Annotated in this window: 54 protein-coding genes (2 of these 54 only partly in view); 16 read left to right on the forward strand and 38 right to left on the reverse strand. The window is 71.6% G+C overall.

The window, feature by feature from the left end; genetic code table 11:
* From ACGFZS_RS11890 to ACGFZS_RS11900, 3 genes are all read right to left on the reverse strand, one after another.
* Positions 1–905, reverse strand: partial view of a transglycosylase domain-containing protein gene (locus tag ACGFZS_RS11890; protein WP_393794970.1) — the 5' portion only. 1,537 nt of this gene lie to the left of the window's left edge; the window shows 905 of its 2,442 coding nt (coding positions 1–905); the start codon lies at positions 903–905; its stop codon lies off the left edge, out of view.
* A gap of 204 nt (positions 906–1,109) precedes the next feature.
* Entirely contained in the window at positions 1,110–2,021 is a 912-nt protein-coding gene (locus ACGFZS_RS11895) for an RNA polymerase sigma-70 factor (protein WP_393794971.1), read from the reverse strand.
* Positions 2,018–2,956 (reverse strand): NAD-dependent epimerase/dehydratase family protein, encoded by a 939-nt coding sequence (locus ACGFZS_RS11900; RefSeq protein WP_393794972.1) that lies wholly within the window; start codon positions 2,954–2,956, stop codon positions 2,018–2,020. The genes ACGFZS_RS11895 and ACGFZS_RS11900 overlap by 4 nt, the downstream gene beginning before the upstream one ends.
* Before the next feature lie 191 nt (positions 2,957–3,147).
* Between ACGFZS_RS11900 and ACGFZS_RS11905 the strand changes: the two genes are divergently transcribed.
* The 3 genes from ACGFZS_RS11905 to ACGFZS_RS11915 are packed head-to-tail and all read left to right on the forward strand — an operon-like array spanning position 3,148 to position 6,700.
* Positions 3,148–3,672: a PadR family transcriptional regulator gene (locus ACGFZS_RS11905; RefSeq protein WP_365686933.1), complete on the forward strand. Its 525-nt coding sequence runs from the start codon at positions 3,148–3,150 to the stop codon at positions 3,670–3,672.
* Complete coding sequence (locus ACGFZS_RS11910; protein ID WP_393794973.1) at positions 3,669–4,358, forward strand: ABC transporter ATP-binding protein; 690 nt, start codon at positions 3,669–3,671, stop codon at positions 4,356–4,358. Before ACGFZS_RS11905 ends, ACGFZS_RS11910 begins: the two co-directional genes overlap by 4 nt.
* On the forward strand, positions 4,355–6,700 hold the full coding sequence (locus tag ACGFZS_RS11915; protein ID WP_393794974.1) for an FtsX-like permease family protein: 2,346 nt from the start codon (positions 4,355–4,357) through the stop codon (positions 6,698–6,700). Before ACGFZS_RS11910 ends, ACGFZS_RS11915 begins: the two co-directional genes overlap by 4 nt.
* Positions 6,701–6,779: 79 nt before the next feature.
* On the opposite strand, the gene ACGFZS_RS11920 is transcribed toward ACGFZS_RS11915, so the two are convergent.
* The 8 genes from ACGFZS_RS11920 to ACGFZS_RS11955 all read right to left on the reverse strand — a co-directional run bounded on the left by ACGFZS_RS11920 (position 6,780) and on the right by ACGFZS_RS11955 (position 15,496).
* Positions 6,780–7,208, reverse strand: coding sequence for a hypothetical protein (locus tag ACGFZS_RS11920; RefSeq protein WP_393662799.1), 429 nt, complete (start codon positions 7,206–7,208; stop codon positions 6,780–6,782).
* A 4-nt stretch (positions 7,209–7,212) separates the two neighbouring features.
* On the reverse strand, positions 7,213–7,599 hold the full coding sequence (locus ACGFZS_RS11925; RefSeq protein WP_393794975.1) for a roadblock/LC7 domain-containing protein: 387 nt from the start codon (positions 7,597–7,599) through the stop codon (positions 7,213–7,215).
* Positions 7,600–7,678: 79 nt separating this feature from the next.
* Complete coding sequence (locus ACGFZS_RS11930) at positions 7,679–8,581, reverse strand: MarR family transcriptional regulator (protein WP_393794976.1); 903 nt, start codon at positions 8,579–8,581, stop codon at positions 7,679–7,681.
* A gap of 138 nt (positions 8,582–8,719) precedes the next feature.
* Positions 8,720–10,051 (reverse strand): AI-2E family transporter, encoded by a 1,332-nt coding sequence (locus ACGFZS_RS11935; protein ID WP_393794977.1) that lies wholly within the window; start codon positions 10,049–10,051, stop codon positions 8,720–8,722.
* A 137-nt stretch (positions 10,052–10,188) separates the two neighbouring features.
* On the reverse strand, positions 10,189–10,884 hold the full coding sequence (locus ACGFZS_RS11940; protein ID WP_365686947.1) for a transglycosylase SLT domain-containing protein: 696 nt from the start codon (positions 10,882–10,884) through the stop codon (positions 10,189–10,191).
* Between the two features lie 417 nt (positions 10,885–11,301).
* The gene (locus ACGFZS_RS11945; RefSeq protein WP_359226368.1) at positions 11,302–12,627 is read right to left on the reverse strand and encodes a PhoH family protein; all 1,326 of its coding nucleotides are present in this window, start codon (positions 12,625–12,627) and stop codon (positions 11,302–11,304) included.
* A 409-nt stretch (positions 12,628–13,036) separates the two neighbouring features.
* Positions 13,037–13,810 carry an isoprenyl transferase gene (locus ACGFZS_RS11950; RefSeq protein ID WP_393794978.1) on the reverse strand — a complete coding sequence of 258 codons (774 nt, stop codon included), beginning with the start codon at positions 13,808–13,810 and terminating at the stop codon, positions 13,037–13,039.
* Positions 13,811–14,701: 891 nt separating this feature from the next.
* Positions 14,702–15,496, reverse strand: coding sequence for a methyltransferase domain-containing protein (locus tag ACGFZS_RS11955; RefSeq protein WP_393794979.1), 795 nt, complete (start codon positions 15,494–15,496; stop codon positions 14,702–14,704).
* Positions 15,497–15,548: 52 nt separating this feature from the next.
* Between ACGFZS_RS11955 and ACGFZS_RS11960 the strand changes: the two genes are divergently transcribed.
* Positions 15,549–16,058, forward strand: coding sequence for a DinB family protein (locus tag ACGFZS_RS11960; protein ID WP_393794980.1), 510 nt, complete (start codon positions 15,549–15,551; stop codon positions 16,056–16,058).
* 26 nt (positions 16,059–16,084) lie between these two features.
* Here ACGFZS_RS11960 and ACGFZS_RS11965 read toward each other — a convergent pair whose 3' ends face one another.
* The gene (locus ACGFZS_RS11965; RefSeq protein ID WP_393794981.1) at positions 16,085–16,639 is read right to left on the reverse strand and encodes a GNAT family N-acetyltransferase; all 555 of its coding nucleotides are present in this window, start codon (positions 16,637–16,639) and stop codon (positions 16,085–16,087) included.
* A 40-nt stretch (positions 16,640–16,679) separates the two neighbouring features.
* Entirely contained in the window at positions 16,680–17,558 is an 879-nt protein-coding gene (locus ACGFZS_RS11970) for an LLM class flavin-dependent oxidoreductase (RefSeq protein WP_393662815.1), read from the reverse strand.
* A 105-nt stretch (positions 17,559–17,663) separates the two neighbouring features.
* Between ACGFZS_RS11970 and ACGFZS_RS11975 the strand changes: the two genes are divergently transcribed.
* Positions 17,664–18,068, forward strand: coding sequence for a DUF192 domain-containing protein (locus ACGFZS_RS11975; protein WP_393794982.1), 405 nt, complete (start codon positions 17,664–17,666; stop codon positions 18,066–18,068).
* On the opposite strand, the gene ACGFZS_RS11980 is transcribed toward ACGFZS_RS11975, so the two are convergent.
* The 14 genes from ACGFZS_RS11980 to ACGFZS_RS12045 all read right to left on the reverse strand — a co-directional run bounded on the left by ACGFZS_RS11980 (position 18,043) and on the right by ACGFZS_RS12045 (position 29,222).
* A complete protein-coding gene (locus ACGFZS_RS11980) occupies positions 18,043–18,672 on the reverse strand; it encodes an OmpA family protein (protein WP_393662818.1) in 630 nt (209 codons plus the stop codon). The genes ACGFZS_RS11975 and ACGFZS_RS11980 overlap by 26 nt on opposite strands.
* Positions 18,673–18,679: 7 nt before the next feature.
* On the reverse strand, positions 18,680–19,261 hold the full coding sequence (locus tag ACGFZS_RS11985) for a hypothetical protein (RefSeq protein WP_393662819.1): 582 nt from the start codon (positions 19,259–19,261) through the stop codon (positions 18,680–18,682).
* 34 nt (positions 19,262–19,295) lie between these two features.
* On the reverse strand, positions 19,296–19,877 hold the full coding sequence (locus ACGFZS_RS11990) for a pilus assembly protein TadG-related protein (RefSeq protein WP_393662820.1): 582 nt from the start codon (positions 19,875–19,877) through the stop codon (positions 19,296–19,298).
* Positions 19,877–20,062 (reverse strand): hypothetical protein, encoded by a 186-nt coding sequence (locus ACGFZS_RS11995; protein ID WP_355726146.1) that lies wholly within the window; start codon positions 20,060–20,062, stop codon positions 19,877–19,879. The genes ACGFZS_RS11990 and ACGFZS_RS11995 overlap by 1 nt, the downstream gene beginning before the upstream one ends.
* 107 nt (positions 20,063–20,169) lie before the next feature.
* Entirely contained in the window at positions 20,170–20,895 is a 726-nt protein-coding gene (locus tag ACGFZS_RS12000) for a response regulator (protein WP_393794983.1), read from the reverse strand.
* A gap of 26 nt (positions 20,896–20,921) precedes the next feature.
* Positions 20,922–22,136, reverse strand: coding sequence for a sensor histidine kinase (locus ACGFZS_RS12005; RefSeq protein ID WP_393794984.1), 1,215 nt, complete (start codon positions 22,134–22,136; stop codon positions 20,922–20,924).
* A gap of 14 nt (positions 22,137–22,150) precedes the next feature.
* On the reverse strand, positions 22,151–23,038 hold the full coding sequence (locus ACGFZS_RS12010) for a DUF5936 domain-containing protein (RefSeq protein WP_393541824.1): 888 nt from the start codon (positions 23,036–23,038) through the stop codon (positions 22,151–22,153).
* 75 nt (positions 23,039–23,113) lie between these two features.
* Positions 23,114–24,058, reverse strand: a complete 945-nt coding sequence (locus ACGFZS_RS12015) for a type II secretion system F family protein (RefSeq protein ID WP_355726156.1) — start codon at positions 24,056–24,058, stop codon at positions 23,114–23,116.
* Between the two features lie 7 nt (positions 24,059–24,065).
* A complete protein-coding gene (locus ACGFZS_RS12020) occupies positions 24,066–25,403 on the reverse strand; it encodes a CpaF family protein (protein ID WP_359226392.1) in 1,338 nt (445 codons plus the stop codon).
* A 31-nt stretch (positions 25,404–25,434) separates the two neighbouring features.
* A complete protein-coding gene (locus tag ACGFZS_RS12025) occupies positions 25,435–25,773 on the reverse strand; it encodes a TadE/TadG family type IV pilus assembly protein (RefSeq protein WP_393794985.1) in 339 nt (112 codons plus the stop codon).
* Positions 25,773–26,186, reverse strand: coding sequence for a pilus assembly protein (locus tag ACGFZS_RS12030; RefSeq protein WP_393794986.1), 414 nt, complete (start codon positions 26,184–26,186; stop codon positions 25,773–25,775). The genes ACGFZS_RS12025 and ACGFZS_RS12030 overlap by 1 nt, the downstream gene beginning before the upstream one ends.
* A gap of 125 nt (positions 26,187–26,311) precedes the next feature.
* Positions 26,312–27,571 (reverse strand): CpaE family protein, encoded by a 1,260-nt coding sequence (locus tag ACGFZS_RS12035; protein WP_393541815.1) that lies wholly within the window; start codon positions 27,569–27,571, stop codon positions 26,312–26,314.
* 12 nt (positions 27,572–27,583) lie between these two features.
* Entirely contained in the window at positions 27,584–28,285 is a 702-nt protein-coding gene (gene cpaB, locus ACGFZS_RS12040; RefSeq protein ID WP_390969362.1) for a Flp pilus assembly protein CpaB, read from the reverse strand.
* A 76-nt stretch (positions 28,286–28,361) separates the two neighbouring features.
* On the reverse strand, positions 28,362–29,222 hold the full coding sequence (locus ACGFZS_RS12045; protein WP_393794987.1) for a hypothetical protein: 861 nt from the start codon (positions 29,220–29,222) through the stop codon (positions 28,362–28,364).
* Positions 29,223–29,496: 274 nt separating this feature from the next.
* On the opposite strand from ACGFZS_RS12045, the gene ACGFZS_RS12050 reads away from it, so the two are divergent.
* Positions 29,497–31,221 (forward strand): chitinase, encoded by a 1,725-nt coding sequence (locus tag ACGFZS_RS12050; protein WP_393794988.1) that lies wholly within the window; start codon positions 29,497–29,499, stop codon positions 31,219–31,221.
* A 71-nt stretch (positions 31,222–31,292) separates the two neighbouring features.
* Here the strand turns inward: ACGFZS_RS12050 and ACGFZS_RS12055 are convergent, their stop codons facing one another.
* From ACGFZS_RS12055 to ACGFZS_RS12065, 3 genes are all read right to left on the reverse strand, one after another.
* Positions 31,293–31,775 carry an ATP-binding protein gene (locus ACGFZS_RS12055; RefSeq protein WP_359226405.1) on the reverse strand — a complete coding sequence of 161 codons (483 nt, stop codon included), beginning with the start codon at positions 31,773–31,775 and terminating at the stop codon, positions 31,293–31,295.
* A gap of 104 nt (positions 31,776–31,879) precedes the next feature.
* Positions 31,880–32,800 (reverse strand): anti-sigma factor RsbA family regulatory protein, encoded by a 921-nt coding sequence (locus tag ACGFZS_RS12060; protein WP_393794989.1) that lies wholly within the window; start codon positions 32,798–32,800, stop codon positions 31,880–31,882.
* 15 nt (positions 32,801–32,815) lie between these two features.
* The gene (locus ACGFZS_RS12065; RefSeq protein ID WP_393794990.1) at positions 32,816–35,326 is read right to left on the reverse strand and encodes an ATP-binding protein; all 2,511 of its coding nucleotides are present in this window, start codon (positions 35,324–35,326) and stop codon (positions 32,816–32,818) included.
* A 342-nt stretch (positions 35,327–35,668) separates the two neighbouring features.
* On the opposite strand from ACGFZS_RS12065, the gene ACGFZS_RS12070 reads away from it, so the two are divergent.
* Positions 35,669–37,024 (forward strand): M14 family metallopeptidase, encoded by a 1,356-nt coding sequence (locus tag ACGFZS_RS12070; protein WP_365687012.1) that lies wholly within the window; start codon positions 35,669–35,671, stop codon positions 37,022–37,024.
* Positions 37,025–37,033: 9 nt separating this feature from the next.
* On the opposite strand, the gene ACGFZS_RS12075 is transcribed toward ACGFZS_RS12070, so the two are convergent.
* From ACGFZS_RS12075 to ACGFZS_RS12095, 5 genes are all read right to left on the reverse strand, one after another.
* On the reverse strand, positions 37,034–37,588 hold the full coding sequence (locus tag ACGFZS_RS12075) for a hypothetical protein (protein ID WP_393794991.1): 555 nt from the start codon (positions 37,586–37,588) through the stop codon (positions 37,034–37,036).
* A 64-nt stretch (positions 37,589–37,652) separates the two neighbouring features.
* Positions 37,653–39,131 (reverse strand): GntP family permease, encoded by a 1,479-nt coding sequence (locus ACGFZS_RS12080; RefSeq protein ID WP_393794992.1) that lies wholly within the window; start codon positions 39,129–39,131, stop codon positions 37,653–37,655.
* Between the two features lie 104 nt (positions 39,132–39,235).
* Entirely contained in the window at positions 39,236–39,646 is a 411-nt protein-coding gene (locus ACGFZS_RS12085; protein WP_393794993.1) for a RidA family protein, read from the reverse strand.
* A gap of 12 nt (positions 39,647–39,658) precedes the next feature.
* Positions 39,659–40,420 carry an IclR family transcriptional regulator gene (locus ACGFZS_RS12090; RefSeq protein WP_355716923.1) on the reverse strand — a complete coding sequence of 254 codons (762 nt, stop codon included), beginning with the start codon at positions 40,418–40,420 and terminating at the stop codon, positions 39,659–39,661.
* A complete protein-coding gene (locus ACGFZS_RS12095) occupies positions 40,417–41,526 on the reverse strand; it encodes a sugar kinase (protein ID WP_393795456.1) in 1,110 nt (369 codons plus the stop codon). The genes ACGFZS_RS12090 and ACGFZS_RS12095 overlap by 4 nt, the downstream gene beginning before the upstream one ends.
* Positions 41,527–41,740: 214 nt before the next feature.
* On the opposite strand from ACGFZS_RS12095, the gene ACGFZS_RS12100 reads away from it, so the two are divergent.
* Together ACGFZS_RS12100 and ACGFZS_RS12105 are read left to right on the forward strand one after the other, a co-directional pair.
* The gene (locus ACGFZS_RS12100; RefSeq protein WP_393794994.1) at positions 41,741–43,018 is read left to right on the forward strand and encodes an amino acid deaminase; all 1,278 of its coding nucleotides are present in this window, start codon (positions 41,741–41,743) and stop codon (positions 43,016–43,018) included.
* Positions 43,019–43,028: 10 nt separating this feature from the next.
* On the forward strand, positions 43,029–44,645 hold the full coding sequence (locus tag ACGFZS_RS12105) for an amidohydrolase family protein (RefSeq protein WP_393794995.1): 1,617 nt from the start codon (positions 43,029–43,031) through the stop codon (positions 44,643–44,645).
* 57 nt (positions 44,646–44,702) lie between these two features.
* On the opposite strand, the gene ACGFZS_RS12110 is transcribed toward ACGFZS_RS12105, so the two are convergent.
* Positions 44,703–45,536, reverse strand: coding sequence for a trypsin-like serine peptidase (locus ACGFZS_RS12110; protein ID WP_393662849.1), 834 nt, complete (start codon positions 45,534–45,536; stop codon positions 44,703–44,705).
* Positions 45,537–45,759: 223 nt separating this feature from the next.
* Here ACGFZS_RS12110 and ACGFZS_RS12115 point away from each other — a divergent pair, with 223 nt between their 5' ends.
* The 7 genes from ACGFZS_RS12115 to ACGFZS_RS12145 all read left to right on the forward strand — a co-directional run bounded on the left by ACGFZS_RS12115 (position 45,760) and on the right by ACGFZS_RS12145 (position 52,886).
* Positions 45,760–46,296 (forward strand): hypothetical protein, encoded by a 537-nt coding sequence (locus ACGFZS_RS12115; RefSeq protein ID WP_393794996.1) that lies wholly within the window; start codon positions 45,760–45,762, stop codon positions 46,294–46,296.
* A 223-nt stretch (positions 46,297–46,519) separates the two neighbouring features.
* The gene (locus tag ACGFZS_RS12120) at positions 46,520–47,731 is read left to right on the forward strand and encodes a pyridoxal phosphate-dependent aminotransferase (RefSeq protein WP_393794997.1); all 1,212 of its coding nucleotides are present in this window, start codon (positions 46,520–46,522) and stop codon (positions 47,729–47,731) included.
* Positions 47,732–47,824: 93 nt separating this feature from the next.
* Positions 47,825–48,232: a hypothetical protein gene (locus ACGFZS_RS12125; protein WP_393794998.1), complete on the forward strand. Its 408-nt coding sequence runs from the start codon at positions 47,825–47,827 to the stop codon at positions 48,230–48,232.
* A 211-nt stretch (positions 48,233–48,443) separates the two neighbouring features.
* On the forward strand, positions 48,444–49,520 hold the full coding sequence (locus ACGFZS_RS12130) for a hypothetical protein (protein WP_393794999.1): 1,077 nt from the start codon (positions 48,444–48,446) through the stop codon (positions 49,518–49,520).
* A gap of 30 nt (positions 49,521–49,550) precedes the next feature.
* Positions 49,551–50,750 (forward strand): toxic anion resistance protein, encoded by a 1,200-nt coding sequence (locus ACGFZS_RS12135; RefSeq protein ID WP_393795457.1) that lies wholly within the window; start codon positions 49,551–49,553, stop codon positions 50,748–50,750.
* Complete coding sequence (locus ACGFZS_RS12140) at positions 50,747–52,288, forward strand: substrate-binding domain-containing protein (protein ID WP_393795000.1); 1,542 nt, start codon at positions 50,747–50,749, stop codon at positions 52,286–52,288. Before ACGFZS_RS12135 ends, ACGFZS_RS12140 begins: the two co-directional genes overlap by 4 nt.
* On the forward strand, positions 52,275–52,886 hold the full coding sequence (locus ACGFZS_RS12145; protein ID WP_393795001.1) for a hypothetical protein: 612 nt from the start codon (positions 52,275–52,277) through the stop codon (positions 52,884–52,886). Before ACGFZS_RS12140 ends, ACGFZS_RS12145 begins: the two co-directional genes overlap by 14 nt.
* A gap of 154 nt (positions 52,887–53,040) precedes the next feature.
* Here the strand turns inward: ACGFZS_RS12145 and ACGFZS_RS12150 are convergent, their stop codons facing one another.
* The gene (locus ACGFZS_RS12150) at positions 53,041–55,002 is read right to left on the reverse strand and encodes a calcium-binding protein (protein WP_393795002.1); all 1,962 of its coding nucleotides are present in this window, start codon (positions 55,000–55,002) and stop codon (positions 53,041–53,043) included.
* Between the two features lie 348 nt (positions 55,003–55,350).
* Positions 55,351–56,255 carry the final stretch of a phosphoenolpyruvate carboxykinase (GTP) gene (locus tag ACGFZS_RS12155; RefSeq protein ID WP_355716892.1) on the reverse strand. Its footprint extends 922 nt past the window's final position, so the window shows 905 of its 1,827 coding nt (coding positions 923–1,827); its start codon lies off the right edge, out of view; it ends in the stop codon at positions 55,351–55,353.

The raw sequence follows: 56,255 nt of genomic DNA on the forward strand, positions 1-56,255 counted from the left end.
ACCAGCTTCTTGCCGATGGGCCCGGCCACCGCCCAGTCGTACTGGCTCGGCGCCTGCAGCAGCGCGGCCAGATAGGCGCCCTGCTGGACGTTGAGGTCCTGGGCGTCGACGCGGTAGTAGGCCTGGGCGGCGGCCTGGATGCCGTAGGCGCCCCGGCCGTAGTAGCTGGTGTTGATGTAGCCGGCGAGGATGTCGTCCTTGGACTTCTCGCGGTCCACCTTCAACGAGATGACCAGTTCCTTCAGCTTGCGCGTGACGGTCTGGTCCTGGTCGAGGTAGTAGTTCTTGACGTACTGCTGGGTGATCGTCGAACCGCCCTGGGTGCCGCGGCCCCGCACGGTGTTGTAGAGGCCGCGGGCCATGCCCTTCAGGTCGATGCCGTTGTCGTTGTAGAAGGTCTTGTTCTCCGCCGCGACGAAGGTGTGCTGGACCTCCTTCGGGACCTTGGAGAGGTCCACGATCTCGCGGTTGACGGTGCCCTTGCGGGCGAGGACCGAGCCGTCGCTGTACTTGTAGACGTTGCTCTGGGTCTGGGCGAGCGCGTTGCCCTCGGGGACGCCCACCATGACGTACAGCAGGATGAACGCGCCGATGCCGAGCAGACAGCAGGCGAAGAACGCGCCGAGCATCTTCTTCCAGGTGAACAGCCGGCGTATCCGGCCCCGGACGGGCTTGCCGTCCTTGCCGAGCTTGGCGCCCTTCCCGTCCTTGCCGGGCTTCTTCGCGGCGGCCCGGCGGCGCTCCGCGCGGGTGCCGCCCTCGGCCTCCGGCGACTCGACCACCGTGGTGGTGGTGCCCGCCGTCGCCGGCGTCTCGGGCTCGGGCTGCTGCGACGGGCGGCCCCGGGGCGGCGCGGCGCGGCGGCCGCCACGCTGTCGCGCTTTTCTCTCTTCCGCTCGTCCCATGAGTCCGTCTGCTCCGCTTCGTCTCGGCTGTCACACGTGTGTACGGGTGTCACACAAGTACGTGGCTCAGGTCAGTCCAGCAAACTAACACCGCTGTCTATGACAAAGAGCGCACGATCCGTCCCTTTACGGACGTGACAATCAGCACCCCGTCCAACGGAACCGACGAGCAGAGAAGGCGGAGGGTTGCCTCGGGACACCCCGTCAGTCCGGTCCCGCCTCCCTGGACAGCGCCCAGGCATCCCCCACCGGCCCCACATGCCCCAGCTTGTCCGGGTTGAGGACCGAGCGGACGGCCTGGACGCGGCCGCCGGCGATATCGAGGGCCATGACGCTGACGACCCGGTCCGCGCGGTCGCGGAGGACCGCGCCCGGCCGCCCGTTCACCTCGTGCGGCTCCAGTACGGCGCCCGCCGCGCGGAACCGGCGCAGGAGCACCTCCAGCACCTCGGCCACCCGGGCCGCGCCGACGAGCGGGGCCTCGCCCCACAGCGGCGCCTTGCCGCCCGCGTCGCCGGTCACCCGGACGTCGGCCGCCAGCAGCGCCCGCAGGCCGTCCACGTCTCCTTCGCGGAACGCGTCGAAGAAGCGTCCGGCGAGTTCCTCGCGCTCCTCGCGGTCGGCCTCGAAGCGGGGGCGCCCGGCCTCCATGTGGCGGCGGGCGCGGACGGCGAGCTGCCGGCAGGCCGCCTCCGTGCGCTCCACGGCCGTGGCGACCTCGGCGAAGGAGAAGCCGAACACCTCGCGCAGGACGAAGACCGCCCGCTCCAGCGGGGAGAGCCGTTCCAGGAGGAGCAGGGCCGCCATCGAGACGGAGTCGGCCAGCTGGGCGGAGCGCTCCGGGTCCTGGTAGGGGTCGGTCAGCAGCGGCTCGGGGAACCACGTGCCGACGTACTCCTCGCGCCGTACCCGGGCCGAGCGCAGGACGTCGATCGAGACGCGGGTGACCACGGCGGAGAGGTAGGCCCGGGTCGAGGCGGGCCGGGTCGCGGCGGCCGTCCAGCGCAGCCAGGTGTCCTGGACGGCGTCCTCGGCCTCGCCGACGCTGCCGAGGATGCGGTACGAGATCGCGAACAGCAGCGGGCGCAGTTCCTCGAACTCCTCCTCCGGGCTCACGCCAGCTCCTCCTTGAACCCCTGCCGCCAGGACGGGTACCGCGGCTCCCAGCCGAGCTCCCGCCGGGCCTTGGCGTTGGAGAAACCGCGCCCCTGGGTCATGATCACCACCGCCTGTTCGCCGGCCAGCAGCCGGGCCAGCCAGACCGGCACCCGGTAGGGCCGCTTCGCCCCGGCGCACTCGGCGAGATACGGCAGCCAGTCGGCGGCCGGCGCCGGTTCGTCGTCGACGATGTTGAACAGGCCCCGCGCCTTCTGTTCGACGGCCAGCACGGTGGCGTCGGCCGCGTCGTCGAGGTGGATCCAGCTGCTGTGTCCGGTGGCGCGGCCGACCAGCGGGTACTGGCGCCTGCGGACCAGGGTCACCTGGTCGTCGATGGCGTCCGGGCCGTAGAAGGCGCCGTAGCGCAGGGCCGCGCCGCCGGCCCGCAGCACCGCCTCCTCCAGGTGACGCAGGGCCAGCATGCCGCCGTGCGCGGGCGTTCCCTCCATCAGGTCCAGCGGGTCCTCCTCCGTCTTCACCCAGCCGCCCTCGCGGATGCCGTTCCAGCTGGCGTGGCTCTGGGCGACGACATGGGGGACGCCGGTCGCCTCGGCGGCGGCCAGCAGATGGTCGGTGCCCTCGGTGCGCAGCCGGTTGGTGAGGGCGAACCAGCGGTCGGGGTGCTTGATGTCGGGCTTGCCGGCGTGCGCCGCGGAGATCGCGGTCAGCTGGTGCACGATCACGTCCGGGCGGGCCTCGGCCACCGCCGCCCCGACCGACAGCGCGTCCAGGCCGTCCATGACGACCCCCTCCGCGCCCAGTTCCCTCAGCAGCCCCAGCTTGGCCGCGCCGGTCGTCGTGGCCGTCACCCGGTGCCCCCGCGCCACCAACCGGGGCACCAGCCGCCGTCCCAGAACCCCGCTGCCACCTGCCACGAACACCCGCACGGTCATCACCTTCCGGATCCGGGAAACCGACTCACGAAGGAGATGACGAGGCAGACCCCCGCCCCTGTGACATCACGCGGCCCTCCGCTGTCGCGGAACCGTGACAATCGGGCCCCACCTGCGGGGACACACACCCGGCCATGATCTACACACGGCGCGTATACATACCGCGTATACACCGTGTGTAGAGTGCTGGCATGTCCATCGGTCACACCCTCCTGGGGCTCCTGGAGTCCGGCCCGCGCCACGGTTACGACCTGAAGCGGGCCTTCGACGAGAAGTTCGGTCACGACCGGCCGCTCCACTACGGCCAGGTCTATTCGACGATGTCCCGGCTGCTGAAGAACGGGCTCGTGGAAGTCGACGGCATCGAGGCGGGCGGCGGGCCCGAGCGCAAGCGGTACGCCATCACCGACGCCGGCGTCACCGACGTCGAGACGTGGCTGGCGACTCCGGAGAAGCCGGAGGAGTACCTCCAGTCGACCCTGTACACCAAGGTCGTGCTCGCGCTGCTGACCCACCGGAACGCCGGCGACATCCTCGACAGCCAGCGCTCCGAGCACCTGCGCAGCATGCGGATCCTCACCGACCGCAAGCGTCACGGCGATCTCGCGGACCAGCTCGTCTGCGACCACGCGCTGTTCCACCTGGAGGCGGACCTGCGGTGGCTGGAGCTGACCGCGGCCCGGCTCGACAAGCTCCGCGCGGAGGTGGCCAGGTGAACGCCCCCGCCGGTTCGCTGCTGACCGCCGAGGGCCTGCGCAAGGCCTACGGCCCCACCGTCGCCCTGGACGGTGCCGCGTTCTCCATACATCCCGGCGAGGTCGTCGCCGTGATGGGCCCGTCCGGGTCCGGGAAGTCGACCCTGCTGCACTGCCTCGCCGGGATCGTGCCGCCCGACGCCGGGTCGATCATGTACGCCGGGCGGGAGATGGCGACCATGAACGACGCCGAGCGCAGCGCGCTCAGACGCTCCGAGTTCGGGTTCGTCTTCCAGTTCGGGCAGCTGGTGCCGGAACTGACCTGCGTGGAGAACGTGGCGCTGCCGCTGCGGCTGAACGGCACCTCCCGCAAGGAGGCCGAGAAGAGCGCGCTGGGCTGGATGCGGCGGCTGGAGGTCGACGACCTCGCGAAGAAGCGGCCCGGCGAGGTCTCCGGCGGCCAGGGGCAACGCGTCGCGGTGGCACGGTCGTTGGTGACCTCGCCGCGGGTGCTGTTCGCGGACGAGCCGACCGGCGCGCTGGACTCCCTCAACGGCGAGCGCGTGATGGAGCTGCTCACCGACGCCGCCCGCTCCACCAACGCGGCCGTCGTGCTCGTCACGCACGAGGCACGGGTGGCCGCCTACTCCGACCGCGAGATCGTCGTACGGGACGGGAAGTCCCGGGACATGGAGCGGACCGTATGAGCGGGGGGCGGCGCTGGGCCGGGGATCTGGCCATGGGGGCGCGGTTCGCCTTCACCGGCGGGCGCGAGGGCTGGATCCGGGCGGTGCTCACCGCGGTCGGGGTGGGCCTCGGGGTGGCACTGCTGCTGCTGACCGCGGCGGTGCCCGACATCCTGGACGCCCGGCACGCGAAGGACGACGTGCGGCGGGACTTCTCGATCACCCCGGCGAAGATCCCGGCGGCGGACGACACGATCGTCGTCGCCCATGTGAACACCTCCTGGTACGGCGCGGACATCCGGGCCCGGCTGGTCGCCCCGGACGGGCCGCACGCGCCGGTGCCGGTGGGCATCGACCGGGTCCCGGCGGTCGGCGAGATGTACGTCTCCCCCGCCCTGGACAAGCTGCTCAAGGCGCCCGGCAACGGGCTGCTGCGCGAGCGGCTGCCCGCGAAGGTGGTCGGCACGATCGGGCAGCGGGGGCTGATCGGACCGACCGAACTCGCCTACTACATGGGCGCGAAGGGGCTGGACCGGCAGATCGGGCACAACCCTGAGGTGGGCCGCATCAAGCAGTTCGGGAACGACGCCCCCGGCCAGTCGTCCGAAGGGCTCGACCCGATCCTGCTGCTGCTCGTGCTGCTGGTCTTCGTGGTGCTGCTGGCCCCGGTCGGCATCTTCATCGCCACCGCCGTACGGTTCGGCGGTGAGCGGCGCGACCAGCGGCTCGCGGCACTGCGGCTGGTGGGCTGCGACGGCCGGATGGTCCGCCGGATCGCCGCCGGGGAGGCGCTGGCGGGCTCCGTGCTCGGCCTGGTGCTCGGCACCGGGTTCTTCCTGGTGGGCACTCAGGCGGCGGCCACGATCGAGCTGTTCGACGTCAGCGTCTACCCGGACTACCTCAACCCGACGCCCGTCCTGGCCGTCCTCGTCGCCCTCGCGGTGCCCACGGCCGCGGTCCTGGTCACCCTGTTCGCGCTGCGCCGGGTCGTCATCGAACCGCTCGGCGTGGTCCGCACGGCCCGGCCCAGCCGGCGCCGGCTGTGGTGGCGGCTGCTGCTGCCGGTCGGCGGCCTCGCGATGCTCGTCCCGATGATCGGGCAGGGCGGCGACAACGGGGACTTCAACCAGTACCTGGTCATCGGTGGTGTCCTGGCCCTGCTGGTCGGCATCACCGCGCTGCTGCCCTGGGTGGTGGAGCGCACCGTGGCCCGCCTCGGCGACGGCGCCGTCTCCTGGCAGCTGGCCGTGCGCAGGCTCCAGTTGAGCAGCGGTACGGCCGCCCGGATGGTCAACGGCGTCGCGGTCGCGGTGGCCGGCGCGATCGCCCTCCAGATGCTGTTCGCCGGCGTCCAGTCCGACTACACCAAGGACACCGGGCAGGACCCGAACCGCGCCCAGATGGAGGTGGACCTGCCGGTCGGCGTCCAGGTGGCCGCCGCGGGGGCCCGACTGGAGCGGGCCAAGGGGGTGAAGTCGGCGGCGGCGCTGTCCCAGACCGAGTACGGCGACAAGCGCCTCGACCCGGACAACTCCATCCAGGTCGTCGTCGGTGACTGCGCGGCCCTGCGCGAGGTGGCGAACCTGCCCTCCTGCCGCGAGGGGGACGCCTTCCTGTCCGCCGACTGGTCCGACGAACCGGCGGCGCGCAAGCTGCTCACCCCGGGCCGCGCGGTGGTGGTCGACCCGTCCTACACCGACGACACCCCCGGCGCCGAGGCCGCCTGGACCGTGCCGGCGAAGCTCCCGAAGGTCGCCACCCGCAAGGACTCGCTGAACGCCGGCCTCAGCGGGATCCTGGCCACCCCGTCCGCACTGCCCGCGAAGGCACTGCCGAGCCTGCGCGGCAGCGTGTACCTGCGACTGGATCCGGCCGTGCCGGACGCGGAGGAGCAGGTGCGCACCGTCGCCATGGGCATCGCCCCGCTCGCCTACGCCTGGACGTGGACGGCGACCACCCAGGACGAGAAGTACGGCGCCATCCGCACCGGCCTGTTCGTCGGCGCCGCCGCCGTGCTGGCCCTCATCGGGGCGAGCCTGCTGGTCTCCCAGCTGGAGCAGTTGCGGGAGCGCAAGCGGCTGCTGTCGGCGCTGATCGCCTTCGGCACCCGGCGCCGTACCCTCACGCTGTCCGTGCTGTGGCAGGCGGCGATCCCGATCGCGCTGGGCCTGCTGCTCGCGACGGCGGTCGGGCTGACGCTCGGCGGGGTGCTGATGAAGATGACGGCGGTGCCGCTGCGGGTGGACTGGGCGAGCGTGCTGGCGATGACCGGCGTCGGCGCGGCGATCGTGCTCGCCGTGACCCTGCTCAGCCTGCCGGCGCTGCTGCGCCTGATGCGCCCGGACGGTCTGCGCACCGAGTAGCGCCGAGCAGCGCCGGCCGGTCCCCGCCGCACGGCACGTGGGCCCCTCCCCCGCCGGGAGGGGCCCACGTGCCGTGCGGTCACAGGCTGTGCTCCCGCACCACCCTCCGGGCCTGGGCGAGCAGCATGCCGACGTTCACCGACTTGCGGCAGACGATCACGGCCACCACGTCCTGCTGTTCGTTCATGCGGATGAACAGGTGGGTGAGGTTGTCGCTGTTGACCAGGATCTCCTGGAAGAAGTGGTTGTCGGCGGTGATGCCGCGGCGCTCCTTGAAGACGTCCTCGATCATCACGACCGTGCGCCCCTGGAACAGGTCCAGGGTGGCGCCCGCCAGCAGGTCCAGGACCTCGGGCGGATGGTTGTCGATCGTCTCGTACGAGAGCAGCATCCCGGTGGACATGTCGACCACCCCGGACGCGACGCACTCCGGCGCCTCGTTCCGCAGTGACTTGACCAGGCTCATCACCTGGTCGGAGAACCCCGTGGCCATACGCTTCGTCGCCATCCCTTCACACTCCCCCTGCTGCCTTCGCGGTGAGGATCGAGCCGATGCGGTCGAGGGCCGGATGGGTCGCCCGGTGCAGGCGCTCCAGGTCCATCCCCTCATCGCCGAGCACGACCATCAGGGCGGTGTCGCCCACCGCGTAGAACGCCACGCAGCCGTGGCTGCCGTACGTCACCGTCTGCCGCAGCACACCGCGCGCGGTGGCCTCGGCGGTGCGGCGCGCGAGGCCGAGGCCGGCGGCCGCGAGGGCGGCGAGGCCCTCCGGGTCGATGGAATCGGCGGTGTCGGCGGCTATCAGCATTCCGTCGGCGGCCGCCAGGGCCGTGTCGGTGATTCCGGTGACCCGTTCGCGCAGCCCGCGCATTTCCTGCGCCAGGGCTTCATGATTCATGTGCTCAACTCCCTCGCTTCTGACTGAATTCGACCGCTGCGGCGGTCGACGCGTCCTTTTTCATTCCGCCGTTCCGTTTTCATTTGGCCGTTCCGTGCCGCAGCCGGAAGAACCCTTTCCAGCTCGCCCCGCTCTTCTGCGGGCCGAGGACTTCGGTGATGCCGCTGGCGCCGGGCTCACGGCGGGGCAGTTCGGTGGGGACCGGGATCGGCTCCGGGGGCGGCGGAGGCGGCGGTTCCCGGTGCCGTACGACGGGGGCGGCCACCGGCATCCGGACGGGGGCGGTCGGCGCGGCACACTCCAGCAGCCCCTCGCCGAGCATCCGCGCGACCTCCACGGTGACGGTGTAGACCCCGCGTCCGGTACGGAAGGCCAGGTCACGGGCGGTGCGGCGGCCGTCGGCGTGGGTCAGCAGCTCCTCCTGCAGCGGGGTGCGGGGACGGTCGGCCGCGAGGCCGGCGGGCCGGGGGCGTTCCCGGTCGGGGCGCACCGGGTGGGGCAGCGCGGCCAGGGCGGCCAGCTTGCGGTTGGCCTCCTGCAGCAGCCGGGCGGGGGCCTCGCCGACGGCGACGGGGGCGTACGGCTCGGTGTGGAGGACCGCCTCGCAGCCGTCCACCCGGCCGGCCACGATGGCGAAGGCCGCGTCCTGCAGCGCCATCACGCACACCACCCTGAGCTGGGCCGCTCCCGCGTAGCCGCGTGCGATCAGGCCGGCCACCGGCCAGCGCGCCCCGCCGGACGCCCGCACCAGCTCGGCCCACTGCTCGCCGTCGATGCGGTCGGAGCGCAGCAGCAGCGCCTCGGGGCCGGGAGAGCCGGGGCTGTCGGCCGCGACCACCAGCCCGCCGCGCAGATGGAAGGCGCCGCCCGGGCTGCCCGGCACCCGCAGTTCGCCGCTGAACCCCTCGCGCCCGCACGCGATCAGGGCATGCGCGAGCCGGCCGTAACCGGCCCTGCCGAGGGGATCCCGAACCTCCGACATCGCCCCCCTCTTTTCGCGCTTTCGCACCGAGGAGGTATGTGTATCAGTTCGATGGCATATTTCAGCCGGGGATTTCCCAGCTGTCCCGAGCTGACGGAAGTTGGAATGTTCGGCCGCTCAAATCACTTTGTTCGACACTCATTTGATCGAACTGGGGGCGTCCTCGGGCTCCACGTCCTCGTACCGCTCGCGTGAGTACTGGTGCAGATAGCTGACCACCGTGTTCATCACCGCGACCAGCGGTACGGCCACCACCGCGCCGCCGATGCCCGCGACCATGCCGCCGGCCGCGACCGTGAGGACCACGGCGAGGGGGTGGACGCGGACCGCGCGGCCGAGGATGAACGGCTGGAGGATGTGGCCCTCGATCTGCTGCACCGCGAGAACCACGACCAGGGTCATGACGGCGGTGAACACGCCCTGGGTGACGAGCGCGACGACCACCGCGAGGGCGCCGGAGGCGACGGCGCCGACCAGCGGGATGAACGAGAACAGGAAGATGAAGACGGCCAGCGGGACGGCCATGGGCACGTCCAGGAAGTAGATGCCGAGGCCGATGCAGATGGCGTCGATGAGGGCGACGAGCACCGTGCCCCGCACGTAGGACGTCAGCGTGCGCCAGGCGCGCGGGCCGGCGCCGGCCACGCCCTCCCGGGCCGCGCTCGGCACCAGCTTCAGGAACCACTGCCAGATGCGCGCGCCGTCGTACAGCAGGAAGAGCGTGGAGAAGAAGACCAGCAGGATACCGGTCAGGGCCTCCACGACCACCTGGACGCCCTCCAGGCCGAACGAGGTGATCTCGTCGGTGTTGGCGCCGATCGCCTCGCGGAGGTTCTTGGCGATCTGGTTGATCTGCTTGTCGGTGACGTGGAAGGGGCCCTTGAGCAGCCAGTCGCGCAGGTCGTCGATGCCGTTCTGGACCTGGTCGGAGAGCGTGTCGATGTTCTCCATGACCTGCCAGGTCACGAACCAGCCCAGCAGGCCGATCACCACGAACCCGGAGATGGCGGTGAGCGCGGTGGCCGGGCCGCGGGGCATCCCGGAGCGGCTGAGCCAGGCGACCGTGGGCTGCAGCAGGGCGGTGATCAGCAGCGCGATGACGAAGGCGAAGACGACGAGCTGGACGGCGCTGATGACCCGCATCAGGATCCAGACGGTGCCGGCCAGGACCAGCAGCCGCCAGCCGGCCTCGGCGGCGACCCGCACCCCCCAGGGGATGGCCGTCACCGGGTCGGGACGCGGTACGGGCTTCCGGACGGGCGCGGCGACGGCGGCAGGGGCGGGGGTGGAGGTGGCGGCGGGGGTGGGGGCGGGAGTCTCCGGTGCGGGCGCCGGCGCGGGCACGGCCGGAGCGGGCGGCTCGGGCTCGGTCTGCTCGCGCTCCACCTCGGCCTGGCGCTCGTCCAATCGCTCGCCCATCTCGGTCAGTCCGGCACCGAGCCGGCCGAGCCACTGAGGCACTCGCGACATGATCCGCCCTCTTCCCCCGCGTCCCCGGGTACTCCTCACCACTCCCCCCTGGAGTCGTTCGGTCCGACCGTACAGGGCGACAGCCCCTCCCCCTAGGACGGGGAGGGGCTGTCAAAGGTTGAGAAGCCGAGTGGGCTCTAGTACCAGTGGTTCGCCTGCCAGAAGGTCCAGGCCTCGCACGGGCTGCCGTAGCGGGAGTTCATGTAGTTCAGGCCCCACTTGATCTGCGTGGCCGGGTTCGTCTGCCAGTCGGAGCCGACGGACGACATCTTGGAGCCGGGCAGGGCCTGGAAGAGGCCATAGGCGCCGGAGGAGGCGTTGACCGCCCGGTAGTTCCAGCTGGACTCGTGGTCCACGATGTTGCTGAAGCACTGGAACTGGCCGCTGGCCACCATCTGCTGCGCCATCGCCTGGATCTGCGCCACGGTGTAGGAGCTCTGGACCGGGAAGCTGGACGCGGACACGGAGGAGCGGCTGGCCGCTTCCTTCGCCTCGGCGCGCTCCTTGGCCTCCTTGGCCGCCTTCTCGGCCGCGGCCTTCTTGGCCTCGGCGCTCTTGGCTGCCGCCACCCGGGCGGACTGCTCGGCGTCCTTCTTGGCGGTCGCGTCGGCCTGGATGGCCACGGCGTCGGCCTGCTGCGTCAGGGACGCGGTCTGGACCGTCGCCTGCTGACCCGCGGGGAGGTCCGCGAGGAGCGTGGTGTCGGCTGCTGTCGCCTCTGCGTCGTTGTTCGGCTGCGCCACGCTGCCCGAGGCAACACCGACGACGCTTCCGACAGCGGTGACCGCGGTGGCCGAGGCCACTGCGAATCCCCGGACCGAAATCCGGCTCACACGGTTTCCTTCCAGCATCGCCCGCTTCGGTGACCCTGGCGGACGCAATCTTGCCCCTGGCGCTGGCCTCCTCACTACTGGGTCACGGGAGACACGGGCCCGGTGGGCAACTCCCCGAGGGAAGCGCCGCGTGGTGCTCGGGCGGCATACGACGTCGCTATGGAATTAGCTGTGATGCTGCTGTGTTTCCGTACCGCTGGGGGTACAGGTGTGTCGTATGCGGGGCCTGACAGGAGTGAGACTCTGCCGTAACCCGACGCCGGGTGGCAATTCTGAGTTGCGTGTGAAAGCTCACATCCCGTTTCCCCCAGGGGATTTCAGGAAAGCAGCACGCGCGAAGGCGCCGCCCGACTAGGCTCAAGGCCTTTGCCGGACGGCGCCAACCGACGGGTAATCAACCCAAGTTGGACACAGGGATCAGATGTGTCCGTCCTCCAGCATTTCGGTCACAAGGGCGGCGATCTGGGACCTCTCGGACCGGGTCAGGGTGACATGCGCGAAGAGCGGATGCCCCTTCAGCTTCTCGACCACGGCGACCACACCGTCGTACCGCCCCACCCGCAGGTTGTCCCGCTGCGCCACGTCGTGGGTCAGAACCACCCGCGAATTCGCGCCGATCCGGGACAGAACGGTCAGCAGGACGTTCCGTTCCAGCGACTGGGCCTCGTCGACGATCACGAAGGCGTCGTGGAGGGAGCGGCCGCGGATGTGGGTGAGCGGCAGCACCTCCAGCATCCCGCGGGCGGTGACCTCCTCGATCACCTCGCGGCTGGTGACCGCGGAGAGCGTGTCGAAGACCGCCTGCGCCCAGGGGCTCATCTTCTCCGCCTCGGAGCCCGGCAGATAGCCGAGTTCCTGGCCGCCGACCGCGTACAGCGGACGGAAGACCATCACCTTCTGGTGCTGGCGGCGCTCCAGGACCGCCTCCAGACCCGCGCACAGCGCGAGCGCCGACTTGCCGGTGCCGGCCCGGCCGCCCATCGAGACGATGCCGACGTCCGGGTCGAGGAGCAGGTCGAGCGCGATCCGCTGCTCGGCGCTGCGCCCCTTGATGCCGAACGCCTCACGATCGCCGCGCACCACACGGATGTTGCCCTCGGCCGTCACCCGGCCGAGCGCCTTGCCGCGCTCCGACTGGATGGTCAGACCGGTGTGCACGGGGAGGTCCGCGGCCTCCGGCGCGTACACATGGCCTTCCTCGAAGAGGATGTCCACCTGTTCGCCGGAGAGCGTCAGTTCGGACATTCCGGTCCAGCCGGAGGTGTCCGTGATGGCGAGTTCGGCGCGGTACTCCTCGGCGAGGAGGCCGACGGACGAGGCCTTGATCCTGAGCGGCAGGTCCTTCGAGACGACCGTGACGTCATACCCCTCGGCCTGCAGATTGCGGGCGACCGCGAGGATGCGGGAGTCGTTGTCCCCCAGGCGGTAGCCGCTCGGCAGCACGCTGGGGTCCGAGTGATTGAGCTCGACACGGATGCTGCCGCCCAGCTCGCCGATGGGAATGGGGGCATCGAGGCGGCCGTGCCGGACCCGGTAGTCGTCGAGCAGCCGCAGGGCCTGCCGGGCGAAATAGCCGAGTTCGGGATGGTGCCGCTTGGCCTCCAGTTCCGTGACCACGACGATCGGGAGCACGACCTCGTGCTCGTCGAAGCGGGCCATGGCGTTCGGGTCGGCCAGCAGGACGCTGGTGTCGAGAACATAGGTGCGCCGGTCGGACTTGCGGCGCGTTGTGCTGGTCACCACGGAAGGACGTACCCCCTCGGATGAGGTCGGGGAGCGACGAGGAAGAGCTGGACCGGTTGACGGCCGCCCTGCACGGGCCGAAAACCGGCCCCCCGCTGCTTCTTCCGTGCCGTGACCGCACGGTCGGGCTGGTGCAAAGGGCCTCCCGGGTGGACGGCCCCGAGCCGCCCACTGAGATCCGATGCCCGTGGTTCGGACATCGACCTGCTTGGCTTATGCCCTCGAACATGCGCCGCCATGCCACGCACTGCAACGACGCGCAGGTGAACTCCACGTTACTCGCGCCCCGAAACGGGTGATTTACGCCTCATGGGCGTGGTGGGGTCATCCACCGTAATGACGGGGTTATCCAGCGTGGCGGCGGTGACGGGTGGCTTGTGCCGCGTTGACGTCCGCCGTCACGATGACGTCACCCGCCGTAGCGGCGGTGCCGGGCCGCGTAGTCACGCAGGGCGCGCAGGAAGTCGACCTTGCGGAACGCGGGCCAGAAGACCTCGCAGAAGTAGTACTCGGCGTGCGCGGTCTGCCAGAGCATGAATCCGGACAGCCGCTGCTCGCCGCTGGTGCGGATCACCAGGTCCGGGTCGGGCTGGGCGCCGGTGTAGAGGTGACGGCCGATCATGTCGACGGTGACGGAGTCCGCGAGGTCCTCCATCGGGACGCCCTTGTCGTGGGCGTCCAGGATCATCGAGCGGACGGCGTCGGCGATCTCCTGGCGGCCGCCGTAGCCGATGGCGACGTTGACCAGTATTCCGTCGACGTGGGCGGTGGCCTCCTCGGCTTCCTTGAGCGCCGTCTGCATCGGGGAGGGCAGCAGGTCGCGGGTGCCGACGTGGTGGACGCGCCAGCGGCCGTCGGCGGCGAGGGTGCGGACGACGTCCTCGATGATGCCGAGGAGGGGGACCAGTTCTTCCTTGGCGCGGTCGAAGTTGTCCGTGGACAGCAGCCAGAGGGTGACGACCTCGACGTCCGTCTCCGAGCACCAGCCGAGGAACTCCTCGATCTTGTCGGCGCCGACGCGGTGGCCGTGGACCGTACTGGAGCCGGCGGCCTTCGCCCAGCGGCGGTTGCCGTCCATGATGACGCCGATGTGCTTGGGCACCTGAGCGTGGTCCAGGTGGCCTTCCACCCGGCGTGCGTAGAGCCTGACGAGCAGGCCGCGCAGCTTGTCGCGCAGGGTCACTTGAGTCCGCCCCTCGTGATTCGGATGCGGGGGTCCGCCCGCCGAAGCCTACCCCGCTGGGAGTTGAGCCGTTCGGGGCCCTGGGGGTGGGGGGGCGGTTGCCGTGCGGCTGCGGGTCCGTCGTGGCCGGTCGCGCCCACGCGGCGGTAGCCGCACATCGTCACAGCCCCGCGCCCCCTGCGGGGCGCTGCCCTGAGGGCGCTTGAAAAGTGGGTGAGAAGCGGGGGCAGAAAAAACGGGCCGGTCCGTGGGGGGGGAGACGGACCGGCCCGAGGGGGGGTTTCCACCATAACCCTTTGTAAGTGATGCTGCGTGCATCGGCGTGCCACAACTACTCTCCGGAGTCACCCGGCGACGCCCCGATGGGCCGGAAGCGCTGGATTCAGGGGTCTCGCATGGCCGATTCGCAGCGGAATCCCAGGAAAAGTGGCCGCATACGGGGAGATCAAGAGGGTTTGGGCCGTCTTGGGGATGCCTCGGCGGGTTGCCCATCCGTCCCTCCGACGGGCTACCCCGGCTGCGAACGGCGGCTTGACGCGGGCTCGCGGGGCAACACGGCACCGCGCAGCCCCCTCCACTGCGCGGTGCCGACCGCGCAGCTTTGCTCACGCGAATTACCTTGGTCTGAACTTACGTGAACCGGCAGGTTCATGCGAAGCGATGGTGGTAACGATGTGGGAACGCCGTGGAAATGGGACATGAACGGACAGGTCTCGCGTTCGCTTATGCGTAGATCCATGGACTACCGCACAGGATGACCCTATTGGACCAGAGCATCACGACATGACCGGTGTTGATCGTTTGGGGTGGCTGGGGGCAGGGGGCACGTCCGGGGAGCCGAACGGCGGTTCTTGGCCATTCTTCGCCGCCTGGCATTCCAAGGCCGGTGCATCAGGCCCGGAGCGCCGGTCTGCGGGCCTCGAAGAGGTGCCGGGCGCTGTACGCGACGAAGGGGCCCTCCTTCTCGATCCGCCGGTGCAGGGCGCGGAGTTCGGGCTCGTACGCCTCGGCCGTGAAACCGGGCACCATCCACACCACCTTGCGCAGGAAGTGGACGACGGCGGCGATGTCGTGGAACTCCATCCGCAGCCGCTCGGCCCGCAGGCCGACGATCTCCAGTCCGGCCGCCTCCGCCTCCGCGCGCTCGCGGCCGGGGTCGCGGGCGGCGCGGACGGCCTCCGGCTGCGGGCCGAGGAAGAGCTCGACCAGCTCGAAGGCGCTGGCGGGCCCGACGTGCTGGGCGAAGTAGGTGCCGCCGGGGCGCAGCACCCGCGCGATCCCGGTCCAGTCGGGCCGCACCGGGTGCCGGCTGAGGACCAGGTCGAAGGTCTCGTCGGCGAACGGCAGCGGGGTGCCCTCGGACGAGGCGACGACCACGACACCACGGGGGCTCAGCAGGGCGCTCGCCTTGACCACGTTCGGCGGCCAGGCCTCGGTGGCGGCGAGGAGCGCCGGCCGGTGCGGGGCCGCCGCAGCGAGGGCGAAGTCGAACACCTCGCCGCCGCCGGTCTCGATGTCCAGCGCGGCGGTGGCCCGGCCGAGCCGCTCACCGGCCGCCCGGGCATAGCCCCAGGAGGGGCGCGCCTCGGTGGCCCGGCCCTCGAACCAGGAGAAGTCCCAGCCCTCGGTCGGCACGGCGGTGCCCTCGGCGACGAGGTCCTCGAAGGAGCGCTGCTGCTCTGTCATGGTCCGCATGCTCCCAGCCGGCTGTCAGTGGCCGCTGATAATTTCCCCCGCCATGACGACCCATGAGATGTACACCGCCGGTGAGAAGGAAACCCTGCACGCGAGCCTGAACCGGCACCGGGACGCGGTGCTGTGGAAACTCCAGGGCCTCGACGACGAACAGCTGCGCCGCCCGATGACCCCGTCCGGCACCAACCTGCTCGGGCTGGTGAAGCACCTGGCCTCGGTGGAGTACGGCTGGTTCGTGGAGGCGTTCGGGGAGGAGGCCGAGCCGCTGTGGTTCGACCCCTACACCGAGGACCTGACGATCGGCCCCGGGGAGACCACGCAGCAGATCGTCGACTTCTACGGCCGGGCCCGCGCCGCCGCCGACCGGGTGATCGCCGGACGCCCGCTGGAGACCTTGGGCCGGCCGTCCTGGCGCGACATCACCGTCTCCCTCCGCTGGGTCCTGGTCGACATGATCGAGGAGACGGCCCGGCACGCGGGGCACATGGACATCGTGCGGGAGCTGATCGACGGGGCGACGGGCGACCACCCCCGGGTCACGGACACGGCCTGACGAGGTCGGGGGGCGTCAGGAAGTCGTCAGGCGGCGTCCGGGGAGCCGCCACCGCCCAGCACGAGCAGGACGAACCCCTCGTCCACGGGGTGCTCCGGATCGTCGTACGGGACGAAGCCGTTCTTCTCCAGCAGCCGTACGGAGGCGGTGTTCTCCGCGAAGGGGTCGGCGTACAGGGGCCGTGCGGTCTCCTCCTGGAGGAAGAGGGCGAAGGCGCGGCTGCCGACGCCGGTCCCCCAGTAGGCCCGCCCCAGCCAGTACCCGGTGAACCGGCGCTCCCCCTCCCACCAGGCGACGATGTTCCCCGCGACCGCGCCGTCCACGAGGACGGTCCGCACCCGGCCGGTCGGGTCCCCGAGCACCCGCTCTCTCCAGTGCTTGAGGAAGGCCTCCCGCGGCCGGGGCGTGAACCTCGACCGCCGGACGGCTTCCGGGTCGTGCTCGTAGGCGAGGAAGAGTTCGAGGTCGTCGTCCAGCACGGGCCGCAGCCGGACGTCGCTGTTCGTCCTGTCGGTTGCCTCGTCGGTCCTCTTGCCGGTCCTTTTGTCGGTCCTCTTGTCGGTCCTCTTGTCGGTCGTCATGCGGCGAGTGTGGCAGCCGCCACTGACAACGCCTCCGGCCTCACGGCACGAGCGGCCGGACCTCCTCCGCGGTGAACCGTACGAAGCCCTCGGGGTCGGGTTCGTCCGCCGTCGGCTGGAGGACGACGCTGTCGGCGCCCGCCTCCGCGAGCCGCTGCACGGCCTTGGCGACGGCGTCCGCGTCTCCGGCGACCCCGAGGTCGGGAACGGACTCCAGCCCCTCGGCGACGAGTTCGGCCCGGAGCCGGTCGGCGGCGTCCGGGCCGGTCGCGGTGAGGAGATAGACGACCACGTGGTGCGGCTCGCCCGCGTCCCGCCCGGCCGCCGCCCGGCCTTCCTCGATGAGCCGGCGCGCCCGGCGGACGCCGTCGGGCGAGGTGGCCGCCGTCATGATGGTGCCGTCGGCGGCCTCACCGGTGAGGCGGAGGGTGCGGGGGCCCTCGCCGCCGGCGAAGACCGGGACCGGACCGGCCGGCGGCCAGTCGAGGGCGACGTCGTCGAGCCGGACGTACCGCCCGGCGACGGTGAGCCGCTCCCCGCGCAGCAGTGCGCGCAACGCGTCGAGATGCTCACGCAGCAGGGTCAGCGGGGACTCGGCGCGGGCGCCGACCTGGCCCATCCAGTCCTGCACACCGTGCCCGACGCCGAGGACGGCACGCCCCGGGAACATCCGGTGCAGCGCCGCCGCCTCCATGGCCGTGATGGCCACGTTCCGCAACGGCACGGGCAGCAGCCCGACCCCGACACGCACCCGCTCGCTCCAGGCGAGCGCGGCGGCCGCCGTGGAGATCCCGCCCTCCCGGAAGCAGTCCTCCCACAGCCACAACTCCTCCAGCCCCACCTCGTCGGCGAGCCGGACCACATCGCGTAGCCGCTCGGGGGGCAGCTGGGGACGGAACACAGCACCAAGTGAAGTCATGTGCAACGTCCTACCCGGGGCTCCGACCCGTCACAACCGAATTGCGCCCCGGCGGCCCGGAGCCGGGCCCGCCGGGGATACGGTCGCCGCGGAGGTGACGCCGCGATGGCACGGTGGAGAGACGGGCGGGGACGGCTGGTCTTGCACGGGGACGAGGGCGCGACGGCTGTTCCGCTGGAGATCGCCACGTCCTACCGGGCCCGTACGAAGGGGCTGTTGGGGCGGGATTCCCTTGAGGGAGCGATCCTGCTCTCCCCCGCCAACGGGATCCATACCTTCCGGATGCGGATGGCGATCGATGTCGCCTACCTCGACCGCCGCCTGACCGTCATCGCCGTACGCACCATGCCGCCGGGGCGTCTGGGACTGCCCCGGCTGCGGTCCCGCCACGTCCTGGAGGCGGAGGCCGGGGCGATGGCCGGGTGGGGTGTCCGGGCGGGGACGCGGGTGACGGTGGAGGAGACGGCACAGCCGGGCGGCGCGCTCAGCTCCCCGTCCGGGGGAACGTGACCTCGACCCTCCGGTTCTTCTTCCGGCCCTCCTCCGTGGAGTTGTCGGCGATCGGGTACTGCTCGCCGTAGCCGCGGACGTCGAAGGTGATGTTCGGGTCGTTCAGGTCCTGGTCGAGGACGCCCTGTACGGCGTTGGCGCGCTGGCGGGAGAGGACGTCTCCGTGGGCCGAGGAGCCCAGGTTGTCCGTGAAGCCGAAGACCCGGACCTGGGTCGCGTTCTGCTTCCTGATCTCGTCCGCGATCGCGTCGATCCGCGCCGTCGCCGCCGCGCTCAGCTTCGCGCTGTCCTTGCTGAACAGCACCTCGGCCTGGAGGGCGAAGGTCACGTCCGCGTTGGTGTCCTCCCGCCGCTCGTCACCGCTCTGGTCCTCCACGACCGACTTGATGTCCAGCACCTTGGGCTCGGCGAGGGTGGCGCCCTCGGGCAGCTTGAGGTCGGGATCGGTGGGGTCGATCTTCACCGGGGCGCTGGCGGAGGGCTCGGTGCCCGGGGGGACGCTCGGGTCGCCGCCGTCGGCTTTCGCGGCCGTCGCACCGTAGAGCTGCGTGACCACGAGGATCGTGGCCGCGCTCAGCGTCAGAGGCAGGCGTGGTGTGGTCACTTCGCCCTCACCCGGAGATCTTGATCGTGCCGCTGGAGAAGGTGGGGAGTTGGAGGGTGACTTCGGTGGTGCTGGCGGGGGGCGCCGGGAACTGCATGAAGACGGGGATGGTCTGGCCGGCCTGGATCGTCGACAGTCCGGTTGTCGTCAGCGGCCGTCCTTCGGTGTCGCGCAGCACGTAGTAGCGCTTCTTGCCCTGGGAGTCGACGAGCGTGGCGCCGCCCAGCGAGGTGCCGTGCTGGACGATCTCGGTCTCGTCGCCGCGCAGGATGGAGGGGATCACCAGGGACTGGGAGCCGTCGTTCTTGAAGGTGCCGTTCACCGTGACGAAGCCACCCGAGTCCCGGTCGGCGGAGGTGATCTGGAGCAGCAGCCCGTCCTCGCCCTTGAGCTCGGCCAAGGGGGTGTCCGACTGGCCCTCCTGGGCGTTCGCGTTCGATCCACCGCTCTTGGACGCGGAGGCGGACGGCTGAGAGCTCTTCCCGTCGTCGCCACCGCCGCCGCAGCCGGCCGCGCCGAGGGCCAGACCGGTCGTGACCGCCAACGCGACCATTCCCCTGCGAGCCCTCGCAGTGAACCGCATGGTCATCGCTCCGCCTCCTTCTCCACTCGTCGATTCGCTGTCAGTCGGCCAGATGGACGTCGAAGAGGTCCTCGGGGCCCGGGAGATCGCCGAGATCAGCCGGGTCCAGGGTCCAGTTGCGGTCCTTGCAGGTGAGTTCGGGCAGTACGCCGCCCGCACCGGACAACGTGAACGTGCAGAGCGGCTCGATCACAGCCGTGGCGTGCGCCGTCGACTTCATGTCCTCGGTGCCGGGTACGACCGAACTGCCCACGGTCTTGTTCGTCTCGGCGTCGACCTTGTAGCTCAGCGGCGACGCGGCCGTGCACTGTGCCGTCGCGTCGTTCTGAGCGGCCAGTTCGCCGGCACGCCAGCACGAGTCGGCCACCGTCACATTGCCGTCGAAGATGTCCTGCCACTTGGTCGGGTCGAGTACGTCCGTCACCCACTGGTCCGTCAGCTGGTCACGGGTGTTCATGGCCGCGGCGAGAGCCGCCGCGTCGGCGGCTGTCTGGGCACCGTTCCGGTTCACCGCGGCCTGGCCGACCGCGAGGTAGGCGAACGCGAGAAAGAGCAGGCCTCCCACAACCGTGATGTAGATGGGGAAGGCCTGCCCTGAGTCGCCGTAACGGCGGACGCGCATCACACGATCTTGTTGATCTGCGCCATGATCTTGTCGAGGATCGCCGAACCGATGCTGGTACCCGTTACCGCCAGCACGATCGCCACCACCACCGCGATGATCCCCAGGTACTCGACCGCGGTCTGCCCCCGGTCGTCGGCGCGGCGCTGCATCGCGACAAGCATCCTCAGCATCAGGTCGCTCATGGTGCTCCCCTCCGGGTTCGGTTCCGATCGTGGCAACGTACGACGGAACATACCCATCGGCGGAGGGTCCCAGGACCCAAATCCGGACCCAGTTCATCCTGTTCATCTCAGGCGACCCCCAGCCACTTGGCCGTCGCCTGGGCGCGGGTGGCGGTGTGGAGCTTGGCGAAGATGCGGTTGATGTGGTTCTTGACCGTCTTCTCGCTGATGAAGCAGACGGCGGCGATCTGCTGGTTGTTCATGCCGGACGCGATGAGGTCCATGATCTCCGCCTCCCTGCCGCTCAGTTGAAACCGGGACTGTGCTGCCCCTCCCCCAGAGGATTGCAGTTGCGAAAGGTTTTGTGAAGGGATTTGCGCGGACAGGAAACGGAATTCGGGTTTCGCGTGTGCAGTTGCGTGGTCTCTGATATGCGCCAGCAACGCGTTCGTCGCCGTCGGCGTGAAGTGCGGGCGTCCCCCGCCCACGTCCCGTACCGCCTGCGCCAGCTGCTGGGTGGTGAACTCGCCGTGGACCAGGTAGCCCCCGGCGCCCAGCCGGACGGCCTCCTGCACGATCTCCGTCTCGTGGCTGTAGGTGAGCATCATGACCGGGGCCAGGCGCACCAGATGGGGCAGGGCCGCCATGCCGTCGACGCCCGGCATGCGGACGTCCAGGAGGATGACGTCGGGGCGGTGGCGCAGGGCCGACTCATAGGCCGCGCGGCCGTCGGCAGCCTCGGCGACGACCGTGAGGTCGTCCGAGGTGGAGAGGACCGCCGTCAGGCCCGCGCGGATCACCGGGTTGTCGTCGGCCACCAGGACCCGCAGGGGTGGGGACGGGTGTTGCGGCATCGGGGGGCCTCCCCACGTCTCGTCGTTCACGTCAGCGGCACCTCCACCCGGACCTCCGTGCCCTTGTCCGTGGTCAGTCGGATGCGGGCGCCCACCGACGCCGCGCGTTCTGTCATGCCGAGGAGGCCGAAGTGGCCCGTGCGGCGCAGGTCTTCGAGGGTCATGGCGGAGGGCAGGCCCCGGCCGTCGTCGTGGATGGTCACGACCAGGTGGGTGGGGGTGGCCTCGGCCCGTACGTCGACTCTCGTCGCCCGCGCGTGCCGGTGCGCGTTCTCCAGCGCCTCGGCCGCGATGCTCAGCAGCTGGCGGGTGGTGGCGGGTGGAAGGGGGACCGGGGTGGCGGAGCCCTCGTACGTTGTCGTCAGTGCCGTACGGAACTCGAAGTCCTTGGTCAGTGCGTCCAGTTCCGACCGTACGTCCGGTGTCTCGTCGTCCCGGCCGCCGCGCAGGTCCGTCAGGAGTTCCCGGGATTCCGCCGCCGCCTTCCGGGCCGCACCGGCGACCAGTTCCGCCTGCTCCCTGATGAGGGAGGGGTCCAGGCGGTCCGCGGACGCGGACGCCGCCAGGCCGTCGGCGACGAGCGCGACGCCGTAGAGCGTCTTGGTGAGCGAGTCGTGCATCTCGCGGGCCAGGCGGGCGCGTTCGGCGCTGACCGCCTCCGTCGCGGCGAGCCGGGAGCGGGTCTCGGCCAGGGCCTCGGTGGCGGTGCCGAAGCGGAGCATCAGCGTGCGCAGGGTCGAGCCCATCGCCCCCGTGATCACACAGAGGCCGGGCAGGAGGAGGGACTCGGCCACGCTCGCGTGCTGCTTCAGGGCGCCTTGGACGAGGAGCAGGATCAGGGACTGGAGCGAGGCGAAGACCGCTGCCCCGCGCCAGCTGTAGAGGAGGCCGGCGAGCAGCGGGGTGCAGACGCTGACGTAGGCGAGGGTGGTGTCGGGGCCCGCCGAGATCAGGAGGAAGGAGCCGAAGAGGGTGTCGGCGGCCAGGAGGGCGGGGTGGCGGAGCAGGAGGGGGCCGAAGCGCTGCCAGTCGCGGAAGAGGACGTAGGAGATCATGAAGGTGACGACCACCGCCGAGCCGACCAGGCGGGCGCCCAGGCCGGGGGTGGCGTTGAGGAGGGCCGCGGGGGTCGCCACGGCGATCATCGCCAGGCGGAAGCCGAAGACCTGGCGGCACATGGCCTGCAGGGCCCGCAGCTCGACCCGCGTGCCGACCTTCCCGCCGTCCTGCCTGGTCGCCATGGCCGTTTCCCCGCCTACTTCCCCGTGATCGACCCGAAGTCGACCCCCGAGCCCAGCAGCAGGCCCGCGGCCAGCAGCAGCATCGTCGCCGGGACCATGAACGTGGTGATCATCAGCGTGGCCCTCGGGACCGCCCGGGCCGCCTTGCGGCGCGCGTTCTGGGCGTCCGTGCGGCGCATGTCCTTGGCGAGGGCGACGAGGGTGTCGACGATGGGCGCGCCCAGTTCCTCGCCCTGCTGCAACGCCGTCACGAACATGGCGACCTGTTCGGAGTCGTTCCTCCTCCGCAGCTCCGCGAAGGCCTGGCGGCGGCTCATGCCCAGGTCCATCTGGCGGAGCGTGATGCGGAGTTCGTCGGCCCAGGGGCCCTCGTAGTGGGTGGCCACCCGGTCCAGGGCCTGGCGGAAGCCGAGGCCCGCGCCGACCACCACGGCGAGGACGTCCAGGAAGTCCGGCAGGGTGCGTTCGATGACGTCCCTGCGGATCCGGATCGCCGACCAGATGCCGACCTCCGTCCAGAACGCCCCGAAGAGCAGCAGGATCAGGGCCATCAGGTACTGGCCGCGGAGGAGGAAGACCAGGCAGCCCACGGTGCCGAGCGCGCCGTAGACCGCGCGGCGGGCCGCGTAGCGGTCGATGGTCAGGCCGCCGGGGTTGCCCGCCAGGTCGATCTTGCGGCGGTAACGGGTCACCAGGCGCGGGCCCATCAGGCGCAGGACGGCGGGGGCGTAGCGCATGCCCATGCGGTCGACGAGGGAGTTGGCGGCGCCGGTGCGGGTGGCGCCCACCTCCAGGGCGATCGCCAGGTCGGCGGGGAGCTTCGCGTCCGCGCGGTACATGCGGACGCCGGCGAAGGCGCCCCAGACGCCGAGGGCCATGAGGAGGGCCAGGATCAGTGCCATGTCACATATCACCCATCACATATCACTCATCCCAGATCGCCCATCGCACACGTCCAGTGCCATGTGACATTCCACCTACACATCGATCCGGCTCAGACGGCGGATGAGCACGAACCCGACCGCATACAGCCCGAAGGCGATCAGCACGGCCCCCTGGCCGAGCGTGGTGCCCGTCATCCGGTCGAGGGTGCCGTCCTTGACGCCGTTCATCAGGAAGAGGGCGCCGATGCCCAGGGCCGGGACGGCGTACGAGGTCATCGTCACCTGGGAGAGCTGGGTGCGGATCTCGCGGCGGGTCTCCTTGCGCTCCTCCAGGGTCTCGGTGAGGTTGCGCAGCGCGCTGACCACCTGCCCGCCGGCCCGGTTGGAGAGGACCAGGGTCGTGACCAGGACGACCAGCTCGCGGGACGGGAGCCGGTCGGCCAGCTCGCCCAGGGCGTCGTCCATGGAGTGGCCGATCGCCAACTGGTCGGCGACCTTGGCGAGTTCCTCACCTGCGGGGGCCTCCAGCTCCTCCGCCGCCATGCCGATCGCGGTGCGCAGGGCGAGGCCGGCGTGGGTGGCGTTGGCGAGGATGCGGGCCAGTTCGGGGAGCTGGCCGATGAACCGCTCGATGCGTTTCTGCCGCTGCCAGTTGAGGAACTGGACGGCGGCGAAGACCCCGACGAGGCCGGCGATCGGGCCGAAGAAGGGGGCGAGCGCGGCCTGGCCGATCAGCCAGAGGGCGACCACCGCGGCCAGCATGTAGACGAAGAACTCGCCCGGGGTGACGTCCAGGCCCGTGGCCGCGAGCCGGAGTTCGAGGCGGCGGCCGATCCCGGTGCCGCGCAGCCGGCGGTCCAGGTTGCGGAAGCGGCGCCGGCGGCCGGTGAGCGGGGACTCGCCCGTGTAGGAGAGCCGGTCCACCAGGGCGGCGCGCTGGGCCCGGCCGGAGGCGTAGGTGTGCAGGCCCACCACGGCCAGCAGGCCCGCCAGCAGGGTGATGCCGGTGGTGAGGGAGACGAGGTCGTGGAGGGACATGGGCCGCCTACCGGGCTTCTCGGGTGGTGAGCTGGTCGAAGTGCTGGGCCACGCCGAACGCCTGCGGGATCGGCTGGCTCGCCATGTAGAGGCGGTCGGCGGTGCGGCGCGGGAGCGGGAAGTACTGGAAGGCGCCGTGGACATGGCCGTCGTGGGTCATCGGCCGGGCGTCGAAGCGGGCGACCGTCGCCAGCCGGTACGGCTCGCTGCCGTGGCTGTCCAGCATCGCGATCTCGGTGATCCGGCGGGCGCCGTCGGCGAACCGGGTGAGCTGGACGATGACCTCGACCGCGCTGTTGATCTGGTCGTGCAGGGCGACGAAGGGGACCTCCACGTCCGACATGGAGGCCAGGGTCTGCAGCCGGGTGAGCGCGTCCTCGGCGCTGTTGGCGTGGACGGTGGCGAGGGAGCCGTCGTGGCCCGTCGACATGGCCTGCAGCATGTCCAGGGACTCGCCGCCGCGGACCTCACCGACCACGATCCGGTCGGGGCGCATCCGCAGCGAGTTGCGGACCAGGTCGCGGATGGTGACCTGGCCCTTGCCCTCGACGTTCGACGGGCGGGACTCCAGACGGACCACGTGGGACTGCTGGAGCTGGAGTTCGGCGGAGTCCTCGATGGTGATGATGCGCTCGTGGGCCGGGATCAGGCCGGACAGGGCGTTGAGGAGGGTCGTCTTCCCGGTGCCGGTGGCGCCGGAGACGATGATGTTGAACTTCGCCTGCACCAGGCCCGCCAGCAGGAACACCATGTGCTCGTCGAGCGAGCCGAAGCCGATCAGCTCCTGGAGGGTGAAGGAGCGCGGGAAGCGGCGGATGGTGAGGATCGGGCCGGTGAGCGAGAGCGGCGGGATGATGACGTTGACGCGTTCGCCGGAGGGGAGGCGGGCGTCGACCATCGGGTTCGACTCGTCCACGCGGCGGTTGACCGTGGAGACGATCCGCTCGATGGTCTGCATCAGCTGGTCGGCCGAGACGAAGCGGAGCGGCAACTGCTCGACCCGGCCGCCGCGTTCGACGAAGATCGCGTCGGGGCCGTTCACCATGATTTCGGTGATCGACGCGTCTTCGAGGAGCGGCTCCAGGATGCCGAGTCCCAGCGCCTCGTCGACGACCCGGCGGATCAGCTGGGAGCGTTCGGCGGTCGACAGGACCGGGCCCTCACGGCTGATGATGTGGCCGAGGACGCGTTCGAGCCGGGCCCGGCGCTCGGCGGCGGCCAGCGCGCTCATCTCCGCGAGGTCGATCTCCTCCAGGAGCTTGGCCCGGTACGAGGAGACCAGGTGGCCGTCCTCGCCCCGGCTGCCGTTCTCCTCGGGGGAGTTGATGCGTGCCCGCAGGCTCATGGTGCCGTGCTCCTCGTTCAGTGCTCGACGTTCAGTGGTCGACGGGCATCGTGGCGGACTTGGTGGCGTTGCCGAGCTCCCAGACGATCTTGGGGATGTGGACCGTGGCGGTCACGGTGACCGAGTCGCCGCCGCCGGAGGAGGCGCAGCTGACGTCGATCCCGCCGCTGACGGCGCTGGCGCAGGCGGCGCCGACGTCCTCCTGCAGCGAGGCGGCGCGGGCGCCCGCCCGGGCCGCCGTGCCGGCCTGCTCGGCGGCGTAGGCGACGGCGCCGAGCTGGATGCCGGCCAGGGCGACGAGGAGGAGGGCGGGGATGAAGCCGAGGTACTCGATGGCGACTTGGCCGCGGTCACTCCGCTTGCGGCGCATCAGCGCTTCACCTCCTCCACGGTTCCGGCGTGGCCGTGGACCGTGACCGGGAAGTCGATCGTGCCGGGGAAGAGGACCGGGACGCGCAGGTAGACGTCCGCGGTCACCGTGCCGGTGCCGCCGCACTGTCTCACCTCGGCGCCCGCCCGCCAGGCGCTGGAGAGGTCCTCCAGTGCGGCGCGCTGACAGGCCGCGTACCGCTCCGCCCGGGGGACGGCCGTGCCGGCGCGTACGCCTTCGTCGGCGGCGTTCCCCGCGAGCGTGAAGGCGTATCCCGTGAGGACGGCCTGCCAGCAGAGGACGAGGGTGAGGATGATGATCGGGGTCATGCCGAGGAGTTCTATGGAGACCTGGCCGCGGTCGTCTGCGGCCCGGTGGGGGTCGCTCGCGCCCGCGCGGCGGCAGCCGCACATCCGACACAGCCCCGCGCCCCTGAAGGGGCGCTCACGCCGACGCCCTGCTTTTAGGGGCGCGGGGAACTGCGCGACAAGCCCCCACCGGGCCGCACCCGACCGACGGCCCCCCACCCCACGACCCCTCACGGAAGTTCCTTCCGCCGTCTGAATCCCACCGCGCTCCGCTCCGCGGCACGCGCCCGTGCGGCCCGGCGTGGTGGCGCGGTCTCTCCCGTGCGTACGAGCCCCAGCTCCCCCGCCAGCGCCCACAACGCCTGCTTGACCGTGCTCCGGGCGTCCAGTTCGTGCATCCGGCCCGCGTCGACCGCGCCCTGGAGCTCCTTGAAGTTGGCGGGGACGGCGGTGGCCGCCAGGGCGGTGCCGGTGATGCGCTGGATCAGGGCGGGCTGGATCTCGGTGTTCCTCGTGTGCCGGTTGACGACGACGGTCGTCTCCTCGGCCTTGCGGATCTGCAGCCGGTCCCACATCCGGACCGTGCGCTTGGCGGCGCGGACGGCGACGACGTCCGGTGTGGTCACGAGGAGTGCCATGTCGGCGGTCTCGACGGCGGCCGCGCCCGCGCCGCCGAGCTGGGCGCCGCAGTCGACGATGACCATCTCGTAGCGGGAGCGCAGGGCGCTGAGGATCTGGCGGGCGGCGCGGTCGGTGACCTCCTCGCCGCGTTCGCCCTCGGCGGGTGCGAGGAGCAGGGCGAGCCCGGAGTCGTGGCGGAAGACGGCCTCGGCCATGACGCGGGGGGAGATGTCGCCCACGGCGGCGAGGTCGGCGACCGAGCGGCGGAACTGGACGTCCAGGTAGGAGGCGACGTCGCCGGTCTGGAGGTCGAGGTCGACGAGGGCGGTGGGGTGGCCGGAGGCCTGCGCGGCGAGGGCGATCTGGATGGCGACGAGGGAGGCGCCGACGCCGCCCTTCGCGCCGCTCACCGTCACGACCGTGCCGCCGACGCCGGCGAACACGTCGGCGCCGTGGCCGAGATGGCGTCGTACGCCCGTGGACCACTGGGCGACGGCCTGGACGCGGCCGGCGAGTTCCTCGTAGCTCAGCGGCAGGCCCACCAGTCCGCGGGCGCCGGAGTCCATCGCGGCGGCGAACAGGCCGGGGCTGGTGTCGGTGGTGACGAGGACGACGCCGACGGCGGGGAAGCGCAGGGCGACCTCGCGGATGAGTTCCAGGGCCGGGACCGGGCCGATGCGTTCGTGGACGACGACGACCTCGGGGAGTTCGTCGACGGACTCGGCGGCGGCCCGGGCCAGGGTGTCGACGAGCTGGGTGGAGTCGACGACGGGGGCCAGCGGTTCGGTGTCCGGGAGCTGGCTGAGCAGGGAGACCAGGGTGCGGACGGCGTCCGCGTCACCGACGGCGGGGAGGATCCTGATGGGCATGCGGGGCGCCTCTCACTTGTCCGTCGCGAGTTCGTACGTACGGTCCTTGTCCGGCACGGTGGTCGTGGTGCCGGGGGCGACCAGGGCGAGCCGGACCCGCTGGGCGAAGGACTCCGCGTAGGTGAGGCGCTGGGCGTCGAGCGTGGACAGCGCGAAGGTGATGGGGACGGCGTCGGTGGGCTGCTGGTTCTTGTTGTCGGGCTCCAGCGAGGTGAGCTGGCCGACGTCGAGGACCCGGGCGTTGGTCACGATGATCTTCGACTGGTCGGGGTCGGTCTGCTGCCTGCCCTCGAAGGTGGCGTAGACGTTGACCAGCGAGCCCGGGGTGATCTTGCCGGCGACGCCGGTGGCCGCGTCGATCATGATCGCGACCTCCTGCTCGCCCGGCTTCAGCTCGGGCTGGTCGACGATCATGTCGGTCTGGAGCAGCGAGCCCTTCTTCAGCGTGGTGACCGCGATCTTGCCCTGGATCTGGCTGAGGCTGGTGACCGCGTTGGCGGACAGCCACCGCTTGGGCAGCGCGATCCTCTTGAACTGGCTCGGGCTCAGCGTGGTGTACGGCGTGACGTCGGAGCGGAGTTCGTACGCGGTGACCTTGGGACCGACCTCGGACTTCGCGTTGTCGATGACCGAGAGCACACCGGCGAACGCGGCGAGCGCGCAGATCACCGACAGGATCAGGAGTATCACGCCGCGGCGCTGACGGGAGTTCATGGACCGTGCGACCTCATCGGGGAAGTGGGGGCAGTGAGGGAGCCGAGCGGAGGGTGGTGCGGGGTGACCCGGGGGGTCAGGCGGGCGTGCGCTGTTCCAGTGCGCGGGGCCCCGGCGGGTCGTAGTCGGGCGGGGTGGCGGAGCAGAAGACGCAGCGGTCGCCGATGACGTCGATGCCGCACCAGTGGCAGCTGGTCTGCCGGACCGAGGTGACCAGTTGGTAGAGGACCGAGAGGTCGGCGAGGTAGCTGGTGAACTCGATCATCCGGCCGGTGCCCCACCAGTCGGCGGACTCGGCGGGCAGCGGGGTCTCGCGCAGTCCGTACGCGCCCCAGGACTTGGCGAGCCCGGCGACCCAGTCCGACTGCAGCTGTCCCTTGGCGACCAGCATCCAGGTGCTGAACTCGGGGCCGTTCAGCACGGCTTCCGGGCCGATCCGGACCAGTTGCGGTTCGGGGTGGGCGATCACGCCGAACTGGGTGCCGGGCATCCAGGACTTGGCGTGCGCCTTGAGGGTGACCGGGACGCGGTCCAGCTTGGCGACCGAGCCGAGGACCGCGCCGGCGTGGATGTAGTGGGTGAGCAGCCGGCCGGCCGACGCGAGCACGCCGGGGCCGAGGTCGCAGGAGGCCAGCTGCCGCAACTGCCGGGCCAGGACGGCGATGCCGAGCGGTGGCAGGTCGGGGCGGAACAGGGCGATGCGGTCGCTCTCCAGCAGGGAGCGGAGCGTGTACAGGCGCCGGGTCACGGGCTCCGGTACGGCGGCCGAGCAGACGACGATCACATGTCCGTGCTGTTCGACGAGGGCGGTGAACTCGGCGAGGGTCTGGTCGAGGGGGCGCCGGTCGAGGTCGCGCAGGACGACCGCGGGCACGGTCCGCTCGTCCTGCGCCGGCAGCGCCATGTCGGCGCTGGTCACGGCAATGGCAGTTGGCACCGGCAGCTCCCCGCTCTTCACACCCCGGCGGCCCACCGGTGTTACCCCAATGAGCCGGGACGACTTCATTGCGTGACTACCTCAGCACTGTAACCACGCCTCTGTGACCGGAGAACAGCGTTTGTGTAGCTGTCTGGGATCCGTGACCACACAAGTGGCGCCAAATCGGTACAGGTTGAGCATATGACCGAGGCCAGTTCGTCATCCCACCCCTCTCTTCGAATTTGGTCTGGACCTATTGACAGCCTGATTGGTCTGGACCACCTTGATTGTCATGCCCAGACTCATCCCCCGACTCGCGTCCCGGTATGCCGGACGGCGAGCCATCCGCACCTGGTCGGCCGTGGCCGCCCTCGCCACGGCCCTCGCGATGGCGGGCCTGGCCGCCGCCCCGGCCTCCGCCGCCGACGTCAACAACGTGAAGAACGCCGGCTTCGAGTCGGCCCTCGCCAACTGGACCTGCTCCAACGGCAGCGGTACGACGGTCTCCTCCCCCGTCCACTCCGGCGCCGCCGCGCTGAAGGCGACCCCGGCCGGGCAGGACTACGCCCAGTGCGGCCAGACGGTGGCGGTGAAGGCCAACTCCACCTACACGCTCAGCGCGTGGGTACAGGGCTCCTACACCTACCTGGGTGTCACCGGCACCGGCACCACGGACGTGTCGACCTGGACCCCGAACACGTCCTGGACCCAGCTGTCGACGACCTTCACCACCGGCGCCTCGACCACCTCGGTCACGGTCTGGTCGCACGGCTGGTACGGCCAGCCCGCCTACTACGCCGACGACTTCTCGGTCTTCGGCCCCGACGGCGGAGGCGGCACCGACCCGGCCCCGACCGTCCCGGCCACCCCCACCGGCCTCGCGGTCTCCGGTACGACGTCCTCCTCCGCCTCGCTCTCCTGGGGCGCGGTGTCCGGCGCGACCGGCTACAACGTCTACCAGAACGGCACCAAGGTCTCGGCGGTCACCGGCGCCTCGGCCACGGTCACCGGGCTCGCGGCCTCGACGTCGTACTCCTTCCAGGTCACCGCGACCAACTCGGCGGGTGAGTCGGCGAAGTCGACGGCGGTGACCGCGACGACCACCGCGACCGGCACCGGTGGCGGCGGCTCCGTGCCCAAGCACGCGGTGACGGGCTACTGGCAAAACTTCAACAACGGCGCCACCGTGCAGAAGATCTCGGACGTGCCGTCCTCGTACGACATCATCGCCGTCGCCTTCGCGGACGCGACCGGCACCCCGGGCGCGGTGAGCTTCACCCTCGACTCCGCCGGGCTCGGCGGCTACACGGTCGACCAGTTCAAGGCCGACATCAAGGCCAAGCAGGCGGCCGGCAAGAAGGTCATCATCTCGATCGGCGGCCAGAACGGCACGATCTCGGTGAGCGACTCGGCGTCCGCGACGAACTTCGCCAACTCCGTGTATTCGCTGATGCAGACATACGGTTTCGACGGCGTCGACATCGACCTGGAGAACGGCATCAACGCCACCTACATGAGCCAGGCGCTGCGCTCACTGTCGTCGAAGGCGGGCTCGTCGCTGATCATCACCATGGCCCCGCAGACGATCGACATGCAGTCGACGTCCAACGGGTACTTCCAGACGGCCCTGAACGTGAAGGACATCCTCACGGTCGTCAACATGCAGTACTACAACAGCGGTTCGATGCTGGGCTGCGACGGCAAGGTGTACAGCCAGGGCTCGGTGGACTTCCTCACCGCGCTGGCCTGCATCCAGCTCCAGGGCGGCCTGGCCCCGTCCCAGGTGGGCCTCGGCCTGCCGGCCTCGACCAGCGCGGCGGGCAGCGGCTACGTCTCCCCGACCGTGGTCAACAACGCCCTGGACTGCCTGACCAAGCTCACCAACTGCGGCTCGTTCAAGCCGTCGACGGCCTACCCCGACCTGCGGGGTGCGATGACCTGGTCGACGAACTGGGACGCGGCGGCCGGGAACGCGTGGTCGTCCTCGGTGGGCGCCCATGTCCACGCCCTGCCCTGACGCCGTAGCGCCGTAACACGTGGGTGGGTCCCGGTGGCTGGGCAGGCCGCCGGGACCCGGGCTGTGGGGTGCTACGGCTGTCGCCGACCGCATCCGTCGCACCCGCAGGTACCGAGCTCGAACCACACGGTCTTGCCCGGCCCGTCCTGGTGGCAGCCCCAGCGCCGGGCAAGCGCATCCACCAGGTACATCCCTCTGCCGCCCTCCGAGAGGCCCGCGTCCAGCAGCCTCGGCGGGCGGTGGTCCTCGTCGGCGACCTCGCAGCGCAGCACGCCGTGCGAGGCCCACAGGGTGAGCCGGAACCGGCTCGCCGCATGGCACAGCGCGTTCGCGGCCAGCTCGCCGACCAGGAGTTCCGCCACGTAGGCCACCTCGCCCTGGTCCGCCAGCCCCCACTCCTCCAGCTGCCGCCGCACCGCCACCCGGGCCTCGCTCGCCGCCGTGGGCCGGGGGTCGTAGTCGACACTGAGATGGCCCGCCCTGGTCGGGGGCTGCGGATACTCGGCGTACGGGGGGCCGGCGTCCGGGAGCCGGCTCCCGGAGGGCTGCAGCATGCCCTCCAGCCTGCCCTGGCCCGCCTCCCCGCGCACGGGGAGTAATACCTGATCCGATACCCGCGTATGCGCCGATACGGGGGTACGCGCGTACGACATCTCGCTCACGCGTACTGGACGCGGATCTTCGCACCGTCCCCCGGCGCCCCGTCCCGGACATCGACGTACGCGCACACCTGGCGCGTGAACCACAGCCCCTGGCCCGGCTCCGGTGCACCGCCGGGCGGCGGCACGAACCCGGCGAGCGGGTCGTCCACGGCCCGGCACAGCCGCAGCTCGACCAGGCAGGCCGGGGCCTCGCCCCAGGCGAGGATCTCGATCACCGGCCCGTGCGCGGCCGCCGCCTCCACCACCGCCCGGGCGAACAACGCGGCGTCCGCCGCGGACAGTCCGAGCCCGGCCGACCAGGCGTCCACCGCCTCCGGGGCCGGCAGCCGCTCGGCCGCCCGCGGGACCGGCGCCAGCGGTACCGCGTCCAGCTCGCGCACCAGCACGGGCGGCTGCTCGTACACCCCCGTACCCGGGTGGGTGCGGCGGGCCGCGTCGACGACGGCCGGGCCCGCCGTCCGGGTGTCGTAGGCGCACAGCGCCGTGGTGGCGAAGGGCGCGAAGAGCAGGTTGGCGAGGGACTCGTAGCGGATCCACTCGGCGCTCTCCCGCGCCGAACGCCCCGCGCGGCCCGCCCAGTCGGGCTCCATGAGGAGGTGGATACGGCCGCCGGGCCCGGCGTGCGCGGCCAGGTAACCGGCGCCCTGGGCCACCGCGTTGGCGGCCGTACCGGTGTACCAGTCGGTGTGGTCGATGAAGCCGACCTCCTTGGCGTCGGGGCCGAGCGTGTCCCGCAGGGCGGCCAGCCGGGCGGGGGCGGCGATGGCGACGGGCGGCGGCTCGCCGGCGGCGGCGAGCCCCTCGGCGAGGAACGGCAGGGCGGCCGCGACGAACGCGTCGTCCGAGCCGAAGACGGCCATCCGGTGGTCGAACTGCCCCTGGGCCGCGGCGGGATGCGCGCTCGTACTGCTACTCATCGGGTCTCCTGTGCGTCAGCGCCGGGCGGTCACCCAGGCGGCGATCTGGCTGCGGTTGCTGAAGCCGAGCTTGCCGAGGACGCGTTCCACATGGCCCTCGGCGGTGCGGCGGGCGATGACCAGCCGGTCGGCGATCTGCTGGTTGCCCAGCCCCTCGGCGACGAGCTCGGCGACCTCGGTCTCCCGGCGGGTGAGCCGGACGGGTGCGGTCCGCACCTCCGGCCGCTCGCCGGGTATTCGCGGCCGCTCGCCGAGGGCGAAGCCGGTGATCCCGGCGAGGCCGAGCGCCCCGCCCCGGCCGTACGCCCGCTCGTACGCCGCCGCGCCCAGCGCCGCGCGGGCGTGGGTCTCGCAGTCGCGGCGGGCCGAGTTGAGGGCGGTGGAGCCCCAGCGGTCGCGGTCGATGTCGGACCAGACCCGGTCGGCGCCGCCGAGCAGGACGGCGGTGCGTTCGGCGGCGCCGAGGCCGTCGGCGATCCGGGCGAGCAGGTCGAGGGTGAGCCCGATGCCGATGACGTCGTGGACCTCGCGTTTGCGGCGCAGCGCCTCGCGGGCGGGCGGCTCCGCGCCGCGCCAGTCGGCGCGGACGGCGTGCGCGAGGGCGAGGATGCGCAGCACATAGGAGCGGACCCAGTCCTCGCCGTGCGCCTCGCAGAGCCGCAGCGCCTCCTCGCAGACGGCGGTGGCCCGGTCGGCCCGGCCCAGAAAGGCGTGGGCGCAGGCCAGTTCGACCAGGTCCAGGCCGCGCAGGCTGAGGTGCTGGCCGGGGACGGGGCCGCGGGCGACGGCGGTCTCGTAGTGGGCGCGGGCGGCGGGCAGGTCGTCGGCGAAGAGCTGGACGACGCCGATCACGTAGTCGGCGTGGGCGGCCTCCGCCGGGTCGCCGAGCCGCTCGGCGAGCGCACGGGCCTCGCGGGCGCGGCGCAGGCCCCGGGTGAGGTCCTCGGGGCTGCCGGCCAGCAGGGCGGAGACCCACAGGGCGCGGGCCCGTTCGGGGGTCGGCCCGGGGCCGGCGTCCAGGGCGCGGTCGAGCCAGTAGCGGCCCTCGCGCGGGGTGCCGCACGCATGCCAGTAGAACCAGAGGGTGCCCGCGAGCCGCATCCCGGCGCGGGCCTCGCCGCCGGCCCCCAGGCAGAAGTCGAGCGCGGCCCGCAGATTGTCCTGGTCCGCCCGCAGCCGCGCCACGATCTCCCGCTGCCCCGGCCCGAACCACGCCGCCTCGCACGCGGACGCGTGCGCCTGGACCCGCCCCAGATGCCGGAGCCGCGCGGCGGCCTCCGCACCGGGCCGCTCCCGGAGCCGGTCCAGACCGTAGTGCCGCAGGGTGTCGAGCAGCCGGTAACGCACCCCGGCACCGGACCCGTCCTCCTCACGAACCAGCACGGACTTGTCGACCAGCCCGGCGACGACTTCGAGGATGTCGAGGGGGGCGGGGGCGGCCGCCGTGGTGAAGGGGGCGGGGGCGGCCGCCGTGGTGAGGGGGGCGGGGGCGGTCGCCGTGGTGAAGGGGGCGGGGACGGCCGCCGTGGTGAAGGGGGCGGGGGCGGTCGCCGTGGTGAAGGGGGCTCGGGCGGCCGCTGTGGCTCTGCCTCCGGCGCCGACGTCGGCTCCCGCCGCGGCGGGCGGCGTCCCGCATACGGCCTCGGCGGTCTCCAGGTCGAAGGTGCCGGGGAGGATGGACAGGTGGGCCCAGGCGGACTGTTCCTGGTCGGTGCAGAGGTCGTGGCTCCAGTCGACGGCGGCGCGGAGCGTCTGGTGGCGGGGCAGGGCCGCCGGGCTGCCTGCGGTGAGGAGGCGGTAGCGGTCGTCGAGGCGGGCGAGGAGCTGGTCGAGGCCGAGGACGCGCATCCGTACGGCGGCCAGTTCGATCGCGAGCGGGAGTCCGTCGAGGCGGCGGCAGAGGCGGGCCACGGCGGCCCGGTTGGCGGGGGTGAGCCGGAAGCCGGGGAGTACGGCGGCGGCGCGGTCGGCGAAGAGGGCGAGCGCCGGGTGCGCCTCGGCGGCGGAGAGGTCGCCCTCCGGGTCGGGGACCGGCAGCGGTCGTACCTCCATGAGGTGTTCCTCGGTGAGGCCGAGGCGGTGCCGGCTGGTGGCGAGGACCCGGACGCCGGTGGTGCCGTGCAGCAGGGCCGCGGCGAGGCCGGCGCAGGCGGCGAGGAGGTGCTCGCAGTTGTCGAGGACGAGCAGCAGCCGGCGCTCGCGGAGCCGCTCCACCAGGGTGTCCAGCGGGGGCCGGTCGGAGTGGTCGTGCAGCCCGAGGGCGTCGGCGGCGGCCAGCGGGACCAGTTCGGGGTCGTGCAGACCGGCGAGGGCGACATAGCGGACGCCGTCGGGGAAGGCGCGTTCGACCCGGCCGGCGATGTGCGCGGCGAGCCGGGTCTTGCCGACGCCGCCGGGTCCGGTGAGCGTGACGAGGCGGGCCTTGGCCAACAGCTCGCGGCCCGCGTTCTGTTCGGCGCGCCGGTCGACGAAGCTGGTCGTCTCGACCGGCAGATGGCAGCCCCCGCGCGGCGCTGATCCGCCCATGATCAGCCAGCCCTCCTCTTGGCCGTCCGTCCACCGTCCCCCGGCGGACCGGGGGAACGCACACCGGCGTCACGCGGGTGGGTGTACTTCGGTGAGGGCCGCTTGCGCGGACGGGGTCCGGCGTACACTGCGCGGCCGATCGCACGGGCCGGGCTACACGGCTGTGCCGGGGGGCTGATTTACGCTGCCGCCGGGAGCGGCTGATTTTACCGTCTTGACCTGTCCATGCCACTCCCAGACGATGAGCGGCACCCGCACAGCAAGTTCACAGGTCCACGGAAGGCACGAAAGACACAGAAGCGTCGCACTGAACCACCCCCACCTCCCCCTCTAGGAGACTTCATGCGACTTCGCATCCGCGGCTCCGGTACCCGCGGCGGCAGACGGACCGCCGCGCTCGGCGCCCTGCTGGCCCTCGCCCTCGCGGCCCCGCTGTCGGCCACGGCGACCCACGCAACCGCCGACAGCGCGCGGCCGGCGGCGCCCTCGCCCGACGACGTCCGGCAGTACGAGATCCACCAGCACACCACCCCGGTGACCCGCGCGGCCATCCAGCAGACCGGGGTCACCGTGGACGAGGCCGACGAGGAGACGGTGGTCGTCTCCGGCCGCGCCTCGCAGATCAAGGCCCTCAAGCGGCTCGGCTACGACGTCACCCCGCTGGGCGCGGCCCCGGACCGGTCGTCCGCCGCCGACGCGCTGCGGCTGTTCGACTTCCCGACGGCCGACTCGAAGTACCACAACTACGCCGAGATGAACGCCGAGATCGACCAGCGGCTCGCCGCCTACCCGGGCATCATGAGCAAGCAGGTGATCGGCAAGTCGTACCAGGGCCGGGACATCGTCGCCATCAAGGTCAGCGACAACGTGGCGACGGACGAGAACGAGCCCGAGGTCCTGCTCACCTTCCACCAGCACGCCCGCGAGCACCTCACGGTGGAGATGGCGCTGTACCTGCTGCGGGAGCTGGGCGCCGGCTACGGCTCCGACTCCCGGGTCACGAACATCGTGAACAGCCGCGAGATCTGGATCGTGCCGGACCTCAACCCGGACGGCGGCGAGTACGACATCGCCACCGGCTCCTACCGGTCCTGGCGCAAGAACCGGCAGCCCAACTCCGGTTCGTCGTACGTCGGTACGGACCTGAACCGGAACTGGAACTACAGGTGGGGCTGCTGCGGCGGCTCGTCGGGCTCGACGTCGTCCGAGACCTACCGGGGCGCGTCCGCCGAGTCGGCGCCCGAGGTGAAGGTGGTCGCCGACTTCGTGCGCAGCCGGGTCGTCGGCGGGAAGCAGCAGATCAAGGCCGGGATCGACTTCCACACGTACAGCGAACTGGTGCTGTGGCCGTACGGGTACACGACGGCGGACACGGCGACCGGGATGACCGCGGACGACGCCGCCGCGTTCAAGGCGCTGGGGCAGAAGATGGCGGCGAGCAACGGCTACACGCCGGAGCAGTCGAGCGATCTGTACATCACGGACGGGTCGATCGACGACTATCTGTGGGGCAGCCAGAAGATCTTCGACTACACCTTCGAGATGTATCCGACGTCCAGTTCCGGGGGTGGGTTCTACCCGCCCGACGAGGTGATCGAGCGGGAGACCTCCCGGAACCGGGACGCGGTGTTCCAGCTGCTGGAGAACGCGGACTGCGTGTACCGGACGATCGGGAAGGAAGCCCAGTACTGCGGCTGAGCGGTACCTCTACTCGGCGTCGGTGTCGGTGTCGTCGTCCTTTGACGCGTCGGCACCGTCGTCGAAGTACGCGTCCAGGACCGCGTCCAGCTGCTCTTCCCACTCCTTGAAGCGGGACCGGGACGTCGCCTCGATCTCGATCGGGTACCAGCGGCGGTCCGGGGTGTGGACGGTGATCGTGAACCGCTTGCCGAAGCGCGGCGCCTCGGTCTCGACCGCCCCGATCTCCTCCCAGCGGAACTCGCACTTCTCCTCGTCGAGGGCGAGGCGCACACCGGTGGCGTCCGCCACTATCCGCGCCCGGCGGTCGGCGGCCTCGAAGGCGGGCCCTTCCGAGGGCTCCTCCTCGTCGCCGTCCGCCGCGTCCCCGGCCTCCGGCTCGACGGCCTTCGCCCCGGCCTCCTCCGCCTCGGCGGCCTCGGGCGCCGCGTCCTCCGGCGCCGCGTCCTCGGGCGCGGTGTCCTCCGGCGCGGCGGACGCGGGCGAGGTGAGCCCGGGGATGAAGGCCGGGTCGAATCCGGCGCCTTCCAGGGGCTTGCTGTTGGCTCCTATGCGCTGCTCCACAGCGGGCAGTATGGTCGAAGAACCTGTGCCGGACACAGCCAGCCCCAACTTCGTTATGAGACGCCTACACGAAGACGCTGAGCACGGCCGCCACCGCGAAGCCCGCGACCGACAGGACCGTCTCCAGGACGGTCCAGGTCTTCAGCGTGTCGCGTTCGCTGATGCCGAAGTACTTGGCGACCATCCAGAAGCCGCCGTCGTTGACGTGCGAGGCGAAGATGGACCCCGCCGAGACGGCCATGATGACGAGGGCCACGAAGGCCTGGGAGTGGTCGCCCTCGGTGAGGAGCGGGGCCACGATGCCGGCCGTCGTCACGATCGCCACCGTCGCCGAGCCCTGGGCGACCCGCAGGACCACCGAGATCAGGTACGACAGGACGATCACCGGGAGGCCGACGCCGTTGAAGGTGTCGGAGAGGGCCTGGGCGACCCCGCTGGCCTTCAGCACGGCACCGAAGATGCCGCCCGCGCCGACCACCAGCAGGATGTTGCCGACCGGCTTGAGGGAGGCGGTGGAGACGGTCTCCAGGGACTTGCGGGACCAGCCGCGCCGGATGCCGAGCAGGTAGTAGGCGAGGACCAGGGCGAGGGTGAGGGCGACCATCGGCGTGCCGAAGAACTCGATCACCGAGCGGCCGGTGGAGGGGTCCAGGGCGATGGAGGAGAAGGTCGCGGCGAGGATGAGGACGAGCGGGGTGCCGATGATGGCGAGGACCGTGCCGAGCGGGACCGGCTGCTCCCGGGGCTCCACCCCGGCCGCCCGCTGCTCCGCCACCACCGCCTGCCTGGCCTCCTCGGCCGCCTCGACCATGTCCTGCGGTACGGCGACGAAGATCCGCCTGCCGATCCACGCCGAGTACGCCCAGGCGGCCAGCACCGCCGGGATGCCGCAGACGACACCCATGAGGATGACCCAGCCGAGCTGGACGTGCAGCAGCGCGGCGGCGGCCACCGGGCCGGGGTGCGGCGGCAGGAAGGCGTGGGTCATGGAGAGACCGGCGAGGAGCGGGAGGCAGTAGAGCAGGATCGACTTGCCGCCGCGCTTGGCCGCCGCGTAGACGAGGGGCGCCAGCACGAAGATGCCGACGTCGAAGAAGACCGGGATGCCGAAGATGAGGCCGGTGAGGCCCATGGCGAGCGGGGCGCGCTTCTCCCCGAAGAGGTTCAGGAGCCGGGTCGCCAACACCTCCGCGCCGCCGCTGACTTCGAGGATCGCGCCGAGCATGGTGCCGAGGCCGATGATGATCGCGACATGGCCGAGGATGCCGCCCATGCCGGACTCGACGGTGGAGACCGCGTCCGAGCGCTGGACGGTGCCGAAGAGTTCGGTGACCGAGAGTCCGGCCAGCAGGCCGACGGCTATGGAGACGGCGAGCAGGGCCACGAAGGGCTGCAGCCGGGCCTTGATGATCAGGAAGAGGAGCAGCGCGATGCCGAGGGCGGCGACGGTGAGGAGACCGGCGGTGCCGTCGACGAGGAGGAGCAGGCCCCCGGTGTGGGGTGGGGTCGCGGGGGTGGTGGGGGCGGCGAGCGATAGGGACATGTGGGGGTCCTCTGCGTAAGTACATGGTGCTTTCGGGCAGGGCGGAGCGCGGCACGGCACCGTGCGGGGTGCCGTGCCGTCGTGCGGGGGACGGTGCGGGGACGTCAGCCGAGTACGGCGAGGGCGTCGATCTCGATGAGGAGGCCGGCGGGCAGACCGACGTAGACGGTCGTGCGGGCGGCGGGCGGGGCGGTGAGGCCCTGCTCCTCGAAGTAGGTGTTGTAGATGGCGTTCATCTCGGCGAAGTGGTCCACGTCCGTCAGATAGACGCGGATCATCATCACGTCGTCCCAGGAGGCGCCGCCCTCCTGAAGGATCGCCTTGACGTTGGCGAGGGTCTGGAGGGTCTGCTCGCGCAGTGTCGGTCCGGCCGGGGTCGGCGGCCTGCCCTCCTCGGCCGGCAGGAAACCGACCTGGCCGGCGACCTGGAGGATGTTGCCCTTCCGCACTCCGTGCGAGAACTTCGCGGGCGGGGTGGTGTGGGTCGTGGGGGTGAGGGCGGTCTTCTCGGTCATCAGGGGGCTTCCTTAGGGGGCTTCCTTGATCGGGGTTCTGCCGGAGTACTCACCGCTGATCGCGTCCGCCGTACGGCGCACCTGCGGGAGCAGGGTGAGGAGTTCGTCGGCGGTGACGACGACGTTGGGCGCGGAGACCGACATCGCGGCGACGACCCGCCCGTCGGCACCGCGGATCGGTGCGGCCACGCAGTTGATGGACTCCTCGTGGCCGCCGAGGTCGGTGGCCCAGCCCTGTTCGCGCACCCGGGCCAGCTCCTTGCGGAAGGCCTCCGCGTTGGGGGTCGAACGGGCCGTGTACATGGGGTAGTCGAGCTTGTCGGTGAGGGCCCGCCGCTCGGGCTCGGGCAGGTCGGCGAGGAGCAGTTTGGCGACGGCGGCGACGGTGATGGCGACCGGTTTCCCGATCCGCGAGTACATGCGTACCGGGTACCGGCTCTCCACCTTGTCGATGTACAGCACCTCGCCCTCCTCGAACACGGCGAGGTGCACGGTGTGTCCGCAGGCCGAGTTGAGGCGGGCCAGGTGGGGGTGGGCGATCTCGCGGATGTCGAGGTTCTCCATCGCCTCCTGGGCGAGGGCGAAGAGCCGGGCGCCGAGGCGGTAGCGCTGGTCGGACTGGCGGTAGACCAGGCCGTGTTCGTGGAGGGTGCGCAGCAGCCGCAGTGCGGTCGACTTGTGCACACCGAGGCGGTCGGCGACCCGGCCGAGGTCGGCGGGGCCCTCCGCGAGCAGGGGCAGGATGCTGAGCGCCCGGTCGACGGTCTGGCTCATGGGGTGCGTACCTCCTGTTCGGCCACACCGGCTTGGGTCCAGCCGGGGCCGAGTCGAAGTCTCTCCCACGCGGCGTCGTCGAGACCGATCAGGCGGTCGGTGGTGTCGCGGGCGGGGGGCGGGGCGAGGTCGGCGGGCGTCGTGAGGGCGGCGGCGGCGAAGAGATGCCCGACCCGGAGCGTCCGCCTGACCGGCAGGCCGCGCAGGATCCCGGAGAGGAACCCGGCGGCGAAGGCGTCCCCGGCGCCGACGTTCGCCACGACGTCGACGGTGGGGGCGGGTTCGAAGGTGCCGCGGGTGTCGGCGGGGGGCGGGGTTTCACTCGCCCGCGCCGGCGGGGTGGCCCGATGGGACGCGGCTGGGAAGCGCCCCGTAAGGGGCGCGGGGAACTGCGCGACCAGCCCCCACCGGGCCGCACTCGACACGAAAGCCGTCGCCCCCTTCGCGCCCTGCTTCACCACCAGCACCTCCGGCTCCGGCAACGCCTCCCGGATCGCCGTCGGCCCTCCCGTCACCCCCCACGCCAGCTCCGCCTCGTCCTCCCCCACGAAGACGATGTCGGCCCGCCGCGCCAGCTCCAGCAGCACCTCCGCGCCACCGGATCCGGTCCACAGCCCCGGCCGGTGGTTGACGTCGAACGACACCACCGGGCGGCCCCCCTCGGCGGGAGCGGCAGCCGTCAGCTCGTGCAGCAGCCCCAGGCAGCCCTCCGACAAGGCCGCCGTGATCCCCGACAGGTGCAGGATCCGCCCCGCGCGCACCGCCGCCAGGTCCACGTCGGCCACCGACATCGCCGACGCCGCCGACCCCGCCCGGTAGTACGCCACCTCGTGCGCGTCCGTCGCCCGGTCCCCCGCCGTACGGAAGTACACCCCCGTCGGGCGGACCGGATCGCGGTCCACGTACGCGACGTCGACGCCGTAGGACGCGACCGTCTCGACCAGGTGGTCGCCGAACCCGTCCGCCCCGACCCGGCTGACCCACCGCACCGCGTGGCCGGCGGCGGCCAGCCCGCAGGCCACGTTGGACTCGGCGCCGCCGATCGCACGGTCGAAGGACGGTACGTCCGCGAGGCGGCCCGGCCGGCTGGGCAGGAAGGTGACCATGGACTCGCCGAGCGCGACGACGTCCGGTACGTCATCCGGTGCGTCAACGGCGACGACCGCGTCCGTGGCCTTCACGATGGTCGGGCTCCTCGTCGTCGGGGAAGGGACGCTGCGGGCTCCATTGACCCGGCGTTGGCGTGGATGTTAGACAGCGGTAAGCGATATACGCAATGGACGTTGCACAGAATGCAACCACCCCGATCAGGGAGGCTCCGTGACCCTCGACCCCGGCACCGAAGCGCTCGCGCGGCTCGCGGAGGAGCGCGTGGACCACCGCTTCAAGGGACTTCCGCCGGACGCCGGGGGACTCACCGTCGGCGAGCTGGCCGCCCAGCGCCGCAACCTCTTCTCCGACGGCTTCGCCACCCCCGTGCTGGCCCTGTCCGCCGAGCGCCTGGAGCACAATCTCGCGCTGATGGAGACGTACGCCGCACGCCACGGCCTCGCCTTCGCCCCGCACGGCAAGACCTCCATGGCCCCGCAGCTGTTCCAGCGCCAGGTCGAGCACGGGGCGTGGGGCATCACCCTCGCCGTGCCGCACCAGGTGCGGGTGGCGCGGGCGTTCGGCACCCGCCGGGTCTTCCTCGCCAACGAACTCGTGGACGCCCCGGCGCTCCGCTGGATCGCCGCCGAACTGGAGCGGGACGCCGACTTCCACTTCGTCTGCTACGTCGACTCCGTGCGCGGGGTCGGCCTGATGGACGCGGCCCTGAAGGGGACCTCGCGTCCCGTGGACGTGGTCGTCGAGCTGGCCGCCGGGGAGGGCGCCCGCACCGGCGTCCGTACCGAGGCGGAGTGCGCGGCGGTCGCCGACGCGGTGGCGGGGGCGGAGACCCTGCGGCTGGTGGGGGTGGCCGGGTACGAGGGCGAGGTGCCGCGGGCGGACCCGGACCGGGTGCACGCCTATCTGCGCCGTCTCGTCGCGCTCGCCGTGGAGTTCGACGGGGCCGGACGGTTCGCCGGGACGGACGAGATCGTGGTCAGCGCGGGCGGCAGCGCCTGGTTCGACGCGGTGGCGGACGTCTTCGCCACCGTGCCCGAACTCACCCGCCCGGTCCTGAAGTTGCTGCGCTCGGGCGCGTACGTCTCGCACGACGACGGCCACTACCGCGAGATCACCCCCTTCAACCGGGTCCCCGGGGAGGGCGCCCTGGAGCCGGCCTTCCGGCTCTGGGCCCAGGTCGTCTCCCGCCCCTCCCCCGAGCAGGCCTTCGCCAACGCGGGCAAGCGGGACGCGGCCTACGACCTCCACCTCCCCTTCGCCCAGGTGGTCCGCCGGGACGGCACCGAGCGCCCGGCGACCGGCATCGAGGTCACCGGCCTCTCCGACCAGCACACCTGGCTGCGCACCGCTCCCGGGGCGGACCTGGAGGTCGGGGACTGGGTCGGGCTCGGCCTGTCCCACCCGTGCACCTCGTTCGACAAGTGGCAGCTGATCCCGGTCGCGGAGGCGGACGGGACGGTCGTCGACTACATCCGCACCTACTTCTAGGGAGCGTTCAGTGGAGGATCTGGTCATCCGGGACGCGGACGTCGTCGACGGCAGCGGCGCACCCTCCTACCGCGCGGACGTGGTGGTCGACGACGGCCGGATCGTGTCGATCGTCAAGGAGGCCGCGGCGGCGGGCTGCCAGCGCCCCCGCGCGGTGCGCGAACTGGACGCGGAGGGCCTGGTCCTCTCCCCCGGCTTCATCGACATGCACGCGCACAGCGACCTGGCCCTGCTCCGCGATCCCGACCACAGCGCCAAGGCCGCCCAGGGGGTCACCCTCGAAGTCCTGGGCCAGGACGGCCTGTCGTACGCCCCGGTCGACGACCGCACCCTGGCCGAGGTCCGCCGGGCGATCGCCGGCTGGAACGGCCACGGCGACGACATCGACTTCGACTGGCGCTCGGTCGGCGAGTACCTGGACCGCCTGGACCGGGGCATCGCGGTCAACGCGGCCTATCTGATCCCCCAGGGCACGGTCCGCGCGCTCGCCGTCGGCTGGGAGGACCGCGCGGCGACACCCCAAGAGCTGGACCGGATGCGGCAGTTGGTGGCGGAGGGCCTGGAACAGGGCGCGGTGGGCCTGTCCTCCGGCCTGACCTACACCCCCGGCATGTACGCCAAGGACGCCGAACTGACCGAGCTGTGCCGGGTGGTGGCGGAGTACGGCGGCTACTACTGCCCGCACCACCGCTCGTACGGCGCGGGAGCCCTTGAGGCCTACGAGGAGATGGTGGCCCTCACCCGGGAGGCGAACTGCCCCCTCCATCTCGCCCACGCCACCATGAACTTCGGCGTGAACAAGGGCCGCGCCCCCGAGCTGCTGTCGCTCCTGGACGAGGCCCTGGCCGCCGGCGCCGACATCACCCTGGACACCTACCCCTACACCCCCGGCAGCACCACCCTCGCGGCGATGCTGCCGAGCTGGGCGAACGAGGGCGGCCCGGAGGCGGCCCTGGCCCGCCTGTCGGACGACGGCACATCCGAACGCATCCGCCACCACCTGGAGGCCATCGGCTCCGACGGCTGCCACGGTGTCCCCATCGAGTGGGACACGATCGAGATCTCGGGCGTCGCCGACCCCGCCCTCGCGGACTTCGTCGGCCGTACGGTCCAGGAGTCGGCGCGGGAGCGGGGCGAGACCCCGTGGACCACGGCCCGCCACCTCCTGCTGGCGGACCGCCTGGCCCCGTCGATCCTCCAGCACGTGGGCCACGAGGAGAACGTCCGCACGATCATGCGCCACCCCGTCCACACCGGCGGCTCGGACGGCATCCTCCACGGCGCCAAGCCCCATCCCCGGGCCTACGGCACCTTCCCGCACTACCTCGGCCACTACGTAAGGGACCTGGGCATCCTCCCCCTGGAGGAGTGCGTGGCCCACCTCACCTCCCGCCCCGCGGCCCGGCTCCGCCTGCCGGACCGCGGCCTCGTCCACGAGGGCCACCGCGCCGACCTCGTCCTCTTCGACCCACGAACGGTGGCGGCGGGCTCCACCTTCGAGGAACCCCGCCGCCTACCGACAGGCATCCCGTATGTCCTGATCAACGGCCGCTTCGTGATCGAGGACGGTCGTCGCACGGACGAGTTGGCGGGACGAGCCGTCCGACGTGCGCCCCAATGCTTTTAGGGGCGCGGGGAACTGCGCGACCAGCCCCCACCGAACCCGCACCCGAAAACCGGCCCCCTACGGCTTCGGCAACGTGCACGCACTGGCCGCGAGGTTCAGCACATTCCCCGTCGTGAAGCACGCCGGAATGTTGTACGTCTCCTCGGCGTAGTTGATCCCCTGCCGCACCGTCACGTTCCCGCTCTCGTCCACCTCGCACGGGTTGTCCACGGTGCACCGCTCCCCGTCCTCGTTGCCTGTGTTGTTGACGGCGACGACCTGCCCGGTGGTGGTGTCGATCACCGGCGACCCCGAGGTCCCCCCGATCGTGTTGCACGCGGAGGTGTAACGGACCGAGTCCTTCCAGGTCCAGTCGCCCTCCTTCAGCCGGTACACGAACCCGTCGATGTTGCAGCTGTAGATCGTCTTCCAGTAGCCGGAGACGACCTTGATGGCGGTGCCGGCGGTCGGGTGGGTGTCGCTGACGGTCAGCGGGCTGATGCCGTAGGAGCTCTTGATCGCCGCGTACGTCGTGGTGGTGCGGTAGATCGTGACGTCCGTGTCGGTCATCGTCGAGTAGACGACCTGGTTGGCGCGGAGCGTGGCGACGCGGGTGCCGGAGGAGTTCAGCAGCCCGAAGGTACGGCTGGAGGACTGGCCGGTGATGACCTCGCCGGGGTCCGGGAAGCCGGTCTCCAGGCAGTGGCCGTTGGTCAGCACCAGGGCCGGGTCGGTGTCCGCGGAGTTCGGGAAGCGGATGACGGAGCCGGAGCAGTTGCTGAGCGAGACGGTGCCCGCGAAGTTGACGGTCACCGCCGCGGCCGCCTTGGCCTGTGGTGCGGCGATCGCCGGTGCCGTGCCGATCCCGGTGATGGCCAGGGAGGCGAGCGCGGCGACGAGAGGCTTGTTCATGTGGGGGTCCCCTCTATATGACGAGGTGACCGGAGATCTTCCGGCCACCCGCTGTTTTTGTCATGTGCATTCTCAACACAACAGGCCGCGAGAGCAAGGAGTTGTTTCAGGCCCGGCGTTGGCGGATTTCCGTACGGTCCGCTAGTGGGACCTGCCACCGCCGCCCCGCCCGTGCCCCCAGCCGCGCCCCGGATAGGTCGGGGTCGGGGTCGACGTCACCGCGGTGGCGCTCGGCGCAGGTGCGGACGTAGACGTCGGCGTCGCGCTCGCCCTGCGGGTCGGGGTGGCGCTCGCCGGCCCGGACGCCCCGGCCGTGGAGGCCGCGGCCGTCGGCGTGGTGGCCCGGACCGAGGGCGTCCGCGCGACCGGCGCGGCCGACCTCACCGAGGGCGCGACGGCGGACGCGCTGCCCGGACCGCCCTCCGGCGCCTGGGCCCGCGCCGAGGACCCGTCCGTCGCGAGGCGGGTACGGTCCCGCTCCCCCCGGGTGCCGTCGGGCGACGAGGAGAGGGCGAAGCCGGCGATCAGCGCGGCCGCGGACGCGGCGCCCACCGCCCCCACGGCGACCGCCACGCGCCTGGAGCGGCGCCCGGCCGTACCGCGGGCCGCCCGCCGCCGGTCCGCGCGGCCCGGCCGCGGAGCGGCGGGGGCGATCCGGGGCAGTTCGCGCGTCTCGTCGTATGCGTTGAGCCAGCCGTGCGCGGACGCGGGATCCCGGTACTCCCCGTACGCGGGCGCCGGTTCGCCCTGGGATTGGTAGACGCTGGGCGCCCCGGTCTCGTCCTCGGCAGGTCTCGGCATGGACGCGGATTGTAGGGAGAGGAGGGGCCTTTGAGACAGCTACCGGCGATAACAGGCCAAACCGCCGTGTCGCAACGAAGGCCCCGCCCGCACTCAGGCGGGCCCCCGCGCGCACCACGCCCATGTCTCACGTGTCGGAAAACACGACACGGCGCGTGTTACCTCCCCGTAAGCTCACCGGCATGCAGGTGATCCAGTCGACCAAGCTCGCCAATGTCTGTTACGAGATCCGGGGGCCGGTTCTCGAGGAGGCGATGCGGCTAGAGGCCGCGGGACACCGCATCCTCAAGCTGAACACCGGGAACCCGGCCGCCTTCGGCTTCGAGTGCCCGCCGGAGATCCTGGAGGACATCCTCCGCAACGTCTCCTCGGCACACGGCTACGGCGACGCGAAGGGCCTGCTGGCCGCCCGGCGCGCGGTCGTCATGCACAACCAGACCATCGGCATCGAGACCGACGTCGAGCACGTCTTCATCGGCAACGGCGTCTCCGAGCTGATCGTGATGGCGATGCAGGGCCTGCTGGACGACGGCGACGAGGTCCTCGTACCGGCGCCGGACTACCCGCTGTGGACCGCGGCGGTCTCCCTCTCCGGCGGCACCGCCGTGCACTACCGCTGCGACGAGCAGGCGGACTGGATGCCCGACCTCGCCGACATAGAGCGCAAGGTCACCGACCGCACCAAGGCGATCGTCGTCATCAACCCGAACAACCCGACGGGCGCGGTGTACGACGAGGCGATGCTGCGCGGGCTGACCGACATCGCCCGCCGCCACAACCTGCTGGTCTGCTCGGACGAGATCTACGACAAGATCCTCTACGACGGCGCCACGCACACCCCGACCGCCAAGGTCGCCCCCGATCTGCTCACCCTCACCTTCAACGGCATGTCGAAGGCGTACCGGGTGGCCGGCTACCGGGTCGGCTGGATGTCCGTCTCCGGCCCGCGCGCGCACGCCGAGTCCTACATCGAGGGCCTGACGATCCTCGCGAACATGCGGCTGTGCGCGAACATGCCCGGCCAGCACGGGGTCGTGGCCGCGCTCAGCGGGCGCCAGACGATCAACGACCTGGTCCTGCCGGGCGGGCGGCTGAAGGAGCAGGTGGACACGGCCTACGAGCTGCTCACCCAGATCCCGGGCGTGAGCTGCGTCCGCCCCAAGGGCGCCCTCTACCTCTTCCCGCGGCTCGACCCCCAGGTCTTCAAGGTCAAGGACGACCGGCAGATGGTCCTGGACCTGCTGCGCCAGGAGAAGATCATGGTCGTCCAGGGCACCGGCTTCAACTGGCCGGAGCCGGATCACTTCCGGGTGGTGACCCTGCCGACGGTGGGCGACCTGCGGGACGCTATCACCCGGATCGGCCGGTTCCTGGACGGGTACGGCCAGCCATAGGTAGCCGCCGGGCCACCGACCGTGACGCGGGTCAACTTTAGACGAGATCTAAGCTAGGATGGTTTCCTGTCACAGCACAGGAGGCCATCTCCCATGTACGAACCGATCCGCACCAAGTCGGTGCACAGCACGATGGCCGGCGCCCCCTCCGACTTCCCGCACCGCTCGCGCGAGGAGGAGCTGGACATCCAGCTCGCGGGACATCTCGCGGCACTGCTCGCCGTCACCGACGAGCTGCGCTCCCTCACTCCGTCCACCGACCTCGACACGGCCGCGACCCGGCTGGCCGAGCAGGTGGCCCGGCTGCGGGGCGGACGGACCCCGGTCCGCGCGTCACTGACGGCGGCCGGGCAGTCGGCCGCGCTCCACGAGCGCGCCCACGCGCTCGCGGGCCGGGCCCTGGTGGTCGCGGCGTCCCGCGCGGACACCGCGGCGGCGATCCTCGCCGCCGAGCGCATGGACGCACACGCGGCGGCCACGGAACTCACCACCGCCGGCTGACCCCTCGAACGGCCCCGGTCCGCGCGCTCCCGCAGCGACGCGCGGACCGGGTTGCCACACCCTCCCGACCTCCCGCGCCACCCGGTGGCCCGCACGGCCGGCGCACCTCTGCTCGATCCTCGTCCCCCCGTTGTAATCCGGGACGTCCGATTCACCCCCCGTTCACCCAGGACGCCCAGGAACGTGGAGTTCCGCGAGCACGCTCCCCCGCGTGAGACGTATCGCGGGAATCGTCCTGGCGGTGCTGCTGATCGGTGGCGTGGTGGCTGCCGTCGTCGCAGGCCGACATGGGGATGACAAGGGCACGGCAACGAAGACCGTGCGTGGTGTGATCGGTTCGGAGAAGTCGGACTTCTTCGCCGATCCCGATGTGGTGAAGGCCCTCGCCGCCAAGGGCTACACCGTGAAGACGGAGGCGTCGGGGTCCTGGGCCATGGAGGACCTGAACCTGAAGGGCTACGACTTCGCCTTCCCGTCCAGCTCGGCACCCGCCGACCAGCTGGCCGGGAAGTACCACGCGCGTCAGCCCCTGCCCCGGCCCTTCTACTCGCCGCTCGTGGTGGTGGCCCACCGCAGCGCGGCCGGGGTGCTCGCCGCCAACGGGCTCGCCGTGCTCGACGGCAAGGGCAAGGGCACCCTGAAGATGAGCGCCTACCTGGACGCGGCCGAGCACGACCGCACCTGGCAGCAGCTCAAGGGGGCCAAGGCACACGGAGAGCTGACCGGGACGCTGTACATCACCAGCACCGACCCCGAGACCTCCAACTCCGGCGCCCTCTACCTGGCCGCCGCCTCCTATGTCGCCAACGGCGGCCGGGTGGTGTCGAGCACCGCCGAGGTCGCGCGGACCGCCCCGCTGCTGCACAAGCTCGTCAGCGTGCAGGGCGCCCAGCAGCCCAGCAGCGACTCGGTGTTCCGGGACTTCATCAGCGGCGCCGGAAACCCGCTGGTGTGCCTCTACGAGTCGCAGGTGGTGTCGCTGCTCGCCGAACAGCACGGCGCCGACGACCTCGTGGTCCTCTACCCGGACACCACCGTCAACAGCGACCACACGATCGTGCCGCTGGACGACGCCGGCCGGGAGCTGGGCCAACTCCTCAGCACCGACCCGACGTTGCGCAAGCTCGCCGTCAAGCACGGCTTCCGGCCCCAGGGCGACTCCGCCGAGTTCGTCAAGGCCACGGCCGACCACGCCGCCTACCTCAACCAGACACTGACCGGCGTCCGGCAGGCGCCCGTGCCCACCTCCGCGGTGCTGCACGAGATGGCCCGCCGGGCGCGCGGCTGACGGGGGGATCCTGTGAGCAACTTCGACAAGATGACGCCGAGCGGCGGTGACCACGCGCCCACCCTCAGCGGTGAGGACGTCTTCACCCTGACCCCGCCGGAGGCCGTCGCGCCCGTGCCGCGGGAGAAGGCCGGCGGGCTGGTGCCCGTGGAGGACAGCGTCCGCGCGGACATGGCGCACAAGGCCGCCGGCTACGTCCGGGACCTCGCCGCCCTGGACGCCCGGTCACCGGAGTTCGCGAGCAAGGTCGGCGAGATCACCGGCCTCGGCGCCGGCGAGATGCGCACCGCCGCCTCGCAGTCCAACCGCATGCTGGAGCGCGCGGTGCGCAGCCTGCCCGACAAGGGCGGCGACGCCCAGGCCAAGGTGGCCGGCTCGCTCGTCGAACTCCGCCGGGTCGTCGAGGACCTGGACCCGCGCGACCTGCCCGCGAGCAAGGGCCGCAAGTTCCTCTCCCGGCTGCCCGGCGGCAACAAGCTCCGCGACCACGTCGCCAAGTACGCCTCCGCGCAGGGCACGCTGAACAAGATCGTGGGCTCGCTGCGCGGCGGGCAGGACGAACTCCGGCGGGACAACGCCGCGTTGCAGACCGAGCGGGTCCGGCTGTGGGAGACCATGGGCAAGCTCCAGGAGTACGTGGTCCTCACCCAGGCCCTGGACACCGCCGTGGAGCAGCACGTCGTCCGGCTCACGGACCCCCAGGAGGCCGACGCCGTCCGCGCGGACGTGCTCTTCCCGGTCCGGCAGAAGCACCAGGACCTGCTCACCCAGCTCGCGGTCTCCGCGCAGGGCTACCTGGCGATGGACGTCGTACGCCGCAACAACGACGAGCTGATCAAGGGCGTCGAACGGGCCGCCACCACCACCGTGTCCGCCCTGCGCATCTCGGTGATGCTGGCCTCCGCGCTCGACAACCAGAAGAAGGTCATCGAGCAGGTCAACGCGTTGCGCGGGACGACCGAGGAACTGATCCGGGGCAACGCCGAGATGCTCGCCACGCAGAGCGGCGAGATCCAGCGGATCGCGGCCGACCCGGCCGTCGGCGCCGAGACCCTGCGCGCCGCCTTCCAGCAGATCTACCGCACCCTCGACGCCATCGACACCTACAAGGTGCAGGCGACCGAGGTGATGGCGAACACCGTGCAGTCCCTCACGGACGAACTCCAGCAGGCGAGCGCCTACCTGGAGCGCAGCCGGGCGAAGGGCGCGCTGGAGGGCGGCCTCGCATGAACAGACGCACGTTGCACGCCCTTTCCGCCCTCCTTGCGGCGGCGGCCGTCGTCCTGGCGGGCTGCACCCCCGAGGACCACGGCGACGACGACTCCACGGCCCCGAAGGCGGGCACCCTGCGGGTCCTCGCGTCCTCCGAACTCAGCGACATGACGGCCGTGTTCGAGCGTGTCCGCAAGGACACGGGTGTCACCATCCGCCCGACCTACATGGGCACCCTGGACGCCGTCGACCTGCTGGCCAAGGGGAAGACGGCCGGCAGGTACGACGCGCTGTGGCTGTCCTCCGACGACTATCTGCGGCTGCGCCCCGAGGCGGCGAAGAAGGTCGTCTCCGAGACCTCGATCATGTCCAGCCCGGTCGCGATCGGCGTGAAGACGGCCACCGTCCGGTCGCTGGGCTGGAAGCCGGCCGCCGTCACCTGGTCCCAGGTCGAGCAGGCCGTCGAGGCGGGCAGGCTGACGTACGGCATGACCGACCCGGCGCGCTCCAACTCCGGCTTCTCCACGCTGGTCTCGGTGGCCTCCGCGCTCTCCGGCGCCCAGTCGGCGCTCACGGACGCCGACGTCACCAAGGCGACGCCCCGGCTGAAGAAGTTCTTCCGGGGCCAGACCCTGACCTCGGGCTCCTCCGGCTGGCTGGCCTCGGCCTACAAGCGGCGCGGCAACGTCGACGCGCTGCTCAACTACGAGTCGGTCCTCCAGGAGATCCCCGGCCTGACGGTGATCCGTCCGACCGACGGTGTGGTCACCGCCGACTACCCGCTCTCCTCGCTGGCCTCGACCTCCTCGGCGACCCGCGAGGACGTCCGCCGGGTGACGGAGGACCTGCGCACGGCGGCCGTGCAGAAACTCATCACGGACACCACGCACCGCCGCCCGGTGGTGGCCGCCGTCCCGCCGGCCGCCGGCCTGGACACCAGCCGCCGTCGCGAACTCCCCTTCCCCGGCAGCCAGTCGGTGGCCGACGGGCTGATCTCCGCCTACGAGAACGACCTGCGCCGGCCCTCCCGCACGGTCTACGTCCTGGACACCTCGGGCTCGATGGAGGGCGACCGCCTCTCCCGCCTGAAGGCCGCGCTCACCGGCCTCACCGGTGACTTCCGCGACCGCGAGGAGGTCACCCTGATGCCGTTCGGCTCGGACGTGAAGAGCGTCAGCACCCATGTGGTCGACGACAAGTCCGACCTCGCCGCGATCCGCAAGGACACCGACGCCCTGCACGCCGACGGCAACACGGCGATCTACACCTCCCTGGAGAAGGCGTACGCGCAGCTGAACCCCTCCCAGGAGACCTTCACGTCGATCGTGCTGATGACCGACGGCGAGAACACCACGGGTGCCAAGGTCGGTGACTTCGACGCCTTCTACAACAAGCTCTCCGCCGACCGGCAGCAGATCCCCGTCTTCCCCATCCTCTTCGGCGACTCCTCCCGCGCCGAACTCCAGCACATCGCCACCCTGACCGGCGGCCGTCTCTTCGACGCGCAGCAGGGCTCCCTGGACGGCGCCTTCGAGGAGATCCGTGGCTACCAATAAGACCAACGGGGTCCTCGCCTACCTCGAGTCCCGGAAGAACCTCACGGGCGGCGCGGCCGGTCTCGTCGGCCTGGTGCTGACCTTCACCGGGGTCGCGGGCACGTACTGGCCGGTCGTGGTGGCGGGCCTGTACGGCGCGGGCGCGCTGATCGCCCCGCCGGAACGCCCGCCGCTGCCGGAGTTCCCCACCCCGTCCGCCCAGCTGGGCGAGGTGCGGGCGGACTTCCGCAAGCTGGAGACCTATCTGGCGGAGGTCGGCCTGCCGGCCTCCACCGAGGCGCGGCTGGCGGAACTGACGGACCTGCTGACGGCGTTGCTCGACCCGGGCCGGCCCGCCGAGCTGCTCGCCGAGGACCCGGAGGGCGTCCACGTCCTGTCACGGACGGTACGGCAGGACATCCCGGAGGCCGTCGACAGCTTCGTCCGCACCCGGTGGTGGACACGTCTGGCACCCGGACAGGAGCCGCCGGAGAAGCACCTGGAGCGCCAGCTGGGCCTCCTGAAGGAGGAGGCCGAGGAACTGGCGGCCGCGCTGCGCGACACGGAGGCCAGGCGCCAGGAGACCCACACGCGGTACCTGGAGGACCGGAACAACTAATCCGCTGCGGTTCGGCGCCCCAAAGGGGCGCTGGGGGTACCCCCGGCCGAAGGCTGGGGGAGGAACTGCGCGACCAGCCACGACGGCGCCGCAGACGGCAGACAGCAGACGGCCGGCCCCCCGCGGAGCGCGAGGGGCCGGAGCCGGCGGGTGGTCAGGGACAGCTGATGCGGCTGTCGCCCGGGTCGGTGGTGCAGGTGTCGAAGCCGAGGCCGCCGTTGGCCGTGTCGTTGCCGGAGACGCCGTCGGTGGTGGTCACCCGGTCGTTGCCCGCGGAGCCGTTCACGGTGTCGTTGCCCGGGCCGCCGTTGAGGGTGTCGTTGCCGTTGCCTCCGTCGATGATGTCGTTGCCGTAGTCGCCGTAGACGGTGTCGGCGCCGTCGACGCCGCGGAGGGTGTCGTTGCCGCTCAGGCCGCAGATCACGTCGTTGCCGCTGGTGCCGGTGAGGGTGTCGGTGCCGCTGGTGCCGATGATGGTGCAGCCCCGGGAGTTGGCGGCGGTGCCGGTGGCCGTGGCGGTGTTGTTGCCGGTCGCCGGGTCGGTCTGGGTGGCCGTCACCGTGGCGGTGTTGCGGAGGGTGCCGGTGGCGCGGGGTTCGGCGACCACCGTGACCGTCGCGCTCGCGCCCGCGGCCAGGGTGTTCAGGGAGCAGGTGGCGCCGGTGGCGGTGGTGGCGCAGCTGCCCTGGGAGGGCGTGGCCGAGATCAGGGTCGCGCCCCCGCCGGAGAGGGCGTCGGTCAGGGTGACCCCGGTGGCGGTCGCGGTGGAGGCGGTCGCGTTGGTCACGCGGACGGTGTAGGTGGCGCGGTCGCCGAGGGTGACGGAGGCCGGGCCGGTCTTGGTGACGGAGAGGTCGGCGGTGGGCGGGGGCGGGGTCGTGCCGCCGCCCAGGTAGCGGGCGAGTGCGAAGTCGCTGCCCGGTCCGCCCTGGCCGGCGGCGACGATCCTGCCGTCGGACTGGATCGCCACGCCGTGGGCGGCGTCGGTGCCGCCGAAGCCCGTGGCCACCCGGCCGCCGGTGCCGAAGCCGCTGTCCAGGCTGCCGTCGGTGTTGTACCGCCAGACGTTGAACCCGCCGGTCCCGCTGCCGGCGACGACGATCCGTCCGTCGCTCTGCAGCTTCACGTCCTGGCCGGACCCGCCGGGGGTGACGGCCAGGCCGTTGCCGTCGAAGCTCGGGTCCAGGGTGCCGTTGGTGTTGTAGCGGGCCAGCGCGACCCCGGCGCCGCCCGCGCCGGCCGCGACGATCTTGCCGTCGGGCTGGACGGCGAGCGCCTCCGCGGTGTCGTAGCCGCCGAAGTCGGTGCGCTGGATGCCGCCGTTGCCGAACCCGGTGTCGAGGGTGCCACCGGCGTTGTAGCGGACGAGCACGAAGTCGAAGCGGGTCTGTCCGACCTGGCCCGCGACCACGATCCTGCCGTCGGGCTGGAGGGCGAGGGCGCGCACGTCGCCGCCCTCCTGCGGGGAGGTGCCCAGCGGGGTGGTGACCATGCCGTCGCCGCTGAAGCCGGTGTCCGGGCTGCCGTCGGAGTTGTAGCGGGCGACCGCGGCCTGGCCGCCGACATAGCCCGCGGCGACGATCTTTCCGTCGGGCTGCACCGCGACGTCCATGGCCTCCTCGGGGGTGCCGAAGTCGGTGAACACCCGGCCGTCACCGCCGCCGAAGCCCGTGTCCAGCGTGCCGTCCGTGTTGTAGCGGGCCACCGTGAACCAGCAGCAGTTCTCGTACCCGCGCCAACTGCCGCCCGCCACCACGATCTTGCCGTCGGGCTGCAGCGCCACGGCGTGCGCCTCGCTCCACTGGAGGTCGCCGTCCGTGATCATGTTGTTGATGGGCGTGGTGACCTTGCCGTCGCCGCCGAAGCCCGGGTCCAGGGTGCCGTCGGGGTTGTGCCGGGTCAGCGCGAAGTCGCTCTCCGGTACCGAGTCGTCGGCGGAGGAGCCGACGGAGACGATCTTGCCGTCCGGCTGTACCGCCACGTCGTTCGCCGAGTCGGTGCCGCCGACGTCGGTGAGGACCGTGCCGCCGTTGCCGAAGCCGGTGTCCAGGTCGCCGGGGGCGGCGACCGCGGTGCCGGGCAGGGCCAGGACGAGCGCCAGGAGGGCGGCCGTCACGGTTCCGGCCCGGATCGTGAGCGATCGAACGCCAGGTGTGAACGATCGAACATATGGTGTGATCATGGACGCCAGCGTCCCGGCGCCGGTCCCCGGGTCCACACGCCACGAGCCGCCTTGCGCCCACCGGCCGCAGGAAATCAGCCCGGCGGGCGACCGGTACCCCACCCACACAGGCGAAGGCCCGCCGTCACCGCGACCGTCGGGGCGGACGGAGGCAGGTGACGGCAGGCCTGTCGGCCGCACACGCCGTTGTGCGCGGCCTCGCCGGTACACACCGCGGCCGGCCGTGACGATCGCTGGTCAGGGCACATCCCCCAACCGGCCGCGGAGTCTTTCGTACGGGACTCAGCCCAGGCGCTCGACCAGCGACCGGTACTCGTCCCACAGCTCCTTCGGCGTGTGCTCGCCGAAGGTGTTGAGGTGGTCGGGGACGAGCGCGGCCTCCTCCCGCCAGACCTCCTTGTCGACGGTCAGCAGGAAGTCGAGGTCGCTGTCGGCGAGGTCGAGCCCGTTGGTGTCGAGGGCCTCCCGGGTCGGCAGCACACCGATCGGCGTCTCCACGCCCTCGGCCTTGCCGTCCAGCCGCTCCACGATCCACTTCAGGACGCGGGAGTTCTCGCCGAAGCCGGGCCAGACGAACTTGCCCGCGTCGTTCTTGCGGAACCAGTTGACGTAGTAGATCTTCGGGAGCTTCGCCTGGTCCTTGTCCTTGGCGACGTCGACCCAGTGGGCCATGTAGTCGCCCATGTTGTAGCCGCAGAACGGCAGCATCGCGAACGGGTCGCGGCGCAGCTCGCCGACCTTGCCCTCGGCGGCGGCGGTCTTCTCGGAGGCCACGTTGGCGCCGAGGAAGACACCGTGGTTCCAGTCGAAGGACTCGGTCACCAGCGGGACGGCGGTGGCGCGGCGGCCGCCGAAGAGGATCGCCGAGATCGGCACGCCCTTCGGGTCCTCCCACTCCGGCGCGATGATCGGGCACTGCGAGGCCGGGACGGTGAAGCGGGCGTTGGGGTGGGCGGCCGGGGTCTCGGAGCCCGGCGTCCAGTCGTTGCCCTTCCAGTCCGTGAGGTGGGCCGGAGTCTCCTCCGTCATGCCCTCCCACCAGATGTCGTCGTCGTCCGTGAGCGCGACGTTGGTGAAGACCGCGTTGCCCCACAGCGTCTTCATCGCGTTGGCGTTGGTGTGCTCACCGGTGCCGGGCGCGACGCCGAAGAAGCCGGCCTCGGGGTTGATCGCGTAGAGGCGGCCGT

It is taken from the genome of Streptomyces sp. NPDC048288, from assembly GCF_043201555.1.
Taxonomy (GTDB): domain Bacteria; phylum Actinomycetota; class Actinomycetes; order Streptomycetales; family Streptomycetaceae; genus Streptomyces.

Coding starts and splice junctions, on each gene's coding strand:
- ACGFZS_RS11900 (WP_393794972.1), bottom strand. CDS start 2,956: ATGACCGTGCGGGTGTTCGTGGCAGGTGGCAGCGGGGTTCTGGGACGG.
- ACGFZS_RS11905 (WP_365686933.1), top strand. CDS start 3,148: ATGTCCATCGGTCACACCCTCCTGGGGCTCCTGGAGTCCGGCCCGCGC.
- ACGFZS_RS11915 (WP_393794974.1), top strand. CDS start 4,355: ATGAGCGGGGGGCGGCGCTGGGCCGGGGATCTGGCCATGGGGGCGCGG.
- ACGFZS_RS11920 (WP_393662799.1), bottom strand. CDS start 7,208: ATGGCGACGAAGCGTATGGCCACGGGGTTCTCCGACCAGGTGATGAGC.
- ACGFZS_RS11925 (WP_393794975.1), bottom strand. CDS start 7,599: ATGAATCATGAAGCCCTGGCGCAGGAAATGCGCGGGCTGCGCGAACGG.
- ACGFZS_RS11930 (WP_393794976.1), bottom strand. CDS start 8,581: ATGTCGGAGGTTCGGGATCCCCTCGGCAGGGCCGGTTACGGCCGGCTC.
- ACGFZS_RS11935 (WP_393794977.1), bottom strand. CDS start 10,051: ATGTCGCGAGTGCCTCAGTGGCTCGGCCGGCTCGGTGCCGGACTGACC.
- ACGFZS_RS11955 (WP_393794979.1), bottom strand. CDS start 15,496: ATGACAGAGCAGCAGCGCTCCTTCGAGGACCTCGTCGCCGAGGGCACC.
- ACGFZS_RS11960 (WP_393794980.1), top strand. CDS start 15,549: ATGACGACCCATGAGATGTACACCGCCGGTGAGAAGGAAACCCTGCAC.
- ACGFZS_RS11965 (WP_393794981.1), bottom strand. CDS start 16,639: ATGACGACCGACAAGAGGACCGACAAGAGGACCGACAAAAGGACCGGC.
- ACGFZS_RS11970 (WP_393662815.1), bottom strand. CDS start 17,558: ATGACTTCACTTGGTGCTGTGTTCCGTCCCCAGCTGCCCCCCGAGCGG.
- ACGFZS_RS11975 (WP_393794982.1), top strand. CDS start 17,664: ATGGCACGGTGGAGAGACGGGCGGGGACGGCTGGTCTTGCACGGGGAC.
- ACGFZS_RS11985 (WP_393662819.1), bottom strand. CDS start 19,261: ATGACCATGCGGTTCACTGCGAGGGCTCGCAGGGGAATGGTCGCGTTG.
- ACGFZS_RS11990 (WP_393662820.1), bottom strand. CDS start 19,877: ATGCGCGTCCGCCGTTACGGCGACTCAGGGCAGGCCTTCCCCATCTAC.
- ACGFZS_RS11995 (WP_355726146.1), bottom strand. CDS start 20,062: ATGAGCGACCTGATGCTGAGGATGCTTGTCGCGATGCAGCGCCGCGCC.
- ACGFZS_RS12000 (WP_393794983.1), bottom strand. CDS start 20,895: ATGCCGCAACACCCGTCCCCACCCCTGCGGGTCCTGGTGGCCGACGAC.
- ACGFZS_RS12005 (WP_393794984.1), bottom strand. CDS start 22,136: ATGGCGACCAGGCAGGACGGCGGGAAGGTCGGCACGCGGGTCGAGCTG.
- ACGFZS_RS12010 (WP_393541824.1), bottom strand. CDS start 23,038: ATGGCACTGATCCTGGCCCTCCTCATGGCCCTCGGCGTCTGGGGCGCC.
- ACGFZS_RS12015 (WP_355726156.1), bottom strand. CDS start 24,058: ATGTCCCTCCACGACCTCGTCTCCCTCACCACCGGCATCACCCTGCTG.
- ACGFZS_RS12020 (WP_359226392.1), bottom strand. CDS start 25,403: ATGAGCCTGCGGGCACGCATCAACTCCCCCGAGGAGAACGGCAGCCGG.
- ACGFZS_RS12025 (WP_393794985.1), bottom strand. CDS start 25,773: ATGCGCCGCAAGCGGAGTGACCGCGGCCAAGTCGCCATCGAGTACCTC.
- ACGFZS_RS12030 (WP_393794986.1), bottom strand. CDS start 26,186: ATGTGCGGCTGCCGCCGCGCGGGCGCGAGCGACCCCCACCGGGCCGCA.
- ACGFZS_RS12035 (WP_393541815.1), bottom strand. CDS start 27,571: ATGCCCATCAGGATCCTCCCCGCCGTCGGTGACGCGGACGCCGTCCGC.
- cpaB (WP_390969362.1), bottom strand. CDS start 28,285: ATGAACTCCCGTCAGCGCCGCGGCGTGATACTCCTGATCCTGTCGGTG.
- ACGFZS_RS12050 (WP_393794988.1), top strand. CDS start 29,497: ATGCCCAGACTCATCCCCCGACTCGCGTCCCGGTATGCCGGACGGCGA.
- ACGFZS_RS12055 (WP_359226405.1), bottom strand. CDS start 31,775: ATGCTGCAGCCCTCCGGGAGCCGGCTCCCGGACGCCGGCCCCCCGTAC.
- ACGFZS_RS12060 (WP_393794989.1), bottom strand. CDS start 32,800: ATGAGTAGCAGTACGAGCGCGCATCCCGCCGCGGCCCAGGGGCAGTTC.
- ACGFZS_RS12065 (WP_393794990.1), bottom strand. CDS start 35,326: ATGGGCGGATCAGCGCCGCGCGGGGGCTGCCATCTGCCGGTCGAGACG.
- ACGFZS_RS12070 (WP_365687012.1), top strand. CDS start 35,669: ATGCGACTTCGCATCCGCGGCTCCGGTACCCGCGGCGGCAGACGGACC.
- ACGFZS_RS12080 (WP_393794992.1), bottom strand. CDS start 39,131: ATGTCCCTATCGCTCGCCGCCCCCACCACCCCCGCGACCCCACCCCAC.
- ACGFZS_RS12085 (WP_393794993.1), bottom strand. CDS start 39,646: ATGACCGAGAAGACCGCCCTCACCCCCACGACCCACACCACCCCGCCC.
- ACGFZS_RS12090 (WP_355716923.1), bottom strand. CDS start 40,420: ATGAGCCAGACCGTCGACCGGGCGCTCAGCATCCTGCCCCTGCTCGCG.
- ACGFZS_RS12095 (WP_393795456.1), bottom strand. CDS start 41,526: ATGGTCACCTTCCTGCCCAGCCGGCCGGGCCGCCTCGCGGACGTACCG.
- ACGFZS_RS12110 (WP_393662849.1), bottom strand. CDS start 45,536: ATGAACAAGCCTCTCGTCGCCGCGCTCGCCTCCCTGGCCATCACCGGG.
- ACGFZS_RS12120 (WP_393794997.1), top strand. CDS start 46,520: ATGCAGGTGATCCAGTCGACCAAGCTCGCCAATGTCTGTTACGAGATC.
- ACGFZS_RS12125 (WP_393794998.1), top strand. CDS start 47,825: ATGTACGAACCGATCCGCACCAAGTCGGTGCACAGCACGATGGCCGGC.
- ACGFZS_RS12135 (WP_393795457.1), top strand. CDS start 49,551: ATGACGCCGAGCGGCGGTGACCACGCGCCCACCCTCAGCGGTGAGGAC.
- ACGFZS_RS12140 (WP_393795000.1), top strand. CDS start 50,747: ATGAACAGACGCACGTTGCACGCCCTTTCCGCCCTCCTTGCGGCGGCG.